71 protein-coding genes, 1 other RNA gene and 1 other annotated feature (2 of these 73 only partly in view) are annotated in these 54595 nt (G+C 39.6%); of the genes, 29 read left to right on the top strand and 43 right to left on the bottom strand.

Annotated features, from left to right (window positions below; translation table 11 throughout):
• From rpsL to ICJ55_RS00940, 5 genes are all read right to left on the bottom strand, one after another.
• Positions 1–274, bottom strand: partial view of a 30S ribosomal protein S12 gene (gene rpsL, locus ICJ55_RS00960; RefSeq protein WP_005708967.1) — the 5' portion only. 101 nt of this gene lie to the left of the window's left edge; 274 of the gene's 375 nt are visible here — the first part of the coding sequence; the start codon lies at positions 272–274; the stop codon falls past the left edge of the window.
• Positions 275–394: 120 nt separating this feature from the next.
• Entirely contained in the window at positions 395–1354 is a 960-nt protein-coding gene (gene rfaC, locus ICJ55_RS00955; protein ID WP_188156940.1) for a lipopolysaccharide heptosyltransferase RfaC, read from the bottom strand.
• Positions 1355–1420: 66 nt separating this feature from the next.
• Positions 1421–2458, bottom strand: coding sequence for a lipopolysaccharide heptosyltransferase II (waaF, locus tag ICJ55_RS00950; protein ID WP_188156939.1), 1038 nt, complete (start codon positions 2456–2458; stop codon positions 1421–1423).
• A 109-nt stretch (positions 2459–2567) separates the two neighbouring features.
• Entirely contained in the window at positions 2568–2975 is a 408-nt protein-coding gene (locus ICJ55_RS00945) for an MliC family protein (protein WP_188156938.1), read from the bottom strand.
• Positions 2976–3031: 56 nt separating this feature from the next.
• Positions 3032–4345 (bottom strand): LysM-like peptidoglycan-binding domain-containing protein, encoded by a 1314-nt coding sequence (locus ICJ55_RS00940; RefSeq protein WP_188156937.1) that lies wholly within the window; start codon positions 4343–4345, stop codon positions 3032–3034.
• 289 nt (positions 4346–4634) lie between these two features.
• On the opposite strand from ICJ55_RS00940, the gene ICJ55_RS00935 reads away from it, so the two are divergent.
• Both ICJ55_RS00935 and asd read left to right on the top strand, forming a co-directional pair.
• Positions 4635–4964 (top strand): ComEA family DNA-binding protein, encoded by a 330-nt coding sequence (locus ICJ55_RS00935; RefSeq protein ID WP_188156936.1) that lies wholly within the window; start codon positions 4635–4637, stop codon positions 4962–4964.
• A gap of 164 nt (positions 4965–5128) precedes the next feature.
• Positions 5129–6025 (top strand): archaetidylserine decarboxylase, encoded by an 897-nt coding sequence (gene asd / locus ICJ55_RS00930; RefSeq protein WP_188156935.1) that lies wholly within the window; start codon positions 5129–5131, stop codon positions 6023–6025.
• Between the two features lie 68 nt (positions 6026–6093).
• Here the strand turns inward: asd and ICJ55_RS00925 are convergent, their stop codons facing one another.
• On the bottom strand, positions 6094–6897 hold the full coding sequence (locus tag ICJ55_RS00925; protein WP_188156934.1) for a tyrosine-type recombinase/integrase: 804 nt from the start codon (positions 6895–6897) through the stop codon (positions 6094–6096).
• Between the two features lie 208 nt (positions 6898–7105).
• On the opposite strand from ICJ55_RS00925, the gene gshAB reads away from it, so the two are divergent.
• Positions 7106–9385, top strand: coding sequence for a bifunctional glutamate--cysteine ligase GshA/glutathione synthetase GshB (gene gshAB, locus ICJ55_RS00920; RefSeq protein ID WP_188156933.1), 2280 nt, complete (start codon positions 7106–7108; stop codon positions 9383–9385).
• Between the two features lie 87 nt (positions 9386–9472).
• On the opposite strand, the gene tpiA is transcribed toward gshAB, so the two are convergent.
• The gene (tpiA, locus tag ICJ55_RS00915) at positions 9473–10264 is read right to left on the bottom strand and encodes a triose-phosphate isomerase (protein WP_188156932.1); all 792 of its coding nucleotides are present in this window, start codon (positions 10262–10264) and stop codon (positions 9473–9475) included.
• A gap of 152 nt (positions 10265–10416) precedes the next feature.
• On the opposite strand from tpiA, the gene truD reads away from it, so the two are divergent.
• From truD to ICJ55_RS00880, 7 genes are all read left to right on the top strand, one after another.
• Positions 10417–11436 carry a tRNA pseudouridine(13) synthase TruD gene (gene truD / locus ICJ55_RS00910; RefSeq protein ID WP_188156931.1) on the top strand — a complete coding sequence of 340 codons (1020 nt, stop codon included), beginning with the start codon at positions 10417–10419 and terminating at the stop codon, positions 11434–11436.
• A gap of 162 nt (positions 11437–11598) precedes the next feature.
• A complete protein-coding gene (gene surE / locus ICJ55_RS00905; protein WP_188156930.1) occupies positions 11599–12387 on the top strand; it encodes a 5'/3'-nucleotidase SurE in 789 nt (262 codons plus the stop codon).
• Positions 12374–12958: a YqaA family protein gene (locus tag ICJ55_RS00900; protein WP_188156929.1), complete on the top strand. Its 585-nt coding sequence runs from the start codon at positions 12374–12376 to the stop codon at positions 12956–12958. The genes surE and ICJ55_RS00900 overlap by 14 nt, the downstream gene beginning before the upstream one ends.
• Positions 12959–12977: 19 nt before the next feature.
• Complete coding sequence (locus ICJ55_RS00895) at positions 12978–13475, top strand: LysM peptidoglycan-binding domain-containing protein (protein WP_188156928.1); 498 nt, start codon at positions 12978–12980, stop codon at positions 13473–13475.
• 12 nt (positions 13476–13487) lie between these two features.
• On the top strand, positions 13488–13691 hold the full coding sequence (locus ICJ55_RS00890; protein WP_188156927.1) for a hypothetical protein: 204 nt from the start codon (positions 13488–13490) through the stop codon (positions 13689–13691).
• An 18-nt stretch (positions 13692–13709) separates the two neighbouring features.
• Complete coding sequence (locus tag ICJ55_RS00885; RefSeq protein WP_188156926.1) at positions 13710–14987, top strand: peptidoglycan DD-metalloendopeptidase family protein; 1278 nt, start codon at positions 13710–13712, stop codon at positions 14985–14987.
• Between the two features lie 81 nt (positions 14988–15068).
• Positions 15069–15632, top strand: a complete 564-nt coding sequence (locus ICJ55_RS00880) for a DNA-3-methyladenine glycosylase I (RefSeq protein WP_188156925.1) — start codon at positions 15069–15071, stop codon at positions 15630–15632.
• A gap of 46 nt (positions 15633–15678) precedes the next feature.
• Here the strand turns inward: ICJ55_RS00880 and acpP are convergent, their stop codons facing one another.
• Complete coding sequence (gene acpP / locus ICJ55_RS00875; protein WP_006249478.1) at positions 15679–15909, bottom strand: acyl carrier protein; 231 nt, start codon at positions 15907–15909, stop codon at positions 15679–15681.
• A 196-nt stretch (positions 15910–16105) separates the two neighbouring features.
• A complete protein-coding gene (gene rpe / locus ICJ55_RS00870; RefSeq protein ID WP_188156924.1) occupies positions 16106–16783 on the bottom strand; it encodes a ribulose-phosphate 3-epimerase in 678 nt (225 codons plus the stop codon).
• A 201-nt stretch (positions 16784–16984) separates the two neighbouring features.
• On the opposite strand from rpe, the gene ICJ55_RS00865 reads away from it, so the two are divergent.
• The 5 genes from ICJ55_RS00865 (at position 16985) to ICJ55_RS00845 (ending at position 19961) form a co-directional block, all read left to right on the top strand.
• Positions 16985–17257 carry a type B 50S ribosomal protein L31 gene (locus tag ICJ55_RS00865; RefSeq protein ID WP_188156923.1) on the top strand — a complete coding sequence of 91 codons (273 nt, stop codon included), beginning with the start codon at positions 16985–16987 and terminating at the stop codon, positions 17255–17257.
• A 12-nt stretch (positions 17258–17269) separates the two neighbouring features.
• The gene (gene ykgO, locus ICJ55_RS00860; RefSeq protein ID WP_025218041.1) at positions 17270–17395 is read left to right on the top strand and encodes a type B 50S ribosomal protein L36; all 126 of its coding nucleotides are present in this window, start codon (positions 17270–17272) and stop codon (positions 17393–17395) included.
• A 217-nt stretch (positions 17396–17612) separates the two neighbouring features.
• On the top strand, positions 17613–18386 hold the full coding sequence (locus ICJ55_RS00855; RefSeq protein WP_188156922.1) for an amino acid ABC transporter substrate-binding protein: 774 nt from the start codon (positions 17613–17615) through the stop codon (positions 18384–18386).
• A 99-nt stretch (positions 18387–18485) separates the two neighbouring features.
• Entirely contained in the window at positions 18486–19202 is a 717-nt protein-coding gene (locus tag ICJ55_RS00850) for an amino acid ABC transporter permease (RefSeq protein ID WP_188156921.1), read from the top strand.
• A 9-nt stretch (positions 19203–19211) separates the two neighbouring features.
• Positions 19212–19961, top strand: a complete 750-nt coding sequence (locus ICJ55_RS00845) for an amino acid ABC transporter ATP-binding protein (RefSeq protein ID WP_188156920.1) — start codon at positions 19212–19214, stop codon at positions 19959–19961.
• A 76-nt stretch (positions 19962–20037) separates the two neighbouring features.
• On the opposite strand, the gene ICJ55_RS00840 is transcribed toward ICJ55_RS00845, so the two are convergent.
• From ICJ55_RS00840 to ICJ55_RS00820, 5 genes are all read right to left on the bottom strand, one after another.
• Complete coding sequence (locus ICJ55_RS00840; RefSeq protein WP_188156919.1) at positions 20038–20571, bottom strand: YggT family protein; 534 nt, start codon at positions 20569–20571, stop codon at positions 20038–20040.
• A gap of 106 nt (positions 20572–20677) precedes the next feature.
• Positions 20678–21019 carry a YggL family protein gene (locus ICJ55_RS00835; protein WP_188156918.1) on the bottom strand — a complete coding sequence of 114 codons (342 nt, stop codon included), beginning with the start codon at positions 21017–21019 and terminating at the stop codon, positions 20678–20680.
• Between the two features lie 35 nt (positions 21020–21054).
• Entirely contained in the window at positions 21055–21804 is a 750-nt protein-coding gene (trmB, locus tag ICJ55_RS00830) for a tRNA (guanosine(46)-N7)-methyltransferase TrmB (protein ID WP_188156917.1), read from the bottom strand.
• 9 nt (positions 21805–21813) lie between these two features.
• The gene (locus tag ICJ55_RS00825; RefSeq protein ID WP_188156916.1) at positions 21814–22764 is read right to left on the bottom strand and encodes a beta-ketoacyl-ACP synthase III; all 951 of its coding nucleotides are present in this window, start codon (positions 22762–22764) and stop codon (positions 21814–21816) included.
• A 116-nt stretch (positions 22765–22880) separates the two neighbouring features.
• Complete coding sequence (locus ICJ55_RS00820; protein ID WP_188156915.1) at positions 22881–23651, bottom strand: D-hexose-6-phosphate mutarotase; 771 nt, start codon at positions 23649–23651, stop codon at positions 22881–22883.
• A 120-nt stretch (positions 23652–23771) separates the two neighbouring features.
• Here ICJ55_RS00820 and fbp point away from each other — a divergent pair, with 120 nt between their 5' ends.
• Positions 23772–24776 carry a class 1 fructose-bisphosphatase gene (gene fbp / locus ICJ55_RS00815; RefSeq protein WP_188156914.1) on the top strand — a complete coding sequence of 335 codons (1005 nt, stop codon included), beginning with the start codon at positions 23772–23774 and terminating at the stop codon, positions 24774–24776.
• A gap of 44 nt (positions 24777–24820) precedes the next feature.
• On the opposite strand, the gene mobA is transcribed toward fbp, so the two are convergent.
• Positions 24821–25891 carry a molybdenum cofactor guanylyltransferase MobA gene (mobA, locus tag ICJ55_RS00810; RefSeq protein ID WP_188156913.1) on the bottom strand — a complete coding sequence of 357 codons (1071 nt, stop codon included), beginning with the start codon at positions 25889–25891 and terminating at the stop codon, positions 24821–24823.
• Between the two features lie 87 nt (positions 25892–25978).
• On the opposite strand from mobA, the gene ICJ55_RS00805 reads away from it, so the two are divergent.
• From ICJ55_RS00805 to ICJ55_RS00790, 4 genes are all read left to right on the top strand, one after another.
• A complete protein-coding gene (locus ICJ55_RS00805; RefSeq protein WP_188156912.1) occupies positions 25979–26248 on the top strand; it encodes a YihD family protein in 270 nt (89 codons plus the stop codon).
• A 75-nt stretch (positions 26249–26323) separates the two neighbouring features.
• Positions 26324–26962: a thiol:disulfide interchange protein DsbA gene (gene dsbA / locus ICJ55_RS00800; RefSeq protein ID WP_188156911.1), complete on the top strand. Its 639-nt coding sequence runs from the start codon at positions 26324–26326 to the stop codon at positions 26960–26962.
• Between the two features lie 96 nt (positions 26963–27058).
• Positions 27059–28099, top strand: coding sequence for an LLM class flavin-dependent oxidoreductase (locus ICJ55_RS00795; RefSeq protein WP_188156910.1), 1041 nt, complete (start codon positions 27059–27061; stop codon positions 28097–28099).
• A gap of 1 nt (position 28100) precedes the next feature.
• Positions 28101–28394: a YfcZ/YiiS family protein gene (locus tag ICJ55_RS00790; RefSeq protein ID WP_188156909.1), complete on the top strand. Its 294-nt coding sequence runs from the start codon at positions 28101–28103 to the stop codon at positions 28392–28394.
• A 45-nt stretch (positions 28395–28439) separates the two neighbouring features.
• Here ICJ55_RS00790 and plsX read toward each other — a convergent pair whose 3' ends face one another.
• From plsX to yceD, 3 genes are read right to left on the bottom strand one after another with little or no spacing between them, the layout of a single operon-like run.
• On the bottom strand, positions 28440–29474 hold the full coding sequence (gene plsX, locus ICJ55_RS00785; RefSeq protein WP_188156908.1) for a phosphate acyltransferase PlsX: 1035 nt from the start codon (positions 29472–29474) through the stop codon (positions 28440–28442).
• 18 nt (positions 29475–29492) lie between these two features.
• Positions 29493–29663: a 50S ribosomal protein L32 gene (rpmF, locus tag ICJ55_RS00780; protein WP_006251723.1), complete on the bottom strand. Its 171-nt coding sequence runs from the start codon at positions 29661–29663 to the stop codon at positions 29493–29495.
• Positions 29664–29679: 16 nt separating this feature from the next.
• Positions 29680–30204, bottom strand: coding sequence for a 23S rRNA accumulation protein YceD (gene yceD / locus ICJ55_RS00775; RefSeq protein WP_188156907.1), 525 nt, complete (start codon positions 30202–30204; stop codon positions 29680–29682).
• A 217-nt stretch (positions 30205–30421) separates the two neighbouring features.
• Between yceD and ICJ55_RS00770 the strand changes: the two genes are divergently transcribed.
• From ICJ55_RS00770 to ICJ55_RS10690, 4 genes are all read left to right on the top strand, one after another.
• On the top strand, positions 30422–31216 hold the full coding sequence (locus ICJ55_RS00770; RefSeq protein ID WP_188156906.1) for a cytochrome C assembly family protein: 795 nt from the start codon (positions 30422–30424) through the stop codon (positions 31214–31216).
• 118 nt (positions 31217–31334) lie between these two features.
• A complete protein-coding gene (locus ICJ55_RS00765; RefSeq protein ID WP_188156905.1) occupies positions 31335–32618 on the top strand; it encodes an HlyC/CorC family transporter in 1284 nt (427 codons plus the stop codon).
• Between the two features lie 396 nt (positions 32619–33014).
• The gene (locus tag ICJ55_RS00760; RefSeq protein WP_425168889.1) at positions 33015–34460 is read left to right on the top strand and encodes a sodium-dependent transporter; all 1446 of its coding nucleotides are present in this window, start codon (positions 33015–33017) and stop codon (positions 34458–34460) included.
• Complete coding sequence (locus ICJ55_RS10690) at positions 34460–34558, top strand: methionine/alanine import family NSS transporter small subunit (protein ID WP_025235238.1); 99 nt, start codon at positions 34460–34462, stop codon at positions 34556–34558. Before ICJ55_RS00760 ends, ICJ55_RS10690 begins: the two co-directional genes overlap by 1 nt.
• 49 nt (positions 34559–34607) lie before the next feature.
• On the opposite strand, the gene ICJ55_RS00750 is transcribed toward ICJ55_RS10690, so the two are convergent.
• Complete coding sequence (locus tag ICJ55_RS00750; RefSeq protein ID WP_188156903.1) at positions 34608–34868, bottom strand: GrxA family glutaredoxin; 261 nt, start codon at positions 34866–34868, stop codon at positions 34608–34610.
• 138 nt (positions 34869–35006) lie between these two features.
• Between ICJ55_RS00750 and srmB the strand changes: the two genes are divergently transcribed.
• Positions 35007–36335 carry an ATP-dependent RNA helicase SrmB gene (srmB, locus tag ICJ55_RS00745; RefSeq protein ID WP_188156902.1) on the top strand — a complete coding sequence of 443 codons (1329 nt, stop codon included), beginning with the start codon at positions 35007–35009 and terminating at the stop codon, positions 36333–36335.
• Between the two features lie 550 nt (positions 36336–36885).
• Here the strand turns inward: srmB and ICJ55_RS00740 are convergent.
• From ICJ55_RS00740 to ICJ55_RS00625, 24 genes are all read right to left on the bottom strand, one after another.
• Complete coding sequence (locus tag ICJ55_RS00740; RefSeq protein ID WP_188156901.1) at positions 36886–37284, bottom strand: helix-turn-helix domain-containing protein; 399 nt, start codon at positions 37282–37284, stop codon at positions 36886–36888.
• Between the two features lie 42 nt (positions 37285–37326).
• Positions 37327–37593 carry a type II toxin-antitoxin system RelE family toxin gene (locus tag ICJ55_RS00735; protein ID WP_188156900.1) on the bottom strand — a complete coding sequence of 89 codons (267 nt, stop codon included), beginning with the start codon at positions 37591–37593 and terminating at the stop codon, positions 37327–37329.
• Positions 37594–37727: 134 nt separating this feature from the next.
• Positions 37728–39491, bottom strand: a complete 1764-nt coding sequence (locus ICJ55_RS00730; RefSeq protein WP_188156899.1) for a DNA primase family protein — start codon at positions 39489–39491, stop codon at positions 37728–37730.
• A gap of 10 nt (positions 39492–39501) precedes the next feature.
• Positions 39502–39678, bottom strand: coding sequence for a hypothetical protein (locus ICJ55_RS00725; RefSeq protein ID WP_188156898.1), 177 nt, complete (start codon positions 39676–39678; stop codon positions 39502–39504).
• Positions 39671–40126, bottom strand: a complete 456-nt coding sequence (locus ICJ55_RS00720; RefSeq protein WP_244141792.1) for an ash family protein — start codon at positions 40124–40126, stop codon at positions 39671–39673. Before ICJ55_RS00720 ends, ICJ55_RS00725 begins: the two co-directional genes overlap by 8 nt.
• 336 nt (positions 40127–40462) lie before the next feature.
• On the bottom strand, positions 40463–41536 hold the full coding sequence (locus tag ICJ55_RS00715; protein WP_188156897.1) for a hypothetical protein: 1074 nt from the start codon (positions 41534–41536) through the stop codon (positions 40463–40465).
• 47 nt (positions 41537–41583) lie between these two features.
• Positions 41584–41937: a hypothetical protein gene (locus ICJ55_RS00710; protein WP_176812186.1), complete on the bottom strand. Its 354-nt coding sequence runs from the start codon at positions 41935–41937 to the stop codon at positions 41584–41586.
• Between the two features lie 283 nt (positions 41938–42220).
• The gene (locus ICJ55_RS00705; protein ID WP_188156896.1) at positions 42221–42511 is read right to left on the bottom strand and encodes a terminase small subunit; all 291 of its coding nucleotides are present in this window, start codon (positions 42509–42511) and stop codon (positions 42221–42223) included.
• Positions 42512–42574: 63 nt separating this feature from the next.
• Positions 42575–42907: a hypothetical protein gene (locus tag ICJ55_RS00700; RefSeq protein WP_188156895.1), complete on the bottom strand. Its 333-nt coding sequence runs from the start codon at positions 42905–42907 to the stop codon at positions 42575–42577.
• Between the two features lie 22 nt (positions 42908–42929).
• Positions 42930–43289 carry a hypothetical protein gene (locus ICJ55_RS00695; RefSeq protein ID WP_244141779.1) on the bottom strand — a complete coding sequence of 120 codons (360 nt, stop codon included), beginning with the start codon at positions 43287–43289 and terminating at the stop codon, positions 42930–42932.
• A gap of 5 nt (positions 43290–43294) precedes the next feature.
• A complete protein-coding gene (locus ICJ55_RS00690; protein ID WP_188156894.1) occupies positions 43295–43714 on the bottom strand; it encodes a terminase small subunit in 420 nt (139 codons plus the stop codon).
• Complete coding sequence (locus tag ICJ55_RS00685; protein WP_244141778.1) at positions 43711–43995, bottom strand: hypothetical protein; 285 nt, start codon at positions 43993–43995, stop codon at positions 43711–43713. Before ICJ55_RS00685 ends, ICJ55_RS00690 begins: the two co-directional genes overlap by 4 nt.
• A gap of 13 nt (positions 43996–44008) precedes the next feature.
• On the bottom strand, positions 44009–44728 hold the full coding sequence (locus ICJ55_RS00680; RefSeq protein WP_188156893.1) for an antA/AntB antirepressor family protein: 720 nt from the start codon (positions 44726–44728) through the stop codon (positions 44009–44011).
• A 7-nt stretch (positions 44729–44735) separates the two neighbouring features.
• Complete coding sequence (locus tag ICJ55_RS00675; protein ID WP_188156892.1) at positions 44736–44969, bottom strand: helix-turn-helix transcriptional regulator; 234 nt, start codon at positions 44967–44969, stop codon at positions 44736–44738.
• 188 nt (positions 44970–45157) lie between these two features.
• Positions 45158–46141 carry a hypothetical protein gene (locus ICJ55_RS00670; protein WP_188156891.1) on the bottom strand — a complete coding sequence of 328 codons (984 nt, stop codon included), beginning with the start codon at positions 46139–46141 and terminating at the stop codon, positions 45158–45160.
• Between the two features lie 425 nt (positions 46142–46566).
• Positions 46567–46998 (bottom strand): terminase, encoded by a 432-nt coding sequence (locus ICJ55_RS00665; RefSeq protein ID WP_244141777.1) that lies wholly within the window; start codon positions 46996–46998, stop codon positions 46567–46569.
• Positions 46991–47578: a Panacea domain-containing protein gene (locus ICJ55_RS00660; protein WP_188156890.1), complete on the bottom strand. Its 588-nt coding sequence runs from the start codon at positions 47576–47578 to the stop codon at positions 46991–46993. The genes ICJ55_RS00665 and ICJ55_RS00660 overlap by 8 nt, the downstream gene beginning before the upstream one ends.
• Positions 47579–47739: 161 nt before the next feature.
• Positions 47740–48045 carry a helix-turn-helix domain-containing protein gene (locus ICJ55_RS00655; protein ID WP_188156889.1) on the bottom strand — a complete coding sequence of 102 codons (306 nt, stop codon included), beginning with the start codon at positions 48043–48045 and terminating at the stop codon, positions 47740–47742.
• An 8-nt stretch (positions 48046–48053) separates the two neighbouring features.
• Entirely contained in the window at positions 48054–48377 is a 324-nt protein-coding gene (locus ICJ55_RS00650; RefSeq protein ID WP_188156888.1) for an addiction module antidote protein, read from the bottom strand.
• 68 nt (positions 48378–48445) lie between these two features.
• Complete coding sequence (locus ICJ55_RS00645) at positions 48446–48643, bottom strand: hypothetical protein (protein ID WP_188156887.1); 198 nt, start codon at positions 48641–48643, stop codon at positions 48446–48448.
• Positions 48644–48683: 40 nt separating this feature from the next.
• Complete coding sequence (locus ICJ55_RS00640; RefSeq protein WP_188156886.1) at positions 48684–49910, bottom strand: integrase arm-type DNA-binding domain-containing protein; 1227 nt, start codon at positions 49908–49910, stop codon at positions 48684–48686.
• Positions 49911–50183: 273 nt separating this feature from the next.
• Positions 50184–50549: a transfer-messenger RNA gene (gene ssrA, locus ICJ55_RS00635) on the bottom strand.
• A gap of 65 nt (positions 50550–50614) precedes the next feature.
• Positions 50615–51052: a ribosomal protein S18-alanine N-acetyltransferase gene (rimI, locus tag ICJ55_RS00630; RefSeq protein ID WP_188157661.1), complete on the bottom strand. Its 438-nt coding sequence runs from the start codon at positions 51050–51052 to the stop codon at positions 50615–50617.
• The gene (locus ICJ55_RS00625) at positions 51045–51467 is read right to left on the bottom strand and encodes a DNA polymerase III subunit psi (protein WP_188156885.1); all 423 of its coding nucleotides are present in this window, start codon (positions 51465–51467) and stop codon (positions 51045–51047) included. The genes rimI and ICJ55_RS00625 overlap by 8 nt, the downstream gene beginning before the upstream one ends.
• Before the next feature lie 142 nt (positions 51468–51609).
• On the opposite strand from ICJ55_RS00625, the gene rsmC reads away from it, so the two are divergent.
• From rsmC to hisB, 4 genes are all read left to right on the top strand, one after another.
• Complete coding sequence (rsmC, locus tag ICJ55_RS00620) at positions 51610–52596, top strand: 16S rRNA (guanine(1207)-N(2))-methyltransferase RsmC (protein ID WP_188156884.1); 987 nt, start codon at positions 51610–51612, stop codon at positions 52594–52596.
• A gap of 130 nt (positions 52597–52726) precedes the next feature.
• Positions 52727–52849: a sequence feature (His leader region), on the top strand.
• Between the two features lie 22 nt (positions 52850–52871).
• Positions 52872–53264 (top strand): hypothetical protein, encoded by a 393-nt coding sequence (locus ICJ55_RS00615; RefSeq protein WP_188156883.1) that lies wholly within the window; start codon positions 52872–52874, stop codon positions 53262–53264.
• Positions 53265–53276: 12 nt separating this feature from the next.
• Positions 53277–54329 carry a histidinol-phosphate transaminase gene (gene hisC / locus ICJ55_RS00610; RefSeq protein WP_188156882.1) on the top strand — a complete coding sequence of 351 codons (1053 nt, stop codon included), beginning with the start codon at positions 53277–53279 and terminating at the stop codon, positions 54327–54329.
• A 13-nt stretch (positions 54330–54342) separates the two neighbouring features.
• Positions 54343–54595, top strand: the 5' portion of a protein-coding gene (hisB, locus tag ICJ55_RS00605) for a bifunctional histidinol-phosphatase/imidazoleglycerol-phosphate dehydratase HisB (protein ID WP_188156881.1). It continues 836 nt past the right edge of the window; 253 of the gene's 1089 nt are visible here — the first part of the coding sequence; the start codon lies at positions 54343–54345; its stop codon lies off the right edge, out of view.

The following is a 54595-nucleotide window of genomic DNA, read 5'->3' as shown; positions in this document are numbered from 1 at the left end:
CCGGTAAGTCTTTAACACGACCGCCACGGATTAATACAACGCTGTGTTCTTGAAGGTTGTGACCTTCACCACCGATGTATGAAGTTACTTCAAAGCCATTTGTTAAACGAATACGACATACTTTACGTAATGCTGAGTTCGGTTTTTTAGGTGTAGTAGTGTATACACGAGTACACACGCCACGTTTCTGCGGGCAAGCCTCTAATGCAGGAACGTTGCTTTTTACAACCTTTTTCACACGCGGTTTGCGTACTAATTGGTTGATAGTTGCCATTAAAAAAGCTCCAGTTAAAATTATTAAAAATAAAATTAAAAATATCCTTTCACACGAAAGGACGGCAAATTTTAAATTGGTTGCGGATAAAAGTCAAGTACACTAAAAGAGCAACAATGATTATTGGTTAATCAACGGTATTAGTTTTTCCAATACTTGTGAAGGTGTAATATTTTCCATTTTATCGGCTTTTAAATAATATTGATTTTGACCGTAAGCCCCGATTAATTTAGGGTCGGTTGCTCCGTATAGAATCACATTAGGTTTATCTAAAGCTGCCGTCAAATGACTTAAACCTGTATCGACAGATACCACCGCTTTAGCTCCTGCAATCTGCATTGCCAATTCTGTTAAGCCCATTTTAGGCAGAACAATTATATTATTCTCCACCTTAGCTAAACGCTCTGCCCTTTCTTTTTCAGTTTGATTTCCCCAAGTCAATCTCACTTCAATATTTTGCTTAGCAAGGGCTTTTATAACGTCCGCCCAATATTCCTCTTTCCAATGTTTATCTGCACGAGTTGTTGCGTGAATAAGCATAACGTAAGCGGTCATTTTTAACTGATTTTTTGCAAAATGTTGAGCAATGTAGTAATCCCCCTGAGTTTCAAGCAATGTATAACCTATTGATTTTGCACACAATTTTCTAATTCGTTCTACTGCGTGCTGTTGGTAGGGAATATCAAATTTTTCATCATAAAATAGACTACTTAACCCTTCGCGTACCGAGTTTTTATCATAGCCGAATTTTTTCCCTTTTGCTTGACGTGTAACTAACACGGCACTTTTGATAAGCCCTTGTGCATCAATCACAACATCATAATGCTCCTTTTTCAGCTCTTGCAAAAAATGTTGCCACTCTATCCAAGTAGAACGCTTGCATAAATTTTTCCGCCAACGGCGAATAGCAACAGGAATAATATTATTGACAGCAGAATGCCAAGCCGGAATTTCAGCAAAATTTTCTTCCACCACCCAATCTACTCTCAAATTAGGAATTGCTTTTTGCATATCGGTTAAGGCGGGTAAAGTGTGCAAGACATCACCCATTGAGGAAGTTTTTACAATGAGAACTTTCATAGTTGTAAGATCATAAGCGGTCGTTTTTTGCAAATTTTTTACCAAAAACGACCGCTTGTATTGAGGTTAAGCTAATAATTGGCTGAGTTTTGCCATCACCATTTCAGGGGTAATATCAATCAAGCTTTGATGATAGCCTTCAGCCCCATCGCCTTTGCGGATTTTAATTAATCCACCTTCAATCAAGCGGATAATTACTGCATTTTTAGCCAATGGTGGCGTATATTGTGGACTGGTTGGACCGTAGAGGGCAACCAAAGGTTTATTTAGGGCAGCAGCAATATGCATTAACCCCGAATCATTACTCACAACCGCTTGGCAATCTGCAATTAAATCCACTGCTTGGTTTAAATCCGTTTGTCCTGCCAAATTCAAACAATAACGTTGTGAATTTTCAGGTAAAGATAAGCGGATTTGTTCGCCCGCTTCTTCATCTTTTTTCGAGCCGAATAAACGCACTGAATAGCCTTGCTCAATCAACATTTTAGCAAGCTCAGCATAATGGTAGTGAGGCCAACGCTTTGCTGGTCCAAATTCTGCCCCCGGACAAAAACCGATTGCCGGGCGATTTTCTGCATAATGTAATTGCTTCTCAAATTTTGCTTTGGTTTGCTCAATTTCTTGACTATCGGTTTTCAAATAAGGGTAAGCAAGCGACAATTGCTCGGCATTCGGAATTGAACCTTGCTCAAACGCCAACGCCACATAACGTTGCACCATCATCGGATAATCATTTTTATTCGAGCGAAGATCGTTTAAAAAGAAATATCTGCTTTCCCCTTTCCAACCACGACGTCTTGCAATTTTAGCAAATAACGGAATAAAAGCAGATTTCAATGAATTTGGTAATACTATTGCCATATCATATTGATTTCTCAGATTTTTACCGAGCTGATAACGATCACATAAGCGAAATGAACCGTGACCGATCGGCATTGAAATCGCCTTACGAACCTCCGGCATTCGAGCCAATAGAGGACGACACCAGTCTGGTGCCATCACATCGATCTGACAATTCGGATATTGCACCTTTAACTGTTGATATAGCGAGTGAGACATCATCATATCGCCCACCCAAGATGGACCGATAACTAAAATATTCATTTGCAAAATTCTCTTAAAAATTATTCACAATCCTTGTAAGGATTGTTCATAGCTTCACTGCAGTTGGCAAAGCCAACGCTCAAAAAGCGATGCTTTTTGTTCCCTCTTGTTATTGTTTTACACAATTTTCGGCAAGATTTTTTTTCGTTGTATTATATAAAAATGCTTTGCCGTTACGCATTTCGTGCCACGTCCAGCGAATATTTGTGTATTTTTTACCATCTTTAGTTACTGAAGGAGAAAGCTGATACGATGAGCCTTGAAAATGGACAGTAATTTTTTCTTTTGGAGCGATTTTTTGACGTTCAACTTCTACTTTTTTGTTGTTTTTACAAAGGTATAAATGCAATTCTTTCGCTTGCTCGACCTGCTTAATGATCGTTTTAGCAGGTTCTGCTACTTTTTGTGCTTTCTCAAGCTGCTCAACGGGTGGGATAACTTCTGTTGTACAAGCCCCCAAAGCAACTACTGATACAGCCAAAACAATACGTTTATAGGATTTGGAAAATAAGTTCATATATACCTCCGTAAAAAACAAAGAGCAACGCTTGTAGCGTTGCTCTTTTTCTCTGATTATTTAAAAGTATAGCTACCGTTTGCTTGACGAGTAAATTTACCACCTGAGCCAATGCTCATTTCAACCACACGGTTGTTCTTATCTAAATGAACGGTTACTCGTTCACCCACTTTCAAATTACTTACTACATTATTGACTTTGCTCATCGCATTCACGTCTGAGATATTTAAATTGTTATCACGGAACACTTGCATTAACGATACGCCTTTTGGCACAGTCATCGTTTTAGTCGATACTGAGGCTGAGGCAGTATTTGTTTTAGCTGCTTCTGATTTTGCAGGTACTTTTTCTGCTGGTTTAGCTACTACTTTTGCCGCTTCTTTTTGTGTCTGTGGTGCAACACGTTCTGCTTTAGGCTGCTGTTTTGGTGCAGTTTCAGGCTGGAATACAACACTTCCCTCTGTTTTTGGCTTGATTGCAGGCTGTGCAACTACAGGTTTATTCTGAACCGGCTTAATGGCTGCAGGTTGCTCGGCAATCGGTACTTGTGTTGCCTGTGGCTGATTATTTTGCACTTGGTTAGAAATAGGTTGTTCAGTTTGACCTGGTGCTACTGCTGTTGTTGCTACCTCTTGTTGTGCTTGCTGAGTTGCTTGAGCTTGAGCCTGTTCCTGTGCTTTAGCTGCTGCTTCTTGTTCCGCTCGAGCTTGCTCTTCGGCACGTTTTGCTTCTGCTTCATCTACCGGGCGGAACTCAATTGGTAAGCTACCACCTTGTTGTGATTGTAACTCTTCCACTGTTTCCGGCGTACTCGGTTTTAATAGGAAAAACAGTACTAATAATGCTAAACCTAACAATGCAACTAATAACAAACGACGAGTTTTAGGTGGTATTTTGGCTTTCATATCTTTTGTTTTTACAGCTGCTGCCGCAGCTACAGTCGCTCCCACTGCAGTTGCTACTGCATTCGGGATAATGCGTTCAGTAGTAAAACTTTCTTGAGCAGGCTTAACTACTTCAGGTTCTACTTTTTCATCCATTTCAATAGTGGGGGTAGTTGTAGTTGAAAGACTTTCTTCAGAAACATTCTCTTCAATATTTTTTGCTACAGAAACGGTATTATCTGTGCTTGGCGTAAATTGAAATTCTTTTTTTGATTTACTTGCAAATACATCTACAGGTCCATCTGCCGCTGGCTCACTTCTTTCCAATGTTGGCGTAAAAGTGTGGCTAGGTGCTTTTGTTGAGTGCAATGAAAAGTAAGTTTTATTTTTTTCATCAGCTTGAACTGGCTCTACCTTTTCATTTTCTTGATGATGAGCTAAGGGGTCGCCAAAAACAGGCTCTTTACGAAAGTTATTTTGTGTCATATTTCTTCCAAAAATAATAGGAGTTAATTCATATAAAAATGCCTTTATTCTAAATCAATTCACGGTTTATTTGAATTGATTTGAATAAATTTACACAAATAGCGGTCATTTTTCATAAATTTTTTGCAAATCATCATAATCTCACTTAATTTCAGACCAAATACAACTCAATACGTTTAGCTTTTTTCTATTTTTTCGATCTATATCGAAAAATTCACTTTTGCTGCTTGAGATAAATGCTACTCACTTTTAAGCTCGTCATAAATTTACTCAACCAAAAGGAAACATTATGAAAAAGATGAAAACTATCGCACTGGGTCTATTAATGGGCTTAAATACCTTAACTTTTGCTCAAACACCATCACAAATTGAGCAAAATAATACGGTTCAAGATAATCAACAGATAACACAAATAAGCACCAATGCGGTTAATATCAACACTGCAAGTGCTGCCGAATTGCAGGATAAGCTGGTCGGTATTGGTGAGAAAAAAGCTCAAGCTATTGTCGATTACCGAACAAAAAACGGGAATTTCAAGAGCATTGAACAGCTTGCTGAAGTGTCAGGCATTGGGCAAGCAACGGTAGAAAAAAATAGGGCGAATATCGTTTTAGAGTAATCCAAATATTGTTGAAGTGGATAAACTATAGAGGATCTATCTGTCTTTTCCTTTGTAGCCACTTCAACATCTTTAATTTTTTTATCTATTTTGCATTGTATTTGCTATACTTCGCCCTCATTTAAAAACAGACTTCAGTTTTTAATTAAGAAAGGATAATCGCAATGCAATTAAAATCATACCCTACCCCAAGCTATTTCCAACGTGCCAAAATCGCGTTGCACTACTTATTACCACAACTAGCCATTACCCGTGCGGCAGGTTGGTTAGCGGAACAAAAATGGGGAGCTGTTACTCATTTCATTATTAAATTATTTGCTAAGCAGTACAAAGTTAATTTATCTGAGGCAGTAAAAACTGAGCCTTCAGATTACGCTACTTTTAATGAATTTTTTATTCGTGAATTAAAAGAAGGCATTCGTCCTATTAATAATGATTTAAATACCATTTGCCTTCCAGCAGACGGTAAAGTAAGTGAATCAGGTGAAATTTCCGATAACCGTTTATTACAAGCAAAAGGTCATCACTTTACGTTAGAAACCTTATTAGCCAATGATGAAGAGATGGCAGCAAAATTTAAAGACGGTACATTTATTACCACCTATTTATCGCCAAGTGATTACCACCGAGTGCATATGCCGTGCGATGCCACATTGCGTAAAATGATTTACGTGCCGGGCGAATTATATTCGGTAAATCCATTTCTAGCGGAACACGTTCCAAACTTATTCGCCCGCAACGAGCGTGTCATTTGTGAATTTGATACCGCATTCGGACCAATGGTTCAAATTTTAGTGGGTGCAACAGTTACGGCAAGTATGAGTACTGTGTGGGCAGGCGTTATCAATCCGCCACGAGCTGATGAAGTAGTCGTTTGGAACTATGAAACCGAAGGTGAAAAAGCGATTAAATTACGAAAAGGTGAAGAAATGGGAGCATTTCGTTTAGGCTCAACGGTAATTAACCTTTTCCCGAAAGGAACAGTACATCTCAGCCCTGCTCTGATTGCTGGAACAAAAACCCGAATGGGAGAAGAACTGGGTAGAGTAGTAGCTTACTAAGATTATCTTATCTAGCATCTGGTTAGCTAAAATAGAAGGGCAGATTATATCTGCCCTTTATTTGTTAATTACCAATCAATAATTTTATTGACGATTTCTTGCTGCTCCGTACTGGTTTTACGCAAATAAATTCTTGTTGTTTCTATGCTTTCATGTCCCATTAAATCTGCAAGGAATGCAATATCATTAAAGCGTTCTAAGAAACTTTTTGCAAAACGATGACGAAATGAGTGAGGGTAAACAATTTTAGGATCTAATTTATAACGTCTGGCAAACACTTTTAATTGAGCGGCAATGCCACGAGTGGTAATTCTGTCGCCATATTTATTCAAAAAAATAAATCCATTGTATTTATTATTTAATCTTAGCCATTCTAAGCACTCCTGTTGTAGTGCAGCCGGAATATAAATCCTTCTTAATTTTCCGCCTTTGGAGTAGAGATCTAAATAGCCTATTTTGATATGCTCACATTTTATTTGGATTAGCTCACTAACCCTTGCACCTGTGGCAGCCATAAATCTAATGACAAAATACCAATAAAACTCCCCATCTTCTTTTAGACACTGTTTAAAGTAAGCATAATCAGCCTCGCTAATGACATTTTCCAAAAACGGTTTTTGCTGCACTTTAATAAATGACAATTTCCATTTTTCTTTTTTCATAAATTCTAAATAGTAATTTATTGCCCTTAGCCTTAAATTAACAGTTTGTGGCTTATAGTTTTCAATTAAGAATACCTTATACCGCTGTAAATTGATTCTAGATAACTCTGCAAACTTTTTATGATATTGCTTTATAGCAAAAATATAAGCCGTTTGAGTATTTTCAGCAAGGTTGGATTGATTGAGATATTTTTCAAATAAATTGAACATATTGATTTCCTCATTGTTGGTTGAAAATCACTATGATAATTTCAGATTCATAAGGCTATATTTGACCTCAATCATATTCAGAGAAAACGGACATAATGGTTATAACCAAATCATCTACCCCATTCCAATAAAATAAAACCCACTATTTCACTAAGTCTTTCATTTGTGGTATTGTGCATCTCAAATTTATTGACGAGAAGGATAGATAATGAACTTACAGCAACTTATCCGAGAAAATCATTTAGGATTACTGTTTCAACAAGGCAATTTTGGTTTAGAAAAAGAGAGCCAGCGTGTTGATATCTTTGGTAATATTGTTACAAGTCCACACCCTCAAGTATTTGGAAATCGTTCTTACCACCCTTATATTCAAACCGATTTTGCCGAAAGCCAGTTAGAGCTTATTACTCCACCTAATGCCAAATTGGAAGATAGTTTCCGTTGGTTATCGGCGATACACGAGGTAGTTTTACGCTCTTTACCGGAAGATGAATACATTTTTCCTTTAAGTATGCCTGCCGGTTTACCGCCGGAAGAGCACATTCAAGAAGCACAGTTTGACAACCCTGAAGATGTAAATTACCGCAAATATCTTTCTGCTAATTATGGAAAATACAAGCAGATGGTCAGCGGTATACATTACAACTTCCAACTCTCACCTGAATTTGTTGAGAAGGCTTTTGAGCTGCAAACGGAATATAGTGATTTAAAATCCTTCCAAAACGCACTTTATATGAAGTTAGCAAATAATTTCTTGCGTTATCAATGGATTTTGCTCTATTTGCTTGCTGCTACACCAACGGTGGAATCGCAATATTTTTACGGAAAATCACCGCTTGCAGAGGGGCAATTAGTGCGTAGCCTGCGTTCCAGCCCTTATGGTTATGTGAACTCGCCTGATGTTCAGGTCAATCACGACAGCCTTGAAAGCTATGTGGAAAGTCTTGAAGCTCAAGTAACGAAAGGTTTACTGATTGCGGAAAAAGAATTTTATTCTAATGTGCGTTTACGTGGAGCAAAAAAAGCTCGTGATTTGTTAGAAAAAGGTGTGCAATACGCTGAATTTCGCTTATTCGATCTCAATCCATTCGCCCCTTATGGTATTGAATTAAACGATGCAAAATTTATCCACTATTTCTTACTTGGAATGCTTTGGTTAAAAGAAACAAGCGGTCAAAAAGAAGTAGAAATCGGCAAACAGAAACTTTACCAAGTCGCTCTTGAAGATCCAAGAACAGAAACGATCTTCCGTACCGAAGGTGAAGCAATGTTACATCACATCTTAGCTATGCTTGAAGAGTTAGGCTCAAACGAAGAAAGCCTTGCAGTCGTGCGTGAAAAATTAGCTCAATTTGCTGATCCGATGAAAACGGTTAATGGTCGTTTACTTGAGGCGATTGATCAATTCGGTAGCTATAAAGCACTGGGGGCGAAACTCGCTCAAGAGTATAAAGCCCAAGCCTTTGAACGTTTTTATGCCCTTTCTGCCTTTGACAATATGGAGCTTTCCACCCAAGCACTGTTCTTTGATTTGATCCAACAAGGGATCTGTGTGGAATTATTAGATGAAAACGATCAATTCCTCGCACTGAAATTTGGCGATCATCTGGAATACGTGAAAAACGGCAATATGACCAGCCACGATCAATACATTTCTCCATTGATTATGGAAAACAAAGTGGTTACTAAAAAAGTATTGGCGAAAGCAGGCTTCAATGTGCCGAAAAGTGTTGAGTTTACCAGCCTTGAGCAGGCAGTTGCTCATTATCCGTTGTTTGAAGGTAAAGCAGTTGTAATTAAACCAAAATCAACCAACTACGGCTTAGGCATTACAATTTTCCAACAAGCGGTCAAAAATCGGGAAGATTTTGCAAAAGCAGTGGAAATAGCTTTTCGTGAAGATAAAGAAGTAATGGTGGAAGATTACTTAGTCGGTACGGAATACCGCTTCTTTGTGTTAGGCGATAAAACGCTTGCCGTGCTTTTGCGTGTGCCTGCAAACGTAGTGGGAGATGGCGTTCACACCATTAAAGAATTGGTTGAAATGAAAAATAACGATCCGCTTAGAGGTGATGGCTCTCGCAGTCCGTTGAAAAAAATTGCCTTAGGTGAAATCGAACAGTTACAACTGAAAGAGCAAGGCTTAACAATTGATTCTGTGCCGGCGAAAGAGCAAACGGTTCAACTGCGTGCGAATTCGAATATCAGTACAGGGGGCGATTCCATTGATATGACCGACCAAATGCACGAGAGCTACAAGCAAATTGCAGTGGGAATTGCTCACGCAATGGGAGCAAAAGTATGTGGGGTAGATTTGATTATTCCTGATCTGACTAAAGCTGCCGAGCCGACGTTAAGTTCTTGGGGCGTAATTGAAGCTAACTTCAATCCAATGATGATGATGCACATTTTCCCATATCAAGGAAAGTCCCGCCGTTTAACCAAAGCGGTGATTAAAATGCTGTTTCCTGAAATTCCTTCCAAATAAAACAACAAGCGGTTATTTTTCTCAAAAATTTTGCAAAAAATATGAGAAAAACAACCGCTTGTAGCAATATTAAATAATGTAATTCAATTACGCTTTCGCTGCTGCCGCTGCTTTTACGATTACTGCAAATGCTAGAGCTTTAAGTGAAGCACCGCCTACTAATGCACCGTCAATATCAGGTTGGGTAAATAACTCTGCTGCATTTGCATCGTTTACTGAACCGCCGTATTGAATAATCACTTGGTCTGCTACCGCTTGTGATTTTGCCGCAATGTGATCACGAATGAATTTATGCACCGCTTGAGCTTGTGCCGGAGTCGCTGATTTGCCTGTGCCGATCGCCCAAATTGGTTCATAAGCAATCACCGCACCGTTGAACGCTTCCACACCGTGGGCGTTAATTACCGCATCAATTTGTCTTGCACATACTTCTTCGGTTTTTCCTGCTTCGTTTTCCGCTTCAGATTCACCGATACATAACACCGGCACTAAACCTGCGTCTTTTAACACTTTGAATTTTTGGGCGATAAATTCATCGCTCTCTTTATGGTAAGTGCGGCGTTCTGAATGCCCGATAATGATATATTTTGCACCAAATTCTTTTAACATTTCAGGGGAAATATCGCCTGTGAAAGCCCCTTTTACATTCACATCAACATTTTGTGAACCTAACGCAATTAAGCCTTTATCGCTACAACCACAGCCACAACCTGCAAGTGATGCTTCAGCGTGAGCCAAATACATTACCGGTGGAGCAATTGCTACATCACAGCCTTCAACGCCGTGTAATTCTGCTTTTAAATCTGCAATTAAGGTTTTGGTAAACGCTTTATCACCGTTTAATTTCCAGTTACCCATTACCAGTGGACGACGTGCCATTTTGTTTCTCCTATAAATTGAATTTAAATATAAACCGTTGCGAACTATATCAAATTTTGAAAGCGTTTTGTTGTTTTTTATTTGGTTTTTCTGATCTAGATCGAAAGGTTTAACGTATAATTAGTAAATCTATTTCTAATGAGCAAAAAACAATGCAACTAAACTATTTATACTCTGCCCCTCAAACCCAAGGGCGTTTAAAAGCTGAATTTGCCGACTTTATCGTGCGTGAAGAATTGGGGTACGAACTGACTGGCGAGGGAGAGTTTGTGGCAGTTAAAATCCGTAAAACCAATGCAAACACTCTCTTTGTCGGCGAAAAATTAGCAAAATTTGTCGGAATTTCTGAGAGAGAGATGAGCTACGCAGGCTTAAAAGACCGCCACGCCGTTACCGAACAATGGTTCTGCTTGCATTTGGCTGGTAAAGAAACACCTGATTTCTCTACTTTTGAATGTGAAGGTGTGGACATTTTAGAGGTTACTCGCCACAACCGCAAAATCCGTGTTGGCTCGTTAGCTGGCAATCATTTTGAATTATTACTGCGTGATGTGGCAGAAAGTGCCGATTTGATTCACCGCTTGCAGCAAATACAAGCGGTCGGATTTCCCAATTATTTTACCGAACAACGTTTCGGGCGAGACGGTCATAATTTAACCCAAGCGTTACGTTGGGCTAAGGGTGAAATTACGGTAAAAGATCGCAAAAAACGCAGTTTCTACCTTTCAGCCGCTCGTTCTGAAGTGTTTAATTTAGTCGTTTCCCAACGTATTGCCGATGGTTTAATGAACCAAGTGTTAGAAAATGATTATGTTCAACTTGCCGGCTCAAATAGTTTTTTCTGTGTGAAACAAGATGAAATTGCCGAAACTCAAGATCGTTTATCCCGCTTTGATGTACTACTCACCGCCCCACTTATTGGCGAAAAATCGCTTGAGCTGGAAAGCAATCAAGCCGAAAAAGCAATGATTGAACAACACGCGGATTTAGTAGCACTAATGAAAAAAGAGCGAATGAACGCTGCCCGCCGAGCAATGATCTGCAAACCTAAAGATCTTGAATGGCAATTTGAAACAGAAGGATTAAGATTGAAATTCTTTTTAGATTCAGGTAGCTATGCAACAGGATTGGTAAGAGAGTTAATACGTTTATCGGAAGAGAGCGAAGTTTAAATCTACAAGCGGTTAGATTGATAAGATTTTTTGCAATTTGCAAAACTTTCTTAAAATCTTACCGCTTTTTACACTTTTAGACTAAAAAAATTGTCGAAAAATTGTTAGAATTGACTGCTTTTATACTTAGTATCTGTTTAGTAGTAAGATCTAAAGGAAATTATGAGAATTTTAATCAGTAATGACGATGGCTTTCACGCTGTCGGCATTCAAACCTTAGCAAAAGCATTGCGAGATGCAGGACATATTGTCACTATTATTGCACCGGATCGTAACCGCAGTGCAGCATCAAGTTGTTTAACCTTAGTTGATCCATTACGTGTGCATCGTTTTGATGAATACAATTATGCAGTAATCGCCGGTACACCGGCAGATTGTGTCCATTTAGCTTTAAATGGCTTATTTGACGGTAAATTTGCCGAAAAATTTGATTTGGTGGTTTCGGGTATTAATCACGGTGCGAACTTAGGCGATGATGTAGTTTACTCAGGCACAGTGGCAGCAGCGTTAGAAGGTCGCCATTTGCCATTACCAAGTATTGCGGTTTCGCTGGTTGGGCGTAAACATTCTTCGTTTTTAGATGGTGAAAACCATTTTAATACGGCAGCACAAGTCGTATTGGATTTATTGAAAAAAATGGAACATCAAATATTTCCACCAAACCACGTTTTAAACGTGAATGTGCCCAATTTACCTTATTCAGAGCTAAAAGGCACAATGATTACCCGTTTAGGTGAACGCTCGACAGCAGCTGAGATCGTAAAACAGAAAGACCCTCGCAATGCTGATGTATATTGGATTGGTGTAACAGGTGATCCAATAGATGAAAGTTACGGCACCGATTTTTATGCGTTAAATCGAGATTGCGTGTCTATTACCCCAATTCAAGTGGATATGACCGCTCACAAAACCATTGCAACTTTAAAAGGCATTTTTAATGAAACTGTTTGAAAAAATTTATGACAAAACAATGGAATGGTCAAAACACCGTTTAGCGGCATTTTGGCTGAGTTTTGTCAGCTTTATTGAGGCGATTTTCTTCCCCATTCCGCCTGATGTGATGCTTATTCCAATGTCGATGGCAAAACCGGAAAATGCGTTTAAATATGCACTTTATACTACTATTGCTTCAGTGTTAGGTGGCATTATCGGTTATTTTATCGGTTTGTATGCAACCGACTGGGTGCAAGGCATTATTGCCAGCTGGGGAATGCAAGCGAACTTTGATAGAGCCAAAACGTGGTTTGAAACTTGGGGCGTTGCTGTTGTGTTTTTAGCAGGCTTTTCGCCAATCCCTTTTAAAGTATTTACAGTGTGTGCAGGTGTACTACAAATGGCATTTTTACCGTTTGTAATAACGGCTGCAATTTCCCGTTTTGCTCGTTTTATTTTAGTTGCAAAACTTTCTGCGTGGGGAGGCAAAAAATATGAAGTTAGAATTCGCCACTCTATTGAATTAATTGGTTGGGGAACTATCGTACTTGCAGTAGTTGCTTATCTTCTTTATAAATTATTGAATTAAATTTTAAGGATAATAGAAAATGAAAAAATCACTTTTTGTACTCTCTCTCATCTCTTTCGCTTTAGCAGGCTGTTCAAGTAACTCAAGCGAATCTAGTGCGTCAAGTGTGGAAACCACAGATGCCAATGCAACTTGGCAATCTGCTGATAGCATTCAAACTGCACCAATGCCAGCCTCAATGAATCAACCAATTGCCGTACAACCGGCACAACCTGTGTATTCAGCTCCGCAGCCTATTACTGCTGCACCAGCTCCAATGACTGTTTCAAGCGGTAGCTATGGCTCTCAAGTGGAAAGTGTAGGTAACTGCCAAGTGGTGCGTGATGGCAATAATGCCCCAATTTACGCACAAATTACTAAAGGTTGTTATACCGATAGCTCTTATACTGTAGGTAAAAGTGATACGCTTTATTTGATCGGCTACTTAACAGGAACAAGTGCAAACCACATTGCTAATTTAAACGGCTTAAGTGCAACTTCTGCCCTAAAAGTCGGTCAAGTATTGCGTGTGCGTTAATAGGCGGATTGAATGAAAAAATCATTTTTAACATTTGCAACTTCTTGTGCGTTTTTGACCGCTTGTGGAACAAGCTCCAAGCAGTACAACGTTGATGATCCGAATCTATTACCTTCAGGCACGTTAGAGCCTGTTGCAGGTTCAGGAGCAAGTCAAGGGAGTTACAGTTTGCCGTCTGATATTAAGCCAACGTCTATGCCTGATACAATGAAATAATTTTAGGATAATCATTTAATGAAAAAACAATTTATACTTTTACCTTTAGTTTCCGCTATTTTAGCTGCTTGTTCCTCGAACAATCCTGCGCCGGTGGTTAATGCTTCGGGCAATAATGAGCTTAGTCCGGGTGTAATGCAGCCTGTAAATAGTAATATGGGAGCAATAAACTCAAGCGGTGGCTGGCAGTCTGATATTCAGTCAGCTCCAATGCCAAGCTCAATGAATACACCGGTACAAACTATTCCGCAGCCTGTTTCTACACCTCAGCCGATTGCGACTGTGCCACAACCTGTTATCACTAATCCTGTGATTACAGAACAACCGCCACAGCCGACGACTACGACTAAAATTGTGAAGAAAACAAAAACAGTAGAGAAAAAAGTTGATCAGAATTTTGAGATTCCACGTGATGCGAACAATGCACCGATGTATAACCAAATACAAAAAGGCTTCTATGACGGTTCAACTTATACGGTTCGCAAAGGCGATACAATGTTCTTAATTGCTTATATTGTGGGCAAAGATGTAAAAGAAATTGCCGCTCTTAACAATATGAGTGAGCCTTATCAATTAAACGTAGGGCAAAAAATTAAAACGGGTAAATCAGCCACAGAAACCATTACCGTTGAGGAAAAAGTAACTGTGCCTGTTGAACCGCAAATTACTTATCAGCAAGGTGCAAACGGTACAACTTACGCTTCTGATGGTAACATTACCGGTCCTGTTAAAGCCGGTGTAGGCAGTGCAGACGTGCCTGTTGCTAATAATGGCATTCAAGCAACAGCGGGAACAGTGTCAGCCGTAACTGCTTCCGTAGGTAGTGCAAACCAAGTAGAAAATCGTACAACATCGACTATCCGAGCAACAACCGCTTCTGAAAGTCCATCGCCAGTCTCAAATACGGCAGCGACACCTTCGTCATCAATTAAATGGCAATGGCCAACCAATGGACGAGTAATATCAGGCTTCTCATCAGCAGAAGGTGGTAATAAAGGTTTAGATATTGCAGGCTCGAAAGGACAAGATGTACGTGCAGCAGCGGCGGGGAAAGTTGTGTATGCAGGTAATGCTCTACAAGGCTATGGTAACTTAATTATCATCAAACATACCGACGATTTCTTAAGTGCTTATGCACATAACAACACTATTGATGTTGATGAACAAGACACCGTTAAAGCCGGTCAGAAGATCGGTACTTTAGGTAGTACCGGTACAAACACCAACAAACTTCACTTTGAAATTCGTTATAAAGGGAAGTCTGTCGATCCTGCCCGTTATTTACCAAGAAAATAATGGTAAATTATTAACTTAATCTGACCGCTTGTTTCATCTTATATTATGAACAAGCGGTTATTTTTTATAGGAATTTTACAAATGAGCCAAATTATACGCTGTGATTGGTGCGGTGAGAGCGAACTTTATGTGAAATATCACGATGAAGAGTGGGGAAAACCTGAATTCGATAACATCAAGCTATTTGAGAAAATTTGTCTCGAGGGGCAACAAGCAGGGCTTTCGTGGATTACTGTACTGAAAAAGCGAGAAGCTTATCGTCAAGCATTTCATCAGTTTGATCCTGTAAAAATTGCTCAAATGACAGAAAAAGATCTCGATCAATTAATGCAAAATGCCGGTTTAATCCGCCACAGAGCAAAATTAGAAGCAATTATAAAAAATGCAAAAGCTTATCTTGCAATGCAGGAAAAAGACGAAGATTTTAGTGAATTTATTTGGGGATTTGTGAACCATCAACCACAAATTAATGATGTTCCCACGCTTCAAGCTATTCCGGCTAAAACAGATACTTCAAAGGCTATGTCTAAGGCGTTAAAAAAGAGAGGATTTGCTTTTGTAGGTGAAACAACTTGTTACGCTTTTATGCAATCAATGGGATTAGTTGATGACCACTTGAATAATTGCATCTGTAAAACAAAATAGCGGTAAAAAAATTAGGCGACCATAGGTCGCCTAATCTCAATCTGAATTATTGATTGTTTTGAACGTAATCAATTGCTGATTGAACAGTTGTAATTTTTTCAGCTTCTTCATCTGGAATTTCGATATCGAATTCTTCTTCTAAAGCCATTACTAATTCAACGGTATCTAAAGAGTCAGCACCTAAATCTTCAATGAAAGAAGCTTCCGGTTTAACGTCTTCTGCTTTCGCGCCAAGTTGATCAACAATGATTTTTTTTACGCGTTCTTCAATGCTCATTTTGTTTTTCCTATAGTGAATATCGCATAAGTGCGAGAGTTAATTAGTGTAATCGAAATAATTTTAGATACAACCTTTTTATAGAAAGGTCTAACCAGACTATTCCAATACACAAGAATAAAACTGTATTTGTTTTACCATTCTATCATTATGTTTGTCTTTAATCTATAGAGATAGTTCAAATTTCCCGATCTGATTAACGAACTTTCGCTAATTCAGCTCTCATTTGATCAATGATAGCTTTGTAATCAGGCTGGTCAAAAATTGCAGAACCTGCAACAAACATATCTGCACCGGCAGCAGCAATTTCGGCAATATTGTTTACTTTTACCCCACCATCAACCTCTAGGCGAATGTTGTAACCACTCTCATCAATACGGCGACGTACCTCACGCAATTTATCTAGCGTTGATGGAATAAAAGATTGCCCGCCAAAGCCAGGATTTACCGACATTAATAAAATCACATCAACTTTATCCATCACATAATCTAAATAATGCAAAGGTGTTGCCGGATTGAACACTAGCCCTGATTTACAACCTAAATCACGAATAAGCTGTAAATTACGGTCAATATGCTCTGTTGCTTCCGGGTGGAAGGTAATGTAATCTGCTCCTGCTTTCGCAAAATCAGGAATTAAACGCTCAACAGGTTTTACCATTAAATGCACATCAATCGTGCATTGAATGCCATAATCTCGCAATGCTTTGCAAATTGCCGGTCCAAAGGTTAAATTAGGTACATAGTGATTATCCATTACATCAAAATGAATTAAATCTGCCCCAGCCTTTAGCACATCTGCCACATCATCGCCCAATCTAGCCAAATCTGCCGATAAAATCGAAGGGGCAATCAAATAAGGATTTTTGCTCATATTTCCTCACAATTTATGAATGAATAAATAGTTTGTTAGATTACCATAATTTTAAAAATGAAAATCAGATCTAGATCTAAAAATTAGCTTTTTCCTTAAAATACCATAAAAAAGTTATGGAATAGTAGAGAGATTTCGTATAATATACAGTCCATAATTTAATTATGGTTAATAGCCTATTGTCAAAATTCTGGAGAAAATATGAAAAAAGGGATTCATCCTGAAAATTATCGTGAAGTACTGTTTTATGATGCCTCTGTACAACAAGGCTGGGTTATCCGTTCTTGTGCTTCAACAAACAAAACAATGGTATGGGAAGATGGTAAAGAGTATCCGCTTTATACCTTAGATACCTCATCAGCATCACACCCTGTTTACACCGGCAAACGCCGTGAAGCAAATACTGAAGGTCGTGCAAGTCAATTTAAAGATAGATTTAAAGGCTTTGCTACAACGCTTTCAAATAAAAAATAAGAAGGACATAAAATGAAAATTTTAAACTCATTAAAATCGGCAAAAACACGCCACCCTGATTGTCAAATTGTAAGACGTAAAGGCAAACTGTACGTAATTTGCAAAACCAATCCAAGATTTAAAGCTCGTCAGCGTTAAAAAGAATAGCACCTTGATCACTTTGATTAAGGTGCTAATTTTTTATAACTAAATGTTCCCAATAATTCACTATTTTTCCTCATAATCCCATAGCTAATAAGCCATCCATACTATAAAACCATTTTCTTATGTCTTATTCCATTTAGTTATTTGCAAGCGGTCATTTTTCCCTTTAAATTTGCAAATAATTAATTTTACCAATGAAAAGGAACTTATTATGTTGAAAAAATTATCAGTTGCAGCATTAGCACTTACTCTTTCTGTTTCTGCATTTGCAAAAGAAAGTTTACTTGAGCGTATCAATAATAAAGGCACAATTACCGTTGGCACAGAAGGGACCTATGCCCCTTATACCTACCACGATGAGAGCGGTAAATTAACAGGCTATGATGTGGAAGTAACCCGTGCGGTAGCAGAAAAACTAGGCGTGAAAGTTGAATTTAAAGAAACACAATGGGACGCAATGTTAGCAGGCTTAAAAAGTAATCGTTTTGACTTAGTAGCAAATCAAGTTGGTTTAACTTCACCGGAACGCCGTGCAATATTTGATAAATCTGAAGCATACAGCTGGGACGGTGCAGCATTATTAGTGCGTGAAGATGAAGCCAAAATCAAAAGCCCAGCCGATGTAAAAGGGGTAAAAACAGCACAAACATTAAGCTCTAACTATGGTGAATTAGCTCGTGAAAGCGGTGCGGATATTGTTCCAATTGACGGTATGGCACAAGGCTTACTTTTAATTCAACAAAAGCGTGCTGATGCAACTTTCAACAGCCATTTATCGCTATTAGATTACTTGAAAAAGAACCCAGATTCAGGCTTAAAAATTGTTTGGGAAAAAGAGGAAAAAGTGGGAGCAGGCTTAATTGCGAATAAGGGTAATGATGAAGCATTAGCGAAAATCAGCAAAGCAATCGTTGAATTACGTGAAGATGGCACACTAAAAAAATTAGGTGAACAGTTCTTCGGTAAAGATATTAGTGTACAATAATTCATATTGGATTTGGCTGAGGGGCGACTTCGCCCCTTTTGTTTTTTTAAGTTTAATCTCCCTACTATTTCAAAAGTAAGGGAGATTTTAGGTTTTTAGATGTTAAACGATCTGTTACTTTCTATTCCCTTTATGACCCAAGCCCGAGTGGATTTGGTGTTAAGTGGCTTCTTGCCTATGGTAAAAGCAGCTTTCTTAGTTTCCATTCCGTTGGCAATTGCTTCCTTTATTATCGGTATGATTATCGCTGTTAGTGTGGCATTAGTAAGAATTAGTCCATCAACGGGTATTTTATACCGCTTGTTGTTGCTTTTTGTAAAAGGCTATATTTCCATTATTCGTGGCACGCCAATGCTAGTACAAATCTGTATTGTATTCTATGGTTTACCTGCAATTGGGATTTTCATCGATCCAATTCCGGCAGCGATTATTGGTTTCTCGCTGAACATAGGTGCTTATGGTTCTGAAACCATTCGTGCTTCAATTTTATCTGTACCGAAAGGACAATGGGAAGCCGGCTATACTATCGGTATGACTTATATGCAAACTTTCCGTCGTATCATTGCACCACAAGCATTCCGTGTTGCAGTGCCACCACTGAGCAATACTTTTATCGGGCTATTTAAAGATACCTCACTTGCCTCTGTCGTAACCGTTACCGAAATGTTCCGTGTTGCACAACAGGTGGCAAATATGTCTTATGACTTCCTCCCCGTTTACATTGAAGCAGCCATCATCTACTGGTGCTTCTGTTGGGTGTTGTTCTTAATTCAAGCCAGACTGGAAGTGCGTTTCAACCGATTTGTGGCGAAATAGGAGAAAATTATGATAAAAATCCGTAATATTCACAAAACCTTCGGACAAAATACGATTTTACGAGGTATCGACTTAGATATTCAAAAGGGGCAAGTTGTCGTTATTCTTGGACCTTCAGGCTCTGGCAAAACCACTTTTCTACGTTGTTTAAATGCGTTAGAAATGCCGGAAAAAGGTACGCTAGAGTTTACTGATAATGCTCCATTAATAATTGATTTTGCAGCAAAACCAAGTAAAAAAGATATTTTAGCACTCCGCCGTAAATCGGGTATGGTGTTCCAAAACTATAATCTCTTTCCACACAAAACGGCATTGGAAAATGTGATGGAAGGACCTGTATTTGTGCAGCAACAAGCGGTCGAAATTGCAAAAGAAAATGCAAAACGCTTGCTTGCAAAAGTCGGGCTATCAGATAAAGCTGAACTTTATCCATTCCAACTGTCGGGCGGGCAGCAACAGAGAGTTGGGATTGCTCGTGCTTTAGCTATTCAACCAGATTTAATGCTGTTTGATGAGCCCACTTCGGCTCTTGATCCTGAATTAGTGCAAGATGTGTTGAGCACAATGAAAGAGCTCGCAAATGAAGGTTGGACAATGGTGGTGGTTACTCACGAAATTAAATTTGCCCTTGATGTCGCCGATATTGTAGTTGTAATGGACGGTGGGGAAATTGTTGAACAAGGCTCACCACAACAACTCTTTAATAATCCGCAACACGAGCGAACAAAACGCTTTTTACATCAAATTCGAGCTGATTAACAACAAACAACAGAATATATAAAAAATCTGCTCCTTACTAAGGAGCAGATTTTTATTGTATATGTTTCATTTCTATTTAAGCCGCAGCCCATAACCCACCAAAAATTTGGTAGAACAAGCTGTTTAATAGCAATAGCCCAAAGCCTAAAACCATTACCGAGAAATCTAACATTCCTGTTCTTGGAAGTAGTTTGCGGATAAAACCTAACACCGGTTCAGTAATTTGAGCAACAGTATAATCAAGTGGGTGGTTACCCTGTGTAACCCAACTCATCAATGCACGAATTAAGGTGGTGAAAAAGAGAATTTGTCCGAAGGTTTTTACTAAACTTAATAAACCGATTAATACGGCACGAGGCAAATCCAGTCCGAAGAAGATAAATTGCAAAGTAACTAATGCTGCAGCAATCAAAAGTGCAGGAAAGCAGATATTTTTAACCGTTGGAATTAACTTGCCAACCGGGGCAACCAAAGGCTCAGTGATTTTGAGCAAGGTTTGTGAAATAGGCAAACGTGGATCAACTCGACAAAATTGTAACCAGGTTCTGAGCACTAAAATAAAACTAAAGAAGCCAACAACTAACGAAATAACAGGGGCTAAAAATTCCATTTATTTCTCTCTTTTATACTTGAAATTAAAAAAACAAGCGGTCGTTTTTACGAAAAAATTTGCAAATTTTCAGAAAAATATGACCGCTTGTATCAGTGTAAATCAATTAAACTTGTGCCGGGTAATCCCACCAAATGTCAAATAACTCGCTTACTTGTACATTTTGTAAGCCATTATTTTCTAACCAAGTTTTCACTAATTGGCGGTGCGATTCATCGCATTTGCCTAATTTTTCTAAGCAGACTAAACCTTCCCATTGTAAGTAGCCGTTTGCTTCTAGTGCCAAGCCGTTTGGTTTGATTACTTCATCAATAAAACGATCTACTGTCGTGTCGATTTGGTCGATGCCTGTGCCTTCAGCAAAGTTGAATTTCACTAAAAACCCTAATTCTTGGAATTCTGCCAAGTGCATTTTTTTACGCTGACGAGCGTTACGTTGAGTAGCCATTGCTATTCTCCTCTCTTTATGAAATAAACTGTAACTTATTTTTTGGTGAAATATAAATCCCACACGCCGTGTCCTAAACGATGTCCTCGCTCCTCAAACTTGGTGAGCGGGCGGAAATCAGGACGTGGAATAAAATCATTGGTTGCGGATGTATTCTGTAATTCATTCTCGAATTGGCGTAACACCTCAAGCATATGTTCGGCGTAATTTTCCCAATCTGTCGCAAAATGGATAAATCCGTTCGGGCTTAATTTGGTGAGCACTCGAGTAATAAACTCAGGCTGCACAATGCGGCGTTTGTGGTGCTTCGCTTTTTGCCACGGGTCTGGGAAATAGAGCTGCAAGCCGCCAAGTGAGCCATCTGCAATGCTATCTCGCAAGATTTCAGTCGCATCGTGGCAAATCACTCTCAGATTTTTCACGCCTTTTTCTAACGCATAAGCGATACAAGCTCCAACGCCCGGGGTGTGGACTTCAATGCCGATATAGTTTCGCTCTGGATTTTGCTCCGCCATTTCCACTAGCGATCTGCCCATTCCGAAACCGATTTCCAACACAACCGGGTTGTTGTTGCCGAAAATCTGCTCAAAATCAAATGGCGTTGCCTGATAATCTAAGCCGAGATTCGCCCAATTGTTGTTCATCATATCACGCTGATAATCGCTTAAACGGCCGGTACGCAACACGAAACTACGCACTTTTCTTAAATAACGACCATCTTCGGTAAATTCAGCTTGCTCAACCGTTTTACGTTTTTTATCTGCAAAAGTTTGCTTTTCTGACATTTTCTCGCCTTAAAACTTCACTAATGCAGAACCCCAAGTCCAGCCGCCGCCGAAAGCCTCGAGAAGTAATAATTGCCCACGTTTTACACGCCCATCACGCACCGCTTCATCAAGAGCTACCGGCACGGTTGCCGCACTGGTGTTGGCATATTTATCAAGGGTAACCACCACTTGATCCATCTCCATATCCAGCTTTTTCGCCGTTGCCGTGATAATGCGTAAGTTTGCTTGATGTGGAATGAGCCAATCAAGATCTGATTTTTGTAAATTATTTGCTTCTAACGTTTCTTCTACCACGCTTGAAAGTTGGTTTACTGCAATTTTGAAAGTTGCGTTGCCCTGCATTTCGATGAATCCTGAACGATCTTCACCACGTTTTTGGCTTTTCAGAGTTAAATTATTGTCTAAATCCGGCGAAGCGTGTAAATGGGTGGAAAGAATGCCCGGCTCTTCGCTTGCTTCTAAAATCACTGCACCGGCTCCGTCCCCAAATAGCACTACAGTGCTGCGGTCAGTTTCGTCCAACATTCTGGAATTGATGTCTGAACCAATCACCAACGCTTTTTTCACTTGTCCGTTACGCACAAATTTATCGGCAACGCTTAACGCATACACAAAGCCCGTGCAAGCAGCTGCCACATCAAATGCAATAGCATCTTGAATGTTCAGTAAACCTTGAATTTGGCACGCCGCACTTGGATAAGCGTGAGAATTGGTGGTCGTTCCCACCACAATTAAACCAATTTCATTAGCATCAATTTTTGCCATTTCTAAGGCTTGTTGAGCTGCTTTTGCTCCCATTGTAGCCACGGTTTCATCAGCTCTTGCAATGCGGCGTTCACGAATGCCCGAACGGGTGACAATCCACTCATCAGAAGTGTCCACCATTTTTTCTAAATCCGCATTGGTACGCACCTGACTTGGTAAATAACTTCCCGTTGCTAAAATTTTGCTGTTCATATTTTGATTATTCTCAATCGACTAAAATGATAATCCGACATTATAGCCTGAAAATGCGGAAATATATAGCCTCTACAATCTGTTAGAGCAAAATGAAGATGTTAGCAATGCGATGATTAAATCGAAATTTTTACGCCGATGGTTTCATTTTGTTGCACTAAGCGATAAATTCGAGCAGTTTCCACGCAAACCATTGTTTTGTAGCCGGTTTTACTCATTCCGCCCACGACTTTTTGCCACGGGTTCCAAAGTACGGTTTCGCTGGCGTTGATGTGCTCAATGCGAATGGTGCGTTGATTTGCAAAATCTTGAATAAAATTGACCGCTTGTGCGGCGTAAATGCAGTCCACGCTTTCACGAATTATACGTGGAGATGGTACTTCCGCTTGGCTATTAGTTAATTTATCTTCACAAGTAGTCGGCAAACCTTGCACCTCGATTTGCTCGATATCACCGACATTAAAATAGGTGTGAAGAGCGAGCTGAGCAGGCTCTGCTTGCAAATGAGTGAAATACAGCTCGCAACTTTCGCCTAAAATCATCTTGATTTTCGCCTCATTGTCTAACACAAACACCAAACGCACATTGTCAGCCGAAGCACTATTTTCCACCAACGTCCATTCCCGAATACGAGCCGTGCCGTGAGCCGGTGCTTTTGCCGTACCAAACCAAGGGTAACAAATCGGCACACCACCACGAATTGCTACCCCGTTTTGGAATGGTTCAATTTCGCTAAGCCACAACACATCTTGTTTAGCCTGAGCCGGCTGCCAGCTCAATAACTGAGCCCCTTGCAACGCCACTTTCGCTTTCATTTTTGGGTGGTTGATTTCCAACACGCTCAATTCGTTGTGTTGCGTTAACTGTAATGCTGGGTTGAGGGTCATATTTGTCTCCTTATTTTTTATCAAAAACGTGAAGCGGATCACAAAACGAGCGGAGAGTTTGCTACCGCTTTGGTGTTAATCGTTATAATACGGTTGAATTTAACAGTCAAGGAGATAAAGATGAAAACATTGGGTGAATTTATTATCGAAAAACAGGCTGATTATCCGGAAGCCAAAGGGGAGTTGAGTGGTATTTTGTCATCAATTCGTTTAGCTGCAAAAATTATTCACCGTGAAATTAACCGTGCGGGCTTAAGCCAAGATATTTTAGGCACAGCAGGCTCTGAAAACGTGCAAGGCGAAGCTCAAATGAAGCTTGATGTTTTCGCAAATGAAACAATGAAAAAAGCCTTATTAGCCCGTGAGGACGTAGCAGGTTTTGCTTCAGAAGAAGATGATGACTTTGTTGCATTTGACACGGAACGTGGTCGCAACGCAAAATATATTTTAATGACTGATCCGCTTGATGGCTCGTCTAACATTGAAGTGAATGTATCTGTTGGTACGATCTTCTCGATCTACCGCCGTATTTCGCCAATTGGTACGCCTGTAACCAAAGAAGATTTCTTGCAAGAAGGGCGTAAACAAGTTGCTGCCGGTTATGTTACTTATGGCTCATCAACAATGTTGGTTTACACCACAGGTAATGGCGTGAATGGCTTTACTTACGATCCATCACTCGGCTTATTTATTCTTTCTCATCCCGATCTCAAAACGCCGACAGAAGGAAAATATTACTCCATCAACGAAGGGCAATATGTAACCTTCCCTCAAGGGGTAAAACGCTTTATTAAATATTGCCAAGAAACGGACGAAGCCACTAAACGCCCATATTCATCACGTTATATCGGCTCGTTAGTATCTGACTTCCACCGCAATTTATTAAAAGGCGGGATCTACATTTATCCAACTTCAACCGTTTACCCGAAAGGCAAATTACGTTTACTCTATGAATGCAACCCAATCGCCTTCTTAGCGGAACAAGCAGGCGGAATGGCAACTGACGGCTTTAATCCGATTTTGGATATTAAACCAACCGAGTTACACCAACGTGTGCCATTCTTTGTTGGCTCAAGTTCAATGGTGAAACAAGCGGGCGAATTTATGCAAGAATTTGCAAAATAAAACGCCATCTGAAACAAAAGGCGAATATCACGTTCGCCTTAGTTTTATCTAATCCACCCTCTTATAAATTCAGCAATTTGTTCCACATCATTAATATCAAGTAAATTCTCTCGCTCAAGAAAATAATCTGTTGCGGTAGCAATCGTCCACTTATCAAGCTCCGGCAATGGCTTTTCAATCTCTTTGCGATGGAGCTGAATTTTCGGCAAAGTTTCGTGTTTAAAGCCTTCCACGAAAACAAGATCGATCTCTTGCGGATTGAATTTTGCAATTAATTGAGAAAATTCAACCGCTTGTTTGGTTTCTGTCATTAACGCCCAACGTTCATCGCACACAATCATTGTCGGATTTGCTCCTGCTTCACGCAGGCGGTGGCTGTCTTTGCCTTTTTTGTCTACATCAACATTGTGGTGGGAGTGCTTAATCAAGCCAACCCGAATGCCACAAGCGGTCAATTTTGGGATTAATTTTTCCAATAAGGTAGTTTTGCCCGTGCCGCTGTAGCCTGTAATCGCAAGGGTTTTCACCGGAAATTGGCTTACTCGGTTTAAATCTTCCAATGTATTCACGTTCGTGAATGCGGATTTTTGTTCAGAAAAATCCACCGCCACACTTTTTTGTGATAGGAAAAACCAAAGCAGACGGCGTTCGCCTGAAGCTAAATAGTGGCTCAATTCCTCTTTTACCGAATGATGAACCAACGCAAACGTTGGGTGTGGTCGCTCGCCATCGTGAACATAGGCAATTTGAGCGTTGTTAATGCGTAAGGCGGTGTGTAATTTTTGCAATAACTTCGTTGGAATAAAAGGCGTATCACAAGGCACAAAGAGCAAATAGTCGCTGTCAATTTTCTCTAAGCCTGATAGCATTCCGCTTAGCGGACCTTGAAAATCGGGCAAACTATCTTGGTAATAAGGAATTGTAGGATAAAGTTGCTGATATTGCTCAATAGAACGATTAATATTAAGCCAAATGTCGCTAACTTGTGGAGAAAGACAGGTTAAAATGTGTGAAATAAGCGGTTTTCCATCAAAAAGTTGCAACCCTTTTTCCACGCCATTCATTCGGCGAGCCAAACCGCCGGCTAAAATCACGGCTGAAATACGATCTTCCATTCTGTTATCCCTTAAAATTTTGCAAAAACTAAAGCAAAAGTATATTATTTCGCTTAATTTCCAACAAGATTTTTTAAGGGGCAAACAATGAAATGCAAACGCTTGGAAGAATTATTAGAGTTACTTGGCGAACATTGGCGTAAAAATCCTGACTTACACCTCATTGATATTTTGCAGCAACTTTCGATTGAAGTAGGCGAGCCTGATAATTTTAAAGCCTTGAGCGATGAGGTCTTAATTTATCAGCTCAAAATGCGAAATGCGGACAAATTTGAGCCTATCCCCGGCATTAAAAAAGATTACGAAGATGATTTTAAAACCGCTTTATTGCGTGCTCGTGGAATTTTAAACGATTAAGATTGTCTTATCCGTTAGCTAGTCTAGCACTTATATTTATTAACTATATTTATCAACATTTTTGAAGGAATCATTATGAAAAAATTGGTATTAAAAACAGCTTTTGTGGCTCTTTCGGCACTTTTTGCATTTAACTCAACGGCAATCGCCGCTGATCCAACCGCAGGGAAAGAATATACTGAGGTACGTAAAGCCCCATCTGCTCAAAAAGAAGTGGTGGAATTTTTCTCATTCTACTGCCCGCACTGCTATGATTTTGAATTAAGCTACAAGATCCCAAGCCAAATTAAAGAAAAATTACCAAAAGACACCAAATTAGTGCAATATCACGTTAATTTCTTAGGTCGCCAATCTGAAGACTTAACTCGTGCTTGGGCATTAGCAATGGCATTAGGAGCTGAAGATAAAGTAAAAACTGCATTATTTGAAGGGGCACAAAAAGATGCATTCAAATCAATGGACGATATTCGTGCGGTATTTTTAGCAAACGGCATTACAGCTGAACAGTTTGATAGCGGCATTAACAGCTTTGCCGTAAATGGCTTGGTGAATAAACAAGTTCAATTAGCGGAAGACTTCCAAATTCGTGGTGTGCCTGCATTTTTCGTAAATGGTCAATACCAATTGAATTTAGAAGGCTTTGCAGATTCTTCATCAACGAATGATTTCATTCAACGTTATGTTGATGCAATTATCTTCTTGAGTAAAAAATAATTGTCCCCATATTGAGAGTATGGTTTTACAATGCTGAGTAGGTAAATCCTATTCGGCATTTTTTTATTTTACACTCTCATTCAATTGAAAAGCCTTATGACAAAATTATCCATTCTAAATCTTGTGCCTATTCGTGAAGGGCAAACCGCTAAACAAGCGGTCGATTCTATGGTGAAATTAGCAAAACACGCAGAAAATATCGGCATTGAACGCTATTGGATTGCAGAACATCATAATATGAAAAATCTTGCCAGCTCGGCAACACAGTTACTCATTCAGCACGCACTTTCCCACACTGAAAAATTAAGAGTGGGCTCAGGTGGCGTAATGTTACCTAACCATAGCCCTTACATTGTGGCAGAACAGTACGGCACACTTGAAACACTCTATACTAACCGTGTAGAACTGGGGCTGGGGCGAGCACCCGGTACTGATATGCGTACTGCCACCGCTTTACGCCGTAATGCCCAAAGTTTGCCTTTTCCTGATGAAATCAGCGAACTAAAAGGTTATTTTGAAGGGACAAACCCTGTGTCTGCTTACCCTGCTCAAGGGCTGAATGTGCCGCTTTATATTTTAGGATCTAGCCCTGAAAGTGCGTATTTAGCGGCAGAGCGTGGCTTACCTTATGCCTTTGCCTCGCATTTTGCCCCTCGTTTTATGGACGAGGCGGTAAGAATTTATCGCTCTCACTTTAAGCCGTCCGAAGTGTTAGATAAACCTTATGTAATTTTAGGTGTGAATGCGATTGTGGCTGAAACCGACCAAGAAGCAGAACAACTCGCTACCACTCAAACCCAGTTTTTCTTAAATGTGGTAACTAATGCTCAGAACAATTTGCAGCCACCTGTCGAGTCTGACGATAAAGTGTGGGAAAATTTTGTGAAAGCCGAGATTGTACCGCATTTTGGACCTGTTGCTTTGCAACAAAATGCGTTGTACAACCAAGAGAAAACCGTTGTCCGCCAAATGACTGCTTGCTCGCTTATCGGTAGTCGTGAGAGTGTCGAACAACAACTCAAGGCATTAAAAGAACGAATTGAAATTGATGAAATTATGGCGGTAAGCTATATTTTCGATGAGAAAAAACAACATCAATCCTACACTTGGTTAAAAGAGATCATAGATAGGGGGTAATATGAGCAAAACAATGCAACAAAAAGCTGCTGATGCACACAATATGTGTAAGCTAAAAGGCGATTCTATGTTAGATAATGCAGACCGCCAAATTGCCTTTGAAGCAGTCTATGACAGTGAAGAAATCGCTAAACAAGCGGTTGAATTTTTCACACAAAAAGCCAAATCGGTAGAAACCGCACCTTGTGAAATGCAAAGTGAAATCACACAAATTGCAGACGGTTTTCTGATGAAAATGTGGATAACCTTTAGCTGCCAAGCGGAAGTGATTTTATTTCAAATGAAGGTGAGATAGTCTATCGTTGCTTGACAGATAGGGCATTGACAGCGTAAATGAAATCTATTTTATAAGCGGATTTTGGCTCAAACCTTGTAAAATTTTATTAGGAATATCGCCTTCAATTTGCTGAATGGCATAGTCAATCGCATAGTAAAAGGCGTTGGCGTTTGCTCCGCCGTGGCTTTTTACAATGACTTTCGATAAACCTAGTAGGGTTGCTCCATTATGACGATCGGGATTGATTTCTTGTAACTTGCGATAGTAGCGATAGAAAATCAATTTAAGCAAATAGCGTTTGGTGTTGCGGCAAATGTTAGAATCGGCTTTCTCTTTTTTAAATAGCGAAATAATATTCTTTGCAGCACCTTCCAGTGCCTTTAAGGCGATATTGCCTGTGTAGCCATCACAAATAATTACATCAGTGAGGTAGCTGGTTAATTTATCGCTTTCAATAAAACCGATGTAGTTTAAATCTTGTCTCTTTTTGAGTTGCTGGTGAACTGCTTGAAGCTGGGCTGTGCCTTTATTTTCTTCTGTGCCAATATTCAATAAAGAGAGGCGAGGGTAGACTAAGTCTAGCATTACTTGAGCAAAGAGATTTCCCATTTCTGCAAATTGTTGAAGTTGGCTATTGCTTACTTCAATATTTGCTCCTAAATCTAACATTACTGTTGATTTCCCGTTCATTGTAGGGATGAGCGAAGTAAGTGCCGGACGTTCAATATTAGGTAATGGTTCTATCAACAATTTTGCTAATCCCATTAATGCCCCTGTATTCCCACCACTTACGCAACCTTGAGCCTTTCCTTCTTTAACTGCTTCAAGTGCTAAACGCATAGAGCTATTTTTACTTTGACGGATTGCTTTAGAAAAGGGGATATCTGCATCAATCATTTGTTCGGTATGATGGAGCTGGATTTTAGGGGAATGTAGCAGAGAGTATTTTTCTAATAATGGGGTAATTTGGCTTTCATCGCCAAATAATAAAAGTGAGAGATTTGAATGCTGTGATAAGGCTTTTGCTAGAGCAGGAATAGTAACACGGGGACCAAAGTCCCCGCCCATCACATCTACTGCTAGAGTGAAATCACCCAAGAGATACCTCGAAAGGAATTACTTGTTGATTACTTTACGACCACGGTAGTAACCGTCAGCAGTTACGTGGTGACGAAAGTGAGTTTCGCCACTTGTTTTATCCACTGAAACTGCAGCAGTTGTTAATGCATCGTGTGAACGACGCATATCACGACGTGAACGAGATTTCTTATTTTGTTGAACAGCCACGGGCTTTCTCCTAGATCTAGTTTTTCTTTAAATTAGCTAATATAGCGAACGGATTTGGTTTACTTGCCAGCTCTTCCGGCAATTCGCCAAACACTTGTTCGACTGCGGACACTTCACAGTGTTCTTCACTATGCATCGGGACTAGAGGTAATTCAAGAATAAATTCATCTTCAATCATATCTAGTAAATTTACTTCACCGAACTCGTTTACTTCGATAGGTTCATAAATTTCGGGCAAGATGTCCGCCTGATCCATGTTAGACACCGGACTGAAACAGAATGAACAGTCTAGCGTTTGTGTAAACGGGTTATCACATCGTTGACAATCAAGTTCCACATCAATTTTAGCTGTACCTTTAATTACAGTTAAACGTTGTGGGTCGATATATAACGAGAGAGTAACTTGTGCATCACTTAGCACATTACATACAGATTCACCCAAGCGGGTTAGAAGTTCACCTGAAATGTAGCCTTCATAATCCACTCGACGTTGTGCGTCTTTATACGGGTCAATTGTAAGGGGTAGTTTTACCTTTTGCATAGGGTGTGCATATTACAGATAGAAAGCAAATTAGTCAAAGGAAAATTATTTTTTGATACAGAATATTGGCTGAAATTGAGAGGTTTTTTTGACTTAACGTAAAAAGCGATGATATTTCGGGATAATTTTTCATCTAGTTATCGCAAAAACTAGCTAAAAAGGCGACTTTTGATTAAAATTCTGAAAGTTATTATTATTTGACGAGATTCGAGAAAAAATGTTACTTCCTGTTTTAGCTATTGCAGCTTATGCCTTAACATTGCTTTGGGTTGCCCCTACCTTAGTGAATTTGGAAAGTGCAACGGAAAATAAAAAGCCGAATATAACTCTTGTTTTTGGGCTTGGTTTATTAGCTATTCTTCTGCATTGTGCCGTGTTATACAACCAATTATGGCTAATAGAAGGGCAGAATTTTACTGTAACAAATGTAATCTCTTTAATGAGTTTCATTATGGCGGTTTGCGTAACTTTGGCGTTACTGAAATGGAAAACAGCCTGGTTTCCTCTTCTTATTGTATATGCCTTTGCGATTTGTAGCGTGGCAGTAGCCAGTTTTGTACAGGGGAGCTTTATCCGCAATATAGAAGAAAATGCTGGATTTATTTTCCACTTGGGCATTGCCCTGTTCTCTTATGCGTTGTTTTTCCTCGCCTTAATTTACGCGTTCCAATTAAAATGGTTAGATCACAAACTCAAAAGCAAAAAAATGTTCTTTTGCTCAATTCTTCCTCCCTTAATGTCGGTTGAACGCCATTTCTTTACTTTAACGCTTGCGGCACAAGCAATGCTTACGCTCACGCTATTTTCAGGTGTGGTTTATCTACATAATTTTTTTGAGCCCGAGCATATTCACAAAGCAATTTTCTCCTTTTTGGCTTGGATTGTTTACAACGTTCAAATATTAGGTCAATGGAAATTACGTTGGAGAGGAAAACGGGTGCTTATTTATTCGATTTCGGGTATGATGTTGCTCACAATCGGATATTTCGGTAGCCGTTTGATCGTCCATTAATCGCTACAAGCGGTTAAAAAAGCCCGATTTTTTGCAAATCGGGTTTTTTAGGCGAAGTGAGTGATAACAATCATCGAATTGTGATCGCTTTATGATTAATTTATATAGGAATTGAATTTTGGACAGTATTCCCCTGAGTAGTTTATTTATTACCTTAGCTATTCTTTTAGTACTCTCTGCTTTTTTCTCGGGTTCGGAAACCGGCCTGATGTCTTTAAACCGTTATAAAATGCGTCATCTTGCTGAGCAAGGACACAAAGGTGCAAAATTAGCGGAAAAACTCTTAGCACGAACTGATGTTCTGCTCAGTCTTATCTTAATTTGTAATAACCTTGTAAACATTGCCGCTTCTGCGATCGCTACAATGATCGGTATGCAACTCTCCGGTGAAAAAGGGGTAGCTATTGCCACAGGTTTACTCACATTTGTGATGCTGGTTTTCTCTGAAATTCTGCCTAAAACCATTGCGGCTACTTACCCTGAAAAAGTGGGTTTTTTTGCAAGTTTCATCTTAACGCCTCTTAAAAAATTATTAAGTCCGATAGTCTTTTTTATGAATATGATTATTGCAGGCTTAATGAAATTACTACGTATTCAACAAAAAGATAAACAAGGATTAAGTGCTGAAGAGTTGCGTAGTGTAGTGCTAGATGCCGGAAAATTTATTCCGGTGGAACACCGTGAAATGTTGGTTTCTATTTTAGATATGGAAAAAGTTACAGTCGATGACATTATGGTGCCTCGCAACGATATTAGTGGCATTGATATTGATGATGACTGGAAAGCGATTATGCGTCAGCTCAACCACGCCCCACACGCCCGCGTGCTGATTTACAAAGGTGATATGGATAATAATATTCTTGGTATTTTGCGTGTACGTGAAGCATTTCGTTTAATGTTGGAAAAAAATGAATTTACTAAAGAGATGTTAGTGCGTGCGGTTGACGAAGTATATTTCATTCCTGAAGGCACGCCATTAACTACCCAATTAATGAACTTTAAAGCTAATAAAGAACGAATTGGTTTGGTGGTTGATGAATATGGCGATATTAAAGGCTTAGTAACCCTGGAAGATATTTTAGAGGAAATTGTTGGTGAATTTACCACTTCATCTGCCCCGACGCTTGAGCAAGAAGTTCAACAGCAGTCAGATGGGACAGTGATTATTGAGGGATCGGCAAATTTAAGGGATTTGAATAAACTATTTGCGTGGGATTTACCTATTGATGAAGCTCGAACATTTAATGGTTTGCTACTAGAACATTTAGAGAAAATTCCTGATGAAGGAATGGAATTTGAGTTATATAACTTAAAAGTTACTATTCTTGAAGTGGCGGAAAATATGGTTAAACAAGCTAAAGTAGAGCATTTAGCAATAAAACAACTTTCCGTAGAAGAATAATTTACTTAATTCTTAACTAATAACACATCATTGTATCAATGATGTGTTATTTTTTTGTTAAAAATTTAGTCAAAGAATTATGCTGAGCAAAGAAAGGTTTTTAATGATTTTATCTATAAAAATCTATTTTTTGGAATATTTGACTTATTTTGTTTTATTTTCCGATATTTAATTTTGAGTTTTTGGTGTTTTTAAATCCATTTTTATTTTATTTTTCTGCTTTACTTTTATTTAGGATTTCGGCATATTTCATTTCCAAAATGTGAATAATCACATTTCATACAATTTAAAGTTATTTTTTATATAAACTGTTATAAGTTTGAGGTATTTACCGTGTCTATTCAATCATCAGCTGCTCCACAAAGAGAAACCTTTGCCGGTCGTGGGGCATTTATTATGGCAGCTATTGGCTCTGCTGTCGGCTTAGGAAACATCTGGCGTTTCCCTTATACTACTTATGAAAACGGTGGCGGAGCATTTATTCTGCCATATATCATTGCATTATTAACTGCAGGTTTACCACTGCTATTCTTAGATTATGCTATTGGGCATAAATATCGTGGTGGTGCTCCACTTTCATTCCGCCGTTTCAGCCCGAAATTTGAAACTTTCGGCTGGTGGCAAGTATTAATTAATGTAATTATTGGTATTTACTACGCTGTTGTTTTAGGTTGGGCGGCAAGCTATACCTATTTCTCTCTTAACAGTGCTTGGGGTGATAAACCAGTTGATTTCTTTGTTGGCGAATTCTTAAAAATGGGCGACATCACGCAAGGTGTTAGCTTTGAATTTGTGGGGGCGGTAACCGGTCCATTAATTGCAGTGTGGCTAGTTGCAATTGCGGTGTTAGCTCTGGGGATCAAAAAAGGGATTTCTGCCTCTTCTAACATCTTAATGCCGTTATTGGTTGTGATGTTCTTAATCTTAGTTGGATATTCTTTAACTCTGCCGGGGGCAGCAAAAGGTTTAGATGCGTTATTTACGCCAAACTGGGAAAAATTAACTGATCCAAGTGTATGGATTGCCGCTTACGGTCAAATCTTCTTCTCGCTCTCAATCTGCTTTGGGATTATGATTACTTATGCTTCATACCTCAAGCCAAAAACAGATTTAACCGGATCAGGTTTAGTTGTAGGTTTTGCTAACAGTGGCTTTGAATTATTAGCGGGTATCGGCGTATTTGCAGCACTTGGCTTTATGGCAACTGCGGCAGGTCAAGAGGTTAATGAAGTAGCGAAAGGCGGCATCGGCTTAGCGTTCTTTGCCTTCCCAACTATTATTAACCAAGCCCCGATGGGAGCATTAGTAGGCGTATTATTCTTCGGATCATTAACCTTTGCAGCATTAACCTCATTTATTTCTGTTGTTGAAGTTATCGTATCAGCAGTGCAAGATAAATTGAATGCAGGACGTGTAAAAGCGACTTTACTGGTGGGTATTCCAATGATGGTTGTGTCAGTAATGTTGTTTGGTACAACCACAGGCTTACCAATGCTTGATGTAATGGATAAATTCGTGAACCAATTCGGCATTGTGGCAGTGGCGTTCGTATCATTAGTTGTGATTGTAACCAGTGAAAAACTCAGTACGTTAGAAAGACATATTAACGAAGTTTCTTCATTTAAAGTTGGCTTTATCTGGCGTTTATGTATCGTAGTTACCGCAGGTGTGCTTGCATTTATGTTATTCAGTGAGATTGCGAAAGTATATCGTGAAGGCTATGAAGGCTACCCAAGCTGGTTTGTAAATACCTTCGGTTGGGGGATGGCAATTGGCTTAGCGGTCGTGGCTTACCTACTTTCAAAACTCGCGTGGAAAAATGAACCAAAAGGAGAACTATAATGAGTACCGCAGCAATTATTACAATGGTGGTTGCAATGGCGATCATTTGGGGTGGCTTGATTTTCGCAATTAAAAGCCTACCGAAAGAAGAGCAATAGTTTGCAAAAATAATTAAAAAAATGACCGCTTACAAGCGGTCATTTTTTACTAAATAATTCCAAATTTTTCTTTCACAAAGGCTTGGAAATCGGTGCAGCCGCCAACGTGAACATTATCAACAAAAATTTGTGGCACGGTTGCAACAGGCTTACCGACACGTGGTTCTAAATCTTCTTTTGATAAACCTTCTGCGATCATATCAATAAATTTAAAATCAAAATCGCTTAATTCGGTTTTCATTTTTTCAGCTAATTGTTTCGCACGCACGCAGTACGGGCAAGATAAACGTCCATAAATTTCAACAAACATCTTTTTTCCTCTATAAGTTGTTAATAACAAGCGGTTATATTTTAACAATTTTTTGCAAACCAAGCATAGCTTTATTCACCTCACGGCTTGGGCTTTAATATGATATACTTCTATCAAATTTATTGACGAGAAAAGAATATGTCCGAATTAATGACCTTTGAGGAGCTTGATTTAAGCCCTCAACTTCTAAAAGCCTTAGTAAAAAAGGGCTATAGCCGCCCAACGGCAATTCAACAAGCCACTATTCCAGCCGCACTTGAAGGGCGTGATTTACTGGGTTCTGCTCCAACCGGCACGGGGAAAACCGCAGCCTTCTTGCTGCCGGCGATTCAACATTTATTAGACTACCCACGTCGTAAGCCGGGAGCTCCGCGTATTTTGGTACTTACACCTACTCGAGAGCTGGCAATGCAAGTGGCGGAGCAAGCAGAAGAGCTGGCACAATTTACCAACTTAAGTATTGCGACCATTACAGGCGGAGTGGCGTATCAAAATCACGGCGAAGTCTTTAACAGTAACCAAGATATTGTGGTAGCAACGCCGGGGCGTTTGATGCAATATATCAAAGAAGAAAACTTTGATTGCCGAGCGGTTGAAGTGTTGATTTTTGATGAAGCAGACCGAATGTTACAAATGGGCTTTGGGCAAGATGCAGAGAAAATTGCCGCTGAAACTCGTTGGCGTAAACATACTTGGTTATTCTCAGCCACTCTTGAAGGGGAATTGTTGGAGGATTTCTCTGAGCGATTATTAAACGACCCAATAAAAGTAGATGCAGAGCCAAGTCGCCGTGAGCGGAAAAAAATCCAGCAGTGGTACTATCACGCTGATAACGTGGAGCACAAAACTAAATTGTTGGCTCGCCTTATTGGAGAATTTTCGATTGAAAAAGCAATTGTGTTCGTTCGTCGCCGTGAAGATGTGCGAGAACTAAGCGACACACTTCGCAAGCGAGGTATTCGTTCAACTTACCTTGAGGGCGATATGGCACAAACCCAACGTAACCAAGCGATTGCTCGTTTAAAAGAAGGAGTTGTTAATGTACTGGTAGCAACAGATGTAGCAGCTCGAGGCATTGATATTGATGATGTGGATTTTGTAATCAACTACGACTTACCATACAGTGCCGATACTTACCTCCACCGCATAGGGCGAACCGCTCGTGCCGGCAAAAAAGGTTCGGCGGTTTCGCTAGTAGAAGCTCACGATTACAAGCTGCTCGGTAAAATCAAGCGTTATACGGAAGAAGCATTAAAGCCGCGTATTATCGAAGGCTTAGAACCTCGCACTAAAGCCCCGAAAGACGGAGAGCTGAATATTACGAGCAAAAAAGAAAAAGCCCGTATCAAAAAGAAAAAAGAGGTAAAAAAAGAAGCAGCGAAGCAAAAAGTGAAAGTTCGCCATAAAGATACTAAGAATATTGGTAAACGCCGCAAGCCAAGCAGTGAAGCCAATTTAGTGAAATAATCTGAATTTATACGGGGTTTTTAGTTAGTGATAACGTATAGCTAAATTTTTCAGATTGGATTTTCCTGTATCGGATTTTCAGACAATAAAAAAGCCTTGAACTATTGTAATTCAAGGCTTTTTAGGTATCTATAGAACGCTATAGGTTTATAATTTGGGCTGGGGTCATCTGAATTGAGTGTCATCAAGCCTTGATAAATAAGGATTTTGGTTAATTCAAATTTTATTTGTACTCCTAAATATACTCCTAAAATCCAAAGTGCCCCACTAAATAGATTATTTTGTAATCGGTGATATGTAGCTTATTTTACCTTTGCCATTCTTTTTTCAAAGTTTAGAAAAATAGTTTTGAAAAAAATATCACCATTATCACCAAAAATAGGCTTGAAGTATTGATATATAAGGCTTTGTAGAGTGGTGATGTTTTGGTGAAATTGGTGATGTTTGGGTAAAATAGGTGATATTTAGGGGGCGTTTTTAATGTAATAGGAATTTTAAAGCCGTCAATTTCTCAATCAACGGCTTTGTAATGTAGTAATATGTAGTAGGTTTAAATTGCCAACTGTTCAGGGGTGCAGTTGTAGATTTTAGCCAGTTTTTCTCTTGTGCGTTTCTGTGGTCGGTTGCCTTTGCGTTCAGCTTGTGAAATAGCAGATTGTGAAAGCCCTGTTTTTTCCGCCACTTCTTGCTGTGATAGATTGCGGTAAATTCGCCACGCTCCTAATGAATTGATGTTTTGTTCTAGTTTGATCTTCACTACTTCAAAAGGTAGTGTTACATCGTCAAATTCATCATTATCTACTTCAATCTCTACAAGATCTTGTTCGGTTTCGTCATCATAAGGGAAGTTATATTTACCCGCCCCAGTTAGCTCTTCAAATTCCGCCACCGGTACCAGCACAAATAAATCCTTGCCGTTGGTATCTTTAATTGTTTGATATGGTTTCATTTCGCATTCTCCGCTTATTTGAGGAGCTTTCGCCCCTATTCTTTAATGTGTGTAGGTTTGCTCGTCTCGTTTTGCTATCGTTTGAATTTCGATGATTTTTGGCTCTCCATACTGCACCTCGAAAATCACTCTATACCGTCCAACTCTTAGCCTAAACCTATTTATATAGCCCTTTAGTTTTTTAATATCGAGTTGAACATCAGGGAATAAAACAAGTGCTTCAATTGCATCCAAAATGGCTTGTATATATCGACTATCAATTTTTGAGAGTTGCTTATCCGCTTTCCCTGTGAATGTGATTTTATTCATTGTGTAGCATTCTCTTATTATTTAACAATAGATGTATTATAAAGACTTATATTTGTCTAATCAATTATATTATAAGTAAATTATAAATAAAAAGCCTAGCATATTTCAGCTAGGCTTATGATGTGGCGGTAGGGCTAACCGTCTCGCCATTCGTCCATAGTGCTTTGGTAGTCTTTATAAGAGATGTTTAACGTTTTATTTCCTGTTTTCATTACTTCAATAATCTGTGCTTGTTCTCCGCTTGCTTTTAGGGCTTCAGGGAATGCCCTTTTAAAGTGTTGGAGTGATAACGGCTTTTGTCCGATACAATCACAAAAGAATAGATAGGCTTTATAGAGTGCTTTACTTTCGTTTAGTGATGTTCTCGTTGAACCCCATCGCATAGAGATTGGCTTGCTATTGTCTATCTTGAAATGTGTAGCAAAACTGATTAAGTGATTACTCTCTCGTTGCATTTCTATCGCTTCGCCTTGCTTTTGGTGTGATAGCAATGCTTCTCTTGCCTGTTCGGGGTTTGGGAAAGTGTTTAGCAAGCGGTGAATAATACCGTAAATTTCCCCTTTGACCTTTTCAATGAAATCATCATCACGTACATCATCAGGAATTTTACGCCCAAAGTAGAAAGTAACCTTGCGTCTTAAGTGTCCGCTGTTTTGGTTGCCGTCTCTGCTATCCGTAAACGTGATAACGTTGTTTGTCGCGTACATAAAAATGATTTTAGGGTAGTAGTCTATGCCTTGCTTGTATAGCAATCTAACGCCGACTGCTTCGCCTCCTGTTGCTCGTTTCAATCCATCTGCATTTCCGCAGTAGTATGGCTGTTCAGGTGATAGCACAAGCGATTTACCGATAATCTTTGCTAACTCGGTTTGTTCATCAAATCCGCCGATATCAAGAATAGTGGTATTGCCTCGCCCATTAATCACTTTGGCGATTTCACCAAAGATTGATTTACCTGCACCGGCTACACCCACTACCTCAAAATAGAGCTGCCATTTATGGCGGTTAGTTAAGACTGCGTATAACGCCCCTAATAGGGCTTCTCGCTTGTTTTTGTTGCCATTAGAGGCAAAGTCTAACCATTGCTCAAAGTACGGTGTATCGGTGCTATTTGGGTTTATTTCGTAGTCCTCAACCTCTCGTAAATAATCCTCTTTTGTGATGGCGGTAAATTCGCCTGTATGTTTGTTTAGCTTACCATTCGTAAACCCGATTATATCGGGCGAACCGTCAGGCATTTGGGGGATTTTACGCTCTACCAGTTTAGCTAAGCTTGTAATTTTTCGGTCTGAAAAATCAATATCCACTTCTTCAAAAAATGCCATTATCTGCCGTTCAAGCATTTCATTATCGAGTGCTTGCCAGTAAATGCCGTTGTAAAGGTAGTTTATGCCTAACTTAGTGTCTCGGGCTAGTGGTTGTGGTTGCCATTTCAGAAAGGCGTGTAATAGCTCCTTTTGTGTTGGGTTATCGGATATGCTTATATCGCTTTCCGCTTTCACTCTTCCGCCATCTTTCCCCATTTCCGCACGCAATCGGGCAATGTATTCACTTACATTTTCTTCAAGCTGTAGAGCTTCATCATAGAAAGCTACAGTTTCAGCCGTTGAATGTTTGGCAAGGTTTTGACAGATAGCCGATTTCTCGGCTTCTGTGAGTGTTCCTGCTCGATAGATTGAGGTTGTTCCTACCTCTACCGCCAACTTCAAGCGGTCGATTTCTCGCAATTCTTTACTACCTAGAATGATAGGTTGATAGTCGCTTTCTGATTTCGTCCACTCTAGCACGGTTTGCTTTTTGGTTTTATCCCACGCATTGCTACCGGCTATGATGTAGGCTTCGTATGGCTTGCCTTTGGGTTGTTTGCTTACATTCGGGGCATTTTGGGGTTTACTCATACTCGCCCCCTTAAATCTCTTCTTCAAGTGCCATTACGCCATTTAAAATGAATCTTGAGATTCCTCTAACTGCAGTTTGAATAGTTACAGGATCGGCTTCTTCTAAATTAGCATTGGAAATAATTTCAGCCATAGCTTGTGCTTGCCATAATTCGGCTAAAGCAGTTTGGATTTCAGGATTACGCATAAGCCACCCCCTCAAAACGTGGAGAAGATGCATTGCGTAAGCGAGCCACTAAAAGCGGTTTAGAGGTAAATTGAACACGGCTTAAGGCTTCGGCTTTGTTGTTAGCGTGTACGGTGATTTTCAGGCGTTGTGAGCCTAGTAAAAGGAATTTGTAGATCATTGATGATAGCTCCGTGTAAATGAGATTAGGAACTACCGCAAGTTTCCACGCTTGGCGGTAGAGCATAACGGGGTGGAAAACTGCTATACACGGAAAGCAGCCAACGATTAAACGTTGCCCATTACGCCCTACCATTGAGAGAAGCACGCTTAATGCGTTTTCTTTGGGTGTGCGTAAGCTACGAACAAAAAAAGCACGGTTTAAAGGCGTGCTATTGTCCGCCGTGTATAAATTATTCGAGTTTCCACGCTCGGTTGTAGATTTTGCTACAACGTGAGCAGAATAAATCTCACTTAGGATTTTGTAAAGTGATCTCGTTCACATTTTTTAATTTTTTCATCAGAAAGCCAATCTACACATTTTCAGAATGTACGAATTGTTAATCTTCATTTTTGGCTTTTTTTGTGCGTGCGTGCGTGGTCTGCAAAAATTTTTTTGCAGACAATCACTCTACTTATATTCTACGCTCTACTTATATATTTACGATCTACGTATATATTTACGTTCTACTTATATGTCTTCCCATTACTTTTTTTGTGGTTATTTTGGGTAAATTAATCCCATTTTTTACGGGACATTTATCCCATTTTTTATGGGATTTCATACAAAAAAATTTGGTCAAACTCACAAATTGTCATCTACTTCATCAATGAAATTAGAGATGTTTTCGTCTTCTGTTTTTTGCCAAAGAGCTATATCAGGGTGAGAAAAGCGGAAGCGTGGACGATAAATCGTTAAAATTTCATATTCTCTATTTGGGTGGCAAGGGATAACGAGGCGAATTACTTTATTGCCTGTGGTGCTGTTCTTCAGGCTCATTTCTTCATCGTACAACTCATCTACATCATAGTTAAAATCCCTGTTACCGTAGTAAGCAATACTGCTATCCATTGCTGAACTAACATACGATAAATCGGCATTATCTGCGTGATAGTCGTTAATTCTTATCGTGAATATCAGCTTAGGTTGCTTGGGTGGTTGCTTCTCTAGCAATACAATAACCTCATAAATCAATCCTAACCGTTTTAGTTGCTGAAGCGTTTTCCAAAATAGAGAGCTGTTTTCTTCGCTGATTACTTCGTCTTGTGAAAATAAAAAATCTCGAATAAATGATTTATAGGCTTCCTCTTTATTCGTGTTAGAAGCAGAAAGTCTTATTAGAAAGTCAGTAGCATCAAAATGCTTTGTTTCTATATCCCATTTTTGAAATACGCCATTAAAACCGCCTAAATCGCTCATAGAGAGATTTTTATAAAAAGTTAGCAGTAGCATTAGGGTATTTAGTTTTTCGCTTTCTGTGGCGTTTTCAGCGTGATTTATGCGATATATAACAGAACTAACTTGATTGATACTATCGACAAATGCAACGGGCAAATTGATGTTTAATGTCGTGTAGTTAATTTTAAATAATGTCCCTTTTGCCTGTCTTAGTTTAGAAATGTAACCATTTAAAAGAAGCTCAGACTGAAGTTGTTTGCCTGTTTCCCAACGGCAATTTAGGTGTTCACTGATTGCTTTTGCTCCTGCGTAGGTAATGCTGAAGGGGTGTTCTTTCGGGGTTTTAGGAATGCCATTAGCAAAACGATTTAAGACAAGCATAGCGGATAGAAGTCTAAAATCGCCTTTACTTGCAACGGATTTCAATAGAGAGAAGTCAGCTTGGAAATACTGACTATTATTTTTGATTTTTTTCTTCATACCTTTTAGCCTTTGCTTTTTGGTGATGTGGAGAGTGTAGTCACTGGCTAGATGATTTGCTCAATATGGCTGTAGTAAAAGCCGTTTTTGCTTTCTCGTTGTGTAACTTTAATTTGATATTCGTTGCCTTGAAATTGAGATACATCAATACCGTTATAAATCTGCTCAGGTGATAGCGGTTTGTGATTTAGACTTTGGACGATCTCAGTTAAGTTGCTATTAGGTTTTAGTATCGGGGTACAAGTTCGGGTTAATTTAACGCCTTGATATACTCCCCCGATGATTTCAAAGATGAACGCCATTCTTTCACCATATCCGCTTTGAATGGTCTTAATTTCAGCTAGTTTGGCGGGGTATCTACCGCTTTTGACAATATGATTTTTATTGCCTTTTACAATCATAGAAACGCTCCTGTAAGTATTTGAAAATGGTTAATATTTTACCATAAGTTCATATTTATTCGGTGTGAGATTTATAGATGGTTAGAGATTGATTTTTAGATGAAAGAGAGTAATATCAATGTTGAAGTTAAGAAGATAGTTTTTCATAAGAAGTCACTCCATTACCCCTAGTTGTGTATGGCTAGGGGTTTTTGTTTGACTGAATTAGTAAAAGTTTGCCTGTTTTGGGGTAAGTTTTCTTACCTGTTTTGGATAAAATCGACAGAATAAAAGTCAACTTTTATCAGGGATCGTTTTTTAAGTTATTGCTTTCTAACCATTCCGCCATTAGTGAGCCTTTTCTAAATTTCGGCAAGCGTTCGCCTTTTGCTTTGCGTGCTCTGATTAACTGTTTCAGCTCGTTAAATACCCTGTAATCATTCATCATTTCGCTTGCCCTTGCTCGCATTGAGTGTGGTTTCATTGAGCCTGTATTCACTGATTGATAGGCTTTTAAAATATTTCCGCATTCGAGGTAAGCTATACAAAAGGCTTCTTGTTTTTCGGTTAGGGTTTCTGTTCGTATTCTTGGCATAGTGATTTCCTCTGTAATGTTTCCCTAGAATTTCGGGAACTCCCTACTTTTTAGGGAATGTTGCTACACTTCAAAACGGTTTAAAATCTGCTGTGCTTGTTCGTTTGTGATAGCAGTTTCATCTCGCATACTTGCTTTGTGGTTAAGATAATCAATTACCTTTTGGGCTGTATGGCGGTCGGGTAGTTGGTAACGTGTGTAATATTTGCCGTTATCCGATATTGTGTTGTTATGCCATAGTTTCAGCCCTGTCTCTTGCTCAAATTGGCTGATATAGGTTCTGGGGCTAACAATGAAATGCTTAAACGTGCATTCGAGTTCAGACGTGCCATTCTCATTTAAGGCAACTTCTAACATCACTTTTTCTTTGTTGGTTTGTGTATGGTGTTTCATCATTTTGTCTACCTTGACTTGTTGTTTAGTCCGCTTGTTTAACCGGTTTGTAAGGTGTTGGCTCAAATTCTCCCTTATCCACGTTAGCAACGTGTAGAGCCGTTTCTTCAAGCTGTTTGATTAAATACTTAGCCCCATTTCTAAACGCTTTAAATTGCGTGTTTTGGTCGCTTGTTAGCGTTATGCCGGTTGCTTTCAGTTCCGCCATCAGCACTAACCCCATTTTCAAGCGGCCAGCCAGTTCTTCACACTCTGCCGCTAGTACTTTTTTGAAGTGGTAGCAGTCTGGGAAATCTTGCTTACAACGCTCAATGGCGATTTTGTTCAACGCAAATAAGCGGTTAGTTTGTGGATAGGTTTTATAATTGGGTTTGAGTGTTTTCATTATGTTTATCCTGTTATTTGTGGCTCGGGTTCATCTGTAAAAATAATATTGATTTTTGATGGTAGCTCTCGCAAATCGGCTTTTACCTCGTGAAGCTGTTTATCAAACCCTAGAATTTTTGCTTTACCCATTGTCGCTTGTGCCATTGCAGCCGGGTTCTCTTTGGCTTTAGCCAGTGTTCTAGCTTCTTCAAGCTCTCTTAAAAGGTCATCAACGGTTAATTTATGGCGTTCTGCGTGTTCGGCTTTCAATTCCTCAATCCTTGCCGTAATCTTGCCGTTGTCTAACAATTCTTTTGCTTTGCGGTTGATAGTTTCGGATTTCATTCCCTCCGCTTCGTATGCTTGGCGGTATGCCTCGCTTGCGTTACCTGTTTCAATATAGGTAAGGCAAAAAGATTCTTGTTTTGGTGTAAGTCCTGTCATTCTTTCCTCTCCGCCACTTTTCGCAGTTGGGCGAGTTGTTTTCTTAAAATGCTTAACGTGATTAAATCGTTTTCTACTGGCATTGCCTTATATCGCACCTCTAGTGCCTCTATTCGCTTGCCTAGCATTATTAAAAGCTCGTGCAATGGGTAAGGCTCATTATCTGAATACAGGCTTAAAAACGTGAATATGGGCGTTTTCTTGCCTTTATTGGTTTCTAGGTAGTGCCGGATAGCTAACCGCATTAAAACGGGATTTTGCTTGGCGGTGGTGCACTTCATTTGCTATTCCTTTTTAATTTGTTTGTAGTAGGCGGTGAGCAAGTGCGGTTAGCTGTTTTTTGCGTGTGGAATAATCTATATCCAGCTCAAGTAATGCCGCATTTGTTTTTTCTAGCTCTGTGAGTAAAGTCAGTTGTTCATCATTGAAATAATCCCTTACTTTGCCTTTAATGCCTTTCTCCGCTTTCCACGCTTTGAAATTTCCGCCAATGGCGAGGCTGTTCAGTAAATTCTGCTCATTGATGAAATGGTGTGCCTGTGGTTGCTTTCCTTGCCGGATTAGGTGCTTTTGTAGTGCCTCCGTCATTTCGTGGTTATGGTCAATGCTTGCCAGTCGTTTGGCAGTCGCCTGTAGGGTGTTGCGGTGTACTTTCGGGGCATACTGTTTCAAGGCTTTTTCTGCATTGATGAAATGTTGGCGGATTGCTTGCCCGATTTCGTTTCGCTCCATCAAGCAAATATGCTTGGCCGTGTCGATTGAGAGAAAATAATCAAATACTGCTTTTTTATTTCCCCCTTTTTGGTTCGCCAATTTTGGCGAGCCAATGGTGGTATTTTGAACAATAATGAAATCCTGCTCTTCAATGAAATTTGCCCCGTGTAAACGAGATTTGATCCAGTTTGAGAAATCTCTCCCCACCTTTAATGCTTGGTGTAGGTTACGGGCATTTACGCCTTGAAAATGGTCGTTTGCTACGATTTCTAAAATCTGATTAAGTGATTGATTCATCATTTCCCCCTTATACTCGGCTATCCGCCAACGATTGAATAAAAGCGTTGATTTCGCTCTCTAGGTAGCCTACTGAATTTACCCCTAGCTGAATCTTCTTCGGGAAATTAGGGCGGTAGCGTTTCGATTTCGGGTTCTGCCAGTCTGAAAAGGTGGTTTTGCCTACACCTAACTTTTGGCGGGCGATAAATGGGCGGATAATGCGAACATCATCGGCAAGGTGTGTGATAGTGCTTTCGGTCATTTATATTCCCCTATGCTGTTAAATTGAAATGCTTAAACCTTGAAAGGGTTTAGGCGGTTGCGGTAGGGATTTTAAGAAATGAAAAGTTGTTCAGGGGAAGAGTGAACTATTGAACAGTGTTCATTGAACAAATGAACTGTTGTTGAACGGTTTAAATAAAAAAATCCGCCATAATTAGCGGATTTTGATTAGGGTTGCCCTAAATATTTCTTGATTGTATTTTTAGATGGGATTGCCTCGTGTGGATATTTATGACTTAGCATTGTATGAAGTTCACTATAGGTTGGTATTTTACCGTCTTTCATAAACTCACTTTTTTGAATAATTAGCTCGATAAAATGAGCCAATTTATCTTGATCTGTTTTTGGTGGTATGTTCCCATCAAATGTTAATGGCATACCTGTTTGTTCTATCTGTAGGCTTTTATTAATATAGGCTTCTAGTTCTTCTTTTTGAAAATAGAAGATATTTGAAAAATCCTCTTCATCATAAATTTCTTTTAAATCATTATTATTAGCTAGCTCATCAGGTGAGATGTAGTAAGGTTGTAAGCCAATAGGGTAAAATATGATTTCCTTTAGTTTGAAATAAAAATGATCGAATGGACTGTTTACCACATAATAATTATTTAAACTTTTTTGTAGCATTTTATAGAATAGTTTTGAATTTAAAAAGTTTTTACTCGAGATACTTTCTAACATTCGGCTTTCAACCATACCATTAATAATATCAAATTGCTTTCCTAATCCATCAAATACTGGAAAATGAACTGATGCATAAGGATAACGCAGCTCTCTAAACTGAAGCTCGCCATAAGGATTATACGAAACTTCAACTTCACTCTTTGTTTCTCTATCTTTAAGCAGAAGTATATCTTCATATCCGTTGGAACCCTGTAAAACTTCTATATTGCTATCTGTTAAAGCTTTTACAATACGTTCAGTAACATCTAATGATTGTGTTTCTTGGGTTAACTCAAAAACTCCTTTTAACCCATTGATTTTATAAAGAGGATTGCTGTCATTGAATCTAGGAAGTGAATAGATATTATTGAATACTCTAAATTCTCCTTTTGAAGCTAGAAAAATTAAATCACATTCTTCTAAATTTAATCCTTTAGATTTAACAAAATCACTAGCTTCAGAAAGTGATAAAAATTCTTGAGTAAGCATACATAAACGCCCCTTTAACGCTGCCCTTTACTGTGAGAGCGTGGAAAGAGAAATAAAGGGCTTTCTCCTTTCGTTTTGGTAGCTACTCCGCCACTATCCACGCTAATTTGAATAAATCCGTATAGTTACGGATTGAACTTGATGGGCTGTATTTTGCCAATTATTCAGATAAATTACAAATGATAAACTGTACTTTATTACAGTGATTTAAAATAGGCTAACGGTAGGTTTTTGAACGTTATAAAAAAGAGCATTCAAGCGGTCATTTTTCATTAAGATTTTGCGAAATGAATTGCGAAACAAGATGGCTTGTTTTTCTATTTTGCCTTTTTGGGGGTTACAAAATATTGGCGGTTTTGATCAATACTAAGGATAAAAAAGCCGTTAATTTTCATCAATGGCTATTTAGGGGCTAAGTTAATATATCAAGGCAGGCATTTTGGCGGATAGCGTTTTTTTAGAAAGCGTTTATATCTAGGTACTACCGATTTAGACGATAGAACACCTTTTAATATATCTTGATAGATTTCATCATTAATTAAGGCTTTCTGAATGAAATAACCTTTTGCTATATTGGCTTTTATATCGCTTAAAGTATCAATTCTTAAATGGCGGTAGAAAATAAAGCTGTCTCTAGTGATAAATTCGTGTATGCCGGCTTTTAAAATGCAAGTTTCATCTAGTGCTTTACCGTCTTTAATACTTGAGCAACTAACACTTAAAATCATATCTTCCTTACCGGTTTCCCCATCAAAACAAGGATCAGTAAGTAAAATATATAAATGCTTGTAGTTGTTTTCTTCTTTGCCGTAGTTAGTTGGTCTAAGAATGGTAACTTGTCTTTTTATTTCAGGCATTGTCTAAACCTGTAAAAAGTTTATCCATCACCTCTTTTTCTTCAAGCTGTTCTAATATATCGGCAATTTCGCTTTCTGTTTTGCCTAAATTAGTAAGTAACGTTTTTAAATAAATGGGCTTGCTTCTTCCTTGTGGATTTTCCCACTCTGGAATGTATTTAGGGTTGTGAGTATATTCAACTAGGGCAAAAGGCTTGTAATTGCCAAAGGCAGAAAATATCTCATCTAAAATTTCGGTATCGCTTTCTGAAAGGCAATCAAAGAAATATTCGTCAGCCGTATTTATTTCTTTTCTAAGGCTGATTTTATGATCTTCCTTGTCAGCTATCCAATCACCCCAAATACTGCCTTTTTGGTAAAGGCTCGGTTCTTCCCCTCGCATTAGGTTGAGAGTATTGCTTAGCACTGGACCATAAGGCAAAGAGTAGTATTCATCGTTAGAAATAGAGTAGCTATATCTTTGCCAAGAGAGGCGGTCAGCAAGATATAGCAGTTTCATTGCCTTAATATGCTCCATTGTACCGCCAGCCTTATTTAATAAATAAGCCGTTGCTTGTGCTACTTTTAACTCATCAAACATAATTACCCCTTGCCTCATAAATTAGGCTTTTATTTATGGGTATTATAAAGATAAATTGCTATCGAATAAAGCCGTATAGTCTTTAGTAGTGTTTTATAGGTGCATAGTAAACACAAGGTAGAAAATAAAAAGCCGCCAATCATCAGATCAACGGCTCATTTTTAAAGTCGGGCAATTTGTTCAAATACCTGTGGAGATTGTTCCACTAATCGCAAAAGGATAGTTGCCTGTGGGTTTGGGGTGCTTTTCCCTTGCTCCCACCCTTGATAGGTTTTTACGCTTGTTCGTAAACGTTGAGCAAATACCGCTTGAGAGAGGTTTAATCTTGCCCTAATAGCTTTTACCTCATCGGCTGAAATCTGTAACGGTTCAGGGCGTTCTAGCGTTTCAGTGCGTAGTGTTCGCTTGCCCTCGAGGTGTTCCTTCATTGCCGTTAAGCCCTCCATTAAGTCATCGTAAAAGCTCATTGTTACCTTTAAATGTTTTTAACCTGTGGAACAAGCACTAAATTGAATGCCCCTAAAATCTTCTGAATGGTGTCAAAACGTGGCTTACTACCTTTGGCTAGGGTTTTATATAGACTTTCACATCCTAGCCCTGTTTGCTTCGCAAGTTCCGCCATTCCTCTAGCCCTTGCTATATCGTTTAAGGCTTCTAGAAATTCATCTTGATCGCCCTCTTTCAACACTTCGGCTAAATAGGCTTGAATGGTCTCCTCGTCCGTTAGAAATTCCGCCACATCAAAAGGGCGTAAGCCGTGTTTATCTGCCATTTCTTCGTTAATTTGTACTGCTTCCATTATTGCCCTCTTAAATTTGCCTATAAAAGTATCCTATTAGATACACATTATCAAGCATTACCCTCAATTTAGGTGATGTTTTGGTGAGGTTGGTGATATTTAGGTGATGTTTTTTTTAAAATATCACCACGCTTAGAGCCTTGATGTATAAGGGTTTGTGCTAATTTTGGTGATAATGGTGATATTTTTTTTAAAAGTTTGGCTGTAAAAAAATATATATAGAAGAACGGTAATAAAAAAGCCGTCAGGCGATAACCTAACGGCATTACAAGCGGTCATATTTGGCGGAAAATTTACTAAGTTTTACTAAGCTACTTTTAAATGATACTGTGGCAAGCTACCTTGTGAACATTCTTCTACAAAATCCGCCCATACTTGGAGCAGTTTAAAACGTTGTTCTAGGCGTTCGCCCCTGTCATAAGCCGCCTTTACTCTGTCGCTGTTTATATGAGATAGAGCCACTTCGATTAAATCGCTGTTATATCCTTTCTCATTGAGATAAGTAGAGGCAATAGACCGCAAGCCGTGAGCTACTAATTTGCCTTTGTAGCCCATTCGTTTGATCGCACCGTTAGCGGTTTGCGTATTGACGTGCGTTTGTGGGTTCTTCACACTGGGGAATAAATACACCTTACCGCCACTTAGTTTCTTAATTTCTCGCAAGAGAGCGATTGTTTGCCGTGATAATGTGATTTTATGCTCAATCCCTCGTTTCATATTTTCCGCCGGTATCGTCCACAGTTTCGCACGTTCGTCTATATCCGCCCATTTCGCCTTAGCCGCTTCGTTAGGGCGTGTCATTGTGAGTAACTGCCACAGAATTAAATAGCGTGTCTGTAGATGAATTTGGGCGTTCTGTAGCGTGTATAAGAACTCGCCTAAATCTTCAGGCTTGATTGTCTTAAAATGCTCTACCGTTGGGCTGTCGAACTCTTTCGCAATGTTGGCGGTGGGGTTAGCCGGTATCATTTCACGGTGAACCGCAAACGTCATTATCTCGTTATGCTTTTGAATTGTCCGTTTTAACTTCTCTAGCTTGCCCTCGTCTTGATAGCGTTTAAAGGCTTTAATCGCCATCGGTGCGGTTATGTGCGTGATAGGCATTTTCCCAAAGTGGGGGAGTAGGTTATTTTTGATTAAGGCGATTACATCTTTTTGATAATTGTCTGAAAAGTTTTTCTTTACCTTGCGATGTTCGAACCACGCCCACGCCACATTCTCATAAATGTTATTAAGCTCATTTGTTTTAGCTTGTTCTTGCTGTTGGCGATAGGTTTGAGGATCGATATTCTGAGCTAGTAACGCTCTATATTCCTCTCGAATTTCCCTCGCCTGTGCTAAAGACACATCAGGATAAGCCCCAATACTCAAATCATTACGCTTTTTAGTGAATGGTCTCTCATATCTAAACCGCCAAAGTTTGGAATTTTGAGTAATAACCAGCAATAAGCCGTTGCCATCTCTCAATGGGCTATCTTCGGGCTTCGCTTTTCTTATCTGTGTGTCATTCAAAGGTATGATTTTTCTCGCCATAGTAAGCCTTTAGGAGTATAAGAACCAACGTTTAGGAGTATGGATTTTGTTTAGGAGTATAAAACTAAAAGCGATAAAGCCTTATCTAGTCAGGCTTTAACGTGATTTTAGGAGTACGAAAATTTATAAGTGTTTGCTCGTACTCCTAAATATACTCCTAAAATCTTCGGATTTGATTGTATCGTATAGGTACGCATAGGACAATAAAAAAGCCTTGAACTATTGTAATTCAAGGCTTTTCAGGTCTCTATAGAACGCTATAGGTTTATAATTTGGTGGAGCTGGGGGGATTTGAACCCCCGTCCGAAATTTCTCTACCTTCAGTACTACACGTTTAGTCTAGTCTTTAATTTCGCTTATCCACAGCGGACAGACACGCAATGAATAAACTAGCTTTATTGAATTTAGTGTTTCGATCCTAAAGCGGCGGCGTCCACACGATCTCGTTTTGGATGACTTATCTGAACCCTCGTCTTACGAGCGGAAGCTGAGGAGATAAGGCTAAACGCAGGTTATTAAGCTGCTAAAGCGTATTGTTCGTCGTTTGCGACTATTTTTTTGCGGTTTGTTTACGAGGCCTACCGCACCTCGACGTGCACCTTGGGCTTCGCCAATCCCGTCGAATCCAAAATCAGCCCCAAAAGTCTCAACATTCTAAAGGAAAGCAGCTGAATTTGCAAAAAGTTTTATAACCACGAGCCAATTTACAAATACAACGCCATAATCACCGCATTTTCTTTCCCGCCTTCGGGCGTAGGGTAGTAATTTTTCCGCACGGTAACTTCGTTGAAACCGAGTGAATCATACAGTTTTTGAGCCGTAATATTGGATTCTCTCACTTCCAGCCAAAGTGTTGCTACACCACGTTTTTGCAGTTGCAAAATTAATTCGTAAAGTAACCGCTTGCCAAAGCCTTGGTGTTGAAAAGCAGGATCAACGGTGATATTAAATAGTGTTGCCTCATCTAACACCACTTGGCTGATAGCAAAAGCAACAATTTCACCGTTTTCCACCAGCTTTAAATTCAGATATTTTTCGCCTTGGTTATTTAGCAAAGTGCCTTTCGACCACGGCACTAAATGGGCTTTTTGCTCAATTTCAAATAATCGCTCAAAATCAGTTTGTTGGATTTCTTCAATCACGATCTTTCCCCAAATGATGATAATAGGCATCTATTTGCTGCCAAAGTTGGCGTTTATGCGTGGAATGGGAGAGATCTTGCCAAGCAAGATTTTTCCAAGCGGTCGAATTTGCAAATTTTTTTGCTATTTTAACCGCTTGTTCTTCCGCCTGAATTAACCATAGTATCGGCGAATGAGGGAAAACCAACCGTTGAGATTGCTCGGCATTCAGCCATTGATAGTGGGATTTTTGTAGCCCCAATGCCAGCAGAATATCTGAAAACAGACGGCTGGTTTGGTAGTCTTCCTCACATACCACAATCAATTTCACATTTTCATTTAAGCGAATTTGGGCATCGCCTTTCAGCACCTGCGGTTTGGTTAAAACCCATTGCGAAATACCCATTTCATTTAACAGCAAATCACGCCTATTCATCTTAAACCTCATAAAATTTACGGCATAGTATCAAAACTCCGGCAAATCAGGAAATTTTTTGCAAAATTCAGCAGGTTTTGCAAGATTTATCCGCTTAAATTCGGTATATTCAACGCAAATTTTTTAGAAAAGGCGAGAAAAAATGCTCTCATTAGAAAGCGAAGTGCTTGAACGCCACTTGGCGTTATTTGAACAGAAATCGGTATTATTATTTGGCGATGTGCGAGATGATTTCGCCCAACAGCTCAAAGCAGCGAAAAATGTGTCGGTATTCAGCAGTTATTTTGATTACGCCCGCCACCGCTCAAATGTCGTCTTTGGCTTGGAATGCGATTTGGCTGCGGAATTAGCAGTGTTTTATTGGACAAAAAACAAACAAGAGTGCCAATTCCAATTATTGCAATGGCTCTCTCAATGTCAAGTAGGGCAAGAGATGCTGATTATCGGCGAAAACCGTGCGGGCGTACGTTCGGTGGAAAAACTGCTTGAGCCATTTGGTAATATTGCCAAAATTGATTCCGCCCGCCGTTGTGGTTTATATCATTTTGAACTACAAACCGTGCCGACTTTCGATTGCAAAAAATTCTGGAAATCTTACCGCTTGCAAGTGTTAGAGATCTTCGCTTTGCCCGCTGTTTTTAGCTCGGCAGAGTTGGATAACGGCACAAAATTGCTGCTTTCCACCTTCAGCAAAGAGGACAGACTCAAAGGCAAAGTGCTAGATCTCGGTTGTGGTGCCGGTGTGATTGGGGCAATTCTTGCCCAGCAATTCCCGAAAATCAAGCTGACAATGAGTGATATTCACGCAATGGCATTGGAATCTAGCCGCCGTACTCTGGCAGAAAATCAGTTAGAGGGGGATGTTCTGGCGAGCGATGTGTTCTCTCACCTCACAGACCGCTTTGATTTGATTGTATCCAACCCACCGTTTCACGATGGGGTCGATACCGCTTACCGTGCGGTGGAAGAGCTGATTTTCCAAGCGAAAAATCATCTGACTAAAGGGGGCGAATTACGCATTGTCGCCAATGCCTTTTTACCTTATCCGGACTTGCTTGATAAAGCCTTCGGCAAACACGAAGTATTAGCCAAATCCACCAAATTTAAGGTCTATTCGGCAAGGGCATAAACCATCAGAAATCTGATGACTAGAAAAAATGCAAAATTCGGATAAAAAACACTTGCTATTTAGAATGTCTTAGCGTAAATTCATTTCAACTGTTTTGGAGAAACACAATGAATTTTAACTGTACTTCACATCATCACCACCATTTAACCTGATATCTTTCGGGCATTTGGTGTGTGCGGAAGATAAATCTTCCGAGCAAGTACAGCAGTCAATAAATAATCTCTCGGAAGACCACTTTCGAGAGATTTTTTTATGGCTAGAATTTAGGGGTAAGAATGAGAAAATGTCTTATAGCAGTAATTTTCTTGATGGCATTTCCATTTATCTATTTTGGAGTGCTAACCGGTATCGTGTATATACAATCGATAAAATATCAACCGGAATTTCGGAAACGAGCAGACTTCTTAATTTCTTGTATAAATGATTACAGAAAGAAAAATGGAAGTTATCCCAAAGAAGAGAATTGTGTATCGGATCTTGTTATTAAATCTCATGAAATGGTTAATTCTCCAAATTTAATAGGAAGAGGAGATTTTATTTTTTATACAATGCATGGGGTACCGCCTATATTAATTGTAGGACATTGGTATCCACCCAATCTAATTTATGATTTTGACACTAATACATATGAAGAAAATTCACGCTTATTTTTAGATAGCGGTCTTTAATAGGAACACAATATGACAATCTCACAACTTTCGCGAAAAAACATTCAAGCCCTGACCCCGTATCAATCCGCACGCCGATTGGGTGGCAGTGGCGATGTGTGGCTGAATGCCAATGAATATGCGGTGTCGCCGAACTTTGATTTAACCGACCGCACTTTTAACCGCTACCCCGAGCCACAACCGCAGGCGGTGATTGAGGGGTACGCCCGTTACGCAGGCGTTTCGCCCGAAAACGTGCTGGTTTCCCGTGGCGGCGATGAGAGTATTGAGCTGATTATTCGTGCCTTTTGCGAACCGAACGACAGCATTCTCTACTGTCCGCCGACTTACGGAATGTATTCCGTGAGTGCCGATACTTGCGGCATTGCGACCAAAACCGTGCCGCTGACTGCCGATTTCCAACTCAATTTACCGCAAATCCAAGCGAACTTAGACGGCGTGAAAGTTGTGTTTGTGTGCAGCCCGAACAACCCAACAGGCAACCTGATCAAGCGGTCAGATTTGCTCGAACTTTTGCAAATCACCGCAGGTAAAGCCATTGTGGTTGTGGATGAAGCCTATATTGAGTTCTGCCCTGAGGCGAGCCTTGTGAGTGAGCTGAAAAATTTCCCGCATCTGGCAATTATCCGCACACTCTCCAAAGCCTTTGCCTTGGCAGGCTTACGTTGTGGCTTTACCTTGGCGAATGCTGAGCTGATTGGCGTGCTGCAAAAAGTGATTGCCCCGTATCCGCTGCCTGTGCCGGTTTCCGATATTGCCGCCCAAGCCCTTTCCCCACAAGGCATTGAACAAATGCGTGAGCGAGTAGCGGAAGTGATTGCCCTGCGTGCCGAATTGCAAAAAAATCTCGAAAACTTACCGCTTGTGGAGAGAGTATTTGAGAGTGAAGCGAACTATTTGCTGTTCAAATGCCAAGACGGGCAGAAAGCTTTCAAAGCATTGTGGGATCAAGGTATTATTTTGCGAGATCAGCATAAAGCATTGGGCTTACAAAACTGCATTCGGATTACTATTGGCACCACAGAAGAGAATTTGCGTGTGATTAACGCATTAAAGAATATGTAAACAGGAGAAAAATATGCAACCAACCCTTTTCATCGACCGTGACGGCACGTTAATTGACGAGCCAAAAACCGATTTCCAAATTGACAGCTTGGAAAAGCTAAAATTTGAACCCAATGTCATTCCAGCCCTACTCAAACTCAAAAACAAATACCGCTTTGTGATGGTGTCGAACCAAGACGGCTTAGGCACGAGTTCGTTCCCTCAGGAAGATTTCGACAAACCTCACAATGCGATGATGGCATTGTTCAAATCGCAAGGTATTGAAT

This window comes from Mannheimia bovis (assembly GCF_014541205.1).
Classification (GTDB): Bacteria; Pseudomonadota; Gammaproteobacteria; order Enterobacterales; family Pasteurellaceae; genus Mannheimia; species Mannheimia bovis.
The sequence above is the reverse complement of the archived record's forward strand: the minus strand, read 5'-3'. Positions and strand labels throughout refer to the sequence as shown.

Coding starts and splice junctions, on each gene's coding strand:
- rfaC (WP_188156940.1), bottom strand. CDS start 1,354: ATGAAAGTTCTCATTGTAAAAACTTCCTCAATGGGTGATGTCTTGCAC.
- waaF (WP_188156939.1), bottom strand. CDS start 2,458: ATGAATATTTTAGTTATCGGTCCATCTTGGGTGGGCGATATGATGATG.
- ICJ55_RS00945 (WP_188156938.1), bottom strand. CDS start 2,975: ATGAACTTATTTTCCAAATCCTATAAACGTATTGTTTTGGCTGTATCA.
- ICJ55_RS00940 (WP_188156937.1), bottom strand. CDS start 4,345: ATGACACAAAATAACTTTCGTAAAGAGCCTGTTTTTGGCGACCCCTTA.
- ICJ55_RS00935 (WP_188156936.1), top strand. CDS start 4,635: ATGAAAAAGATGAAAACTATCGCACTGGGTCTATTAATGGGCTTAAAT.
- asd (WP_188156935.1), top strand. CDS start 5,129: ATGCAATTAAAATCATACCCTACCCCAAGCTATTTCCAACGTGCCAAA.
- ICJ55_RS00925 (WP_188156934.1), bottom strand. CDS start 6,897: ATGTTCAATTTATTTGAAAAATATCTCAATCAATCCAACCTTGCTGAA.
- gshAB (WP_188156933.1), top strand. CDS start 7,106: ATGAACTTACAGCAACTTATCCGAGAAAATCATTTAGGATTACTGTTT.
- tpiA (WP_188156932.1), bottom strand. CDS start 10,264: ATGGCACGTCGTCCACTGGTAATGGGTAACTGGAAATTAAACGGTGAT.
- truD (WP_188156931.1), top strand. CDS start 10,417: ATGCAACTAAACTATTTATACTCTGCCCCTCAAACCCAAGGGCGTTTA.
- surE (WP_188156930.1), top strand. CDS start 11,599: ATGAGAATTTTAATCAGTAATGACGATGGCTTTCACGCTGTCGGCATT.
- ICJ55_RS00900 (WP_188156929.1), top strand. CDS start 12,374: ATGAAACTGTTTGAAAAAATTTATGACAAAACAATGGAATGGTCAAAA.
- ICJ55_RS00895 (WP_188156928.1), top strand. CDS start 12,978: ATGAAAAAATCACTTTTTGTACTCTCTCTCATCTCTTTCGCTTTAGCA.
- ICJ55_RS00890 (WP_188156927.1), top strand. CDS start 13,488: ATGAAAAAATCATTTTTAACATTTGCAACTTCTTGTGCGTTTTTGACC.
- ICJ55_RS00885 (WP_188156926.1), top strand. CDS start 13,710: ATGAAAAAACAATTTATACTTTTACCTTTAGTTTCCGCTATTTTAGCT.
- ICJ55_RS00880 (WP_188156925.1), top strand. CDS start 15,069: ATGAGCCAAATTATACGCTGTGATTGGTGCGGTGAGAGCGAACTTTAT.
- acpP (WP_006249478.1), bottom strand. CDS start 15,909: ATGAGCATTGAAGAACGCGTAAAAAAAATCATTGTTGATCAACTTGGC.
- rpe (WP_188156924.1), bottom strand. CDS start 16,783: ATGAGCAAAAATCCTTATTTGATTGCCCCTTCGATTTTATCGGCAGAT.
- ICJ55_RS00865 (WP_188156923.1), top strand. CDS start 16,985: ATGAAAAAAGGGATTCATCCTGAAAATTATCGTGAAGTACTGTTTTAT.
- ykgO (WP_025218041.1), top strand. CDS start 17,270: ATGAAAATTTTAAACTCATTAAAATCGGCAAAAACACGCCACCCTGAT.
- ICJ55_RS00855 (WP_188156922.1), top strand. CDS start 17,613: ATGTTGAAAAAATTATCAGTTGCAGCATTAGCACTTACTCTTTCTGTT.
- ICJ55_RS00850 (WP_188156921.1), top strand. CDS start 18,486: ATGTTAAACGATCTGTTACTTTCTATTCCCTTTATGACCCAAGCCCGA.
- ICJ55_RS00845 (WP_188156920.1), top strand. CDS start 19,212: ATGATAAAAATCCGTAATATTCACAAAACCTTCGGACAAAATACGATT.
- ICJ55_RS00840 (WP_188156919.1), bottom strand. CDS start 20,571: ATGGAATTTTTAGCCCCTGTTATTTCGTTAGTTGTTGGCTTCTTTAGT.
- ICJ55_RS00835 (WP_188156918.1), bottom strand. CDS start 21,019: ATGGCTACTCAACGTAACGCTCGTCAGCGTAAAAAAATGCACTTGGCA.
- trmB (WP_188156917.1), bottom strand. CDS start 21,804: ATGTCAGAAAAGCAAACTTTTGCAGATAAAAAACGTAAAACGGTTGAG.
- ICJ55_RS00825 (WP_188156916.1), bottom strand. CDS start 22,764: ATGAACAGCAAAATTTTAGCAACGGGAAGTTATTTACCAAGTCAGGTG.
- ICJ55_RS00820 (WP_188156915.1), bottom strand. CDS start 23,651: ATGACCCTCAACCCAGCATTACAGTTAACGCAACACAACGAATTGAGC.
- fbp (WP_188156914.1), top strand. CDS start 23,772: ATGAAAACATTGGGTGAATTTATTATCGAAAAACAGGCTGATTATCCG.
- mobA (WP_188156913.1), bottom strand. CDS start 25,891: ATGGAAGATCGTATTTCAGCCGTGATTTTAGCCGGCGGTTTGGCTCGC.
- ICJ55_RS00805 (WP_188156912.1), top strand. CDS start 25,979: ATGAAATGCAAACGCTTGGAAGAATTATTAGAGTTACTTGGCGAACAT.
- dsbA (WP_188156911.1), top strand. CDS start 26,324: ATGAAAAAATTGGTATTAAAAACAGCTTTTGTGGCTCTTTCGGCACTT.
- ICJ55_RS00795 (WP_188156910.1), top strand. CDS start 27,059: ATGACAAAATTATCCATTCTAAATCTTGTGCCTATTCGTGAAGGGCAA.
- ICJ55_RS00790 (WP_188156909.1), top strand. CDS start 28,101: ATGAGCAAAACAATGCAACAAAAAGCTGCTGATGCACACAATATGTGT.
- yceD (WP_188156907.1), bottom strand. CDS start 30,204: ATGCAAAAGGTAAAACTACCCCTTACAATTGACCCGTATAAAGACGCA.
- ICJ55_RS00770 (WP_188156906.1), top strand. CDS start 30,422: ATGTTACTTCCTGTTTTAGCTATTGCAGCTTATGCCTTAACATTGCTT.
- ICJ55_RS00760 (WP_425168889.1), top strand. CDS start 33,015: ATGGCAGCTATTGGCTCTGCTGTCGGCTTAGGAAACATCTGGCGTTTC.
- ICJ55_RS10690 (WP_025235238.1), top strand. CDS start 34,460: ATGAGTACCGCAGCAATTATTACAATGGTGGTTGCAATGGCGATCATT.
- ICJ55_RS00750 (WP_188156903.1), bottom strand. CDS start 34,868: ATGTTTGTTGAAATTTATGGACGTTTATCTTGCCCGTACTGCGTGCGT.
- srmB (WP_188156902.1), top strand. CDS start 35,007: ATGTCCGAATTAATGACCTTTGAGGAGCTTGATTTAAGCCCTCAACTT.
- ICJ55_RS00740 (WP_188156901.1), bottom strand. CDS start 37,284: ATGAAACCATATCAAACAATTAAAGATACCAACGGCAAGGATTTATTT.
- ICJ55_RS00735 (WP_188156900.1), bottom strand. CDS start 37,593: ATGAATAAAATCACATTCACAGGGAAAGCGGATAAGCAACTCTCAAAA.
- ICJ55_RS00730 (WP_188156899.1), bottom strand. CDS start 39,491: ATGAGTAAACCCCAAAATGCCCCGAATGTAAGCAAACAACCCAAAGGC.
- ICJ55_RS00725 (WP_188156898.1), bottom strand. CDS start 39,678: ATGCGTAATCCTGAAATCCAAACTGCTTTAGCCGAATTATGGCAAGCA.
- ICJ55_RS00715 (WP_188156897.1), bottom strand. CDS start 41,536: ATGAAGAAAAAAATCAAAAATAATAGTCAGTATTTCCAAGCTGACTTC.
- ICJ55_RS00710 (WP_176812186.1), bottom strand. CDS start 41,937: ATGATTGTAAAAGGCAATAAAAATCATATTGTCAAAAGCGGTAGATAC.
- ICJ55_RS00705 (WP_188156896.1), bottom strand. CDS start 42,511: ATGCCAAGAATACGAACAGAAACCCTAACCGAAAAACAAGAAGCCTTT.
- ICJ55_RS00700 (WP_188156895.1), bottom strand. CDS start 42,907: ATGATGAAACACCATACACAAACCAACAAAGAAAAAGTGATGTTAGAA.
- ICJ55_RS00695 (WP_244141779.1), bottom strand. CDS start 43,289: ATGAAAACACTCAAACCCAATTATAAAACCTATCCACAAACTAACCGC.
- ICJ55_RS00690 (WP_188156894.1), bottom strand. CDS start 43,714: ATGACAGGACTTACACCAAAACAAGAATCTTTTTGCCTTACCTATATT.
- ICJ55_RS00685 (WP_244141778.1), bottom strand. CDS start 43,995: ATGAAGTGCACCACCGCCAAGCAAAATCCCGTTTTAATGCGGTTAGCT.
- ICJ55_RS00680 (WP_188156893.1), bottom strand. CDS start 44,728: ATGATGAATCAATCACTTAATCAGATTTTAGAAATCGTAGCAAACGAC.
- ICJ55_RS00675 (WP_188156892.1), bottom strand. CDS start 44,969: ATGACCGAAAGCACTATCACACACCTTGCCGATGATGTTCGCATTATC.
- ICJ55_RS00670 (WP_188156891.1), bottom strand. CDS start 46,141: ATGCTTACTCAAGAATTTTTATCACTTTCTGAAGCTAGTGATTTTGTT.
- ICJ55_RS00665 (WP_244141777.1), bottom strand. CDS start 46,998: ATGCCTGAAATAAAAAGACAAGTTACCATTCTTAGACCAACTAACTAC.
- ICJ55_RS00660 (WP_188156890.1), bottom strand. CDS start 47,578: ATGTTTGATGAGTTAAAAGTAGCACAAGCAACGGCTTATTTATTAAAT.
- ICJ55_RS00655 (WP_188156889.1), bottom strand. CDS start 48,045: ATGAGCTTTTACGATGACTTAATGGAGGGCTTAACGGCAATGAAGGAA.
- ICJ55_RS00650 (WP_188156888.1), bottom strand. CDS start 48,377: ATGGAAGCAGTACAAATTAACGAAGAAATGGCAGATAAACACGGCTTA.
- ICJ55_RS00645 (WP_188156887.1), bottom strand. CDS start 48,643: ATGCCGTTAGGTTATCGCCTGACGGCTTTTTTATTACCGTTCTTCTAT.
- ICJ55_RS00640 (WP_188156886.1), bottom strand. CDS start 49,910: ATGGCGAGAAAAATCATACCTTTGAATGACACACAGATAAGAAAAGCG.
- ICJ55_RS00625 (WP_188156885.1), bottom strand. CDS start 51,467: ATGAATAGGCGTGATTTGCTGTTAAATGAAATGGGTATTTCGCAATGG.
- rsmC (WP_188156884.1), top strand. CDS start 51,610: ATGCTCTCATTAGAAAGCGAAGTGCTTGAACGCCACTTGGCGTTATTT.
- ICJ55_RS00615 (WP_188156883.1), top strand. CDS start 52,872: ATGAGAAAATGTCTTATAGCAGTAATTTTCTTGATGGCATTTCCATTT.
- hisC (WP_188156882.1), top strand. CDS start 53,277: ATGACAATCTCACAACTTTCGCGAAAAAACATTCAAGCCCTGACCCCG.